Source organism: Paenibacillus sp. Y660 (genome assembly GCF_057221575.1).
Genome location: NZ_JBXBBJ010000026.1, coordinates 1 through 56,526 on the forward strand (window position 1 = coordinate 1; position 56,526 = coordinate 56,526).

69 protein-coding genes, 1 rRNA gene and 1 other annotated feature (1 of these 71 only partly in view) are annotated in these 56,526 nt (G+C 46.7%); of the genes, 69 read left to right on the forward strand and 1 reads right to left on the reverse strand.

From position 1 onward, the window contains the following. The 9 genes from rrf to pssA all read left to right on the forward strand — a co-directional run. Positions 1-83: ribosomal RNA gene (gene rrf / locus AC2TDN_RS21725) — 5S ribosomal RNA — on the forward strand; the annotation flags it as partial. 319 nt (positions 84-402) lie between these two features. Continuing rightward, complete coding sequence (locus AC2TDN_RS21730) at positions 403-864, forward strand: CtsR family transcriptional regulator (protein ID WP_482069205.1); 462 nt, start codon at positions 403-405, stop codon at positions 862-864. Between the two features lie 35 nt (positions 865-899). Continuing rightward, positions 900-1,421, forward strand: a complete 522-nt coding sequence (mcsA, locus tag AC2TDN_RS21735; RefSeq protein ID WP_482069204.1) for a protein-arginine kinase activator protein McsA — start codon at positions 900-902, stop codon at positions 1,419-1,421. Positions 1,422-1,449: 28 nt separating this feature from the next. After that, positions 1,450-2,529 carry a protein-arginine kinase McsB gene (mcsB, locus tag AC2TDN_RS21740; protein ID WP_484690172.1) on the forward strand — a complete coding sequence of 360 codons (1,080 nt, stop codon included), beginning with the start codon at positions 1,450-1,452 and terminating at the stop codon, positions 2,527-2,529. Positions 2,530-2,531: 2 nt separating this feature from the next. Continuing rightward, a complete protein-coding gene (gene clpC, locus AC2TDN_RS21745) occupies positions 2,532-4,991 on the forward strand; it encodes an ATP-dependent protease ATP-binding subunit ClpC (RefSeq protein ID WP_482069202.1) in 2,460 nt (819 codons plus the stop codon). A 133-nt stretch (positions 4,992-5,124) separates the two neighbouring features. Further along, positions 5,125-5,472, forward strand: coding sequence for an antibiotic biosynthesis monooxygenase (locus AC2TDN_RS21750; protein ID WP_484690173.1), 348 nt, complete (start codon positions 5,125-5,127; stop codon positions 5,470-5,472). 356 nt (positions 5,473-5,828) lie between these two features. Beyond that, positions 5,829-7,196: a DNA repair protein RadA gene (radA, locus tag AC2TDN_RS21755; RefSeq protein ID WP_169090686.1), complete on the forward strand. Its 1,368-nt coding sequence runs from the start codon at positions 5,829-5,831 to the stop codon at positions 7,194-7,196. Between the two features lie 10 nt (positions 7,197-7,206). Further along, entirely contained in the window at positions 7,207-8,283 is a 1,077-nt protein-coding gene (disA, locus tag AC2TDN_RS21760; RefSeq protein WP_053373868.1) for a DNA integrity scanning diadenylate cyclase DisA, read from the forward strand. 87 nt (positions 8,284-8,370) lie between these two features. Next, the gene (pssA, locus tag AC2TDN_RS21765; RefSeq protein WP_484690174.1) at positions 8,371-9,117 is read left to right on the forward strand and encodes a CDP-diacylglycerol--serine O-phosphatidyltransferase; all 747 of its coding nucleotides are present in this window, start codon (positions 8,371-8,373) and stop codon (positions 9,115-9,117) included. 171 nt (positions 9,118-9,288) lie between these two features. Here the strand turns inward: pssA and AC2TDN_RS21770 are convergent, their stop codons facing one another. Then, positions 9,289-9,684 carry a nucleoside triphosphate pyrophosphohydrolase family protein gene (locus tag AC2TDN_RS21770; protein ID WP_053373872.1) on the reverse strand — a complete coding sequence of 132 codons (396 nt, stop codon included), beginning with the start codon at positions 9,682-9,684 and terminating at the stop codon, positions 9,289-9,291. Between the two features lie 176 nt (positions 9,685-9,860). Here AC2TDN_RS21770 and AC2TDN_RS21775 point away from each other — a divergent pair, with 176 nt between their 5' ends. The 60 genes from AC2TDN_RS21775 to truA form a co-directional block, all read left to right on the forward strand. After that, positions 9,861-10,958 carry a PIN/TRAM domain-containing protein gene (locus AC2TDN_RS21775; protein ID WP_484690175.1) on the forward strand — a complete coding sequence of 366 codons (1,098 nt, stop codon included), beginning with the start codon at positions 9,861-9,863 and terminating at the stop codon, positions 10,956-10,958. 150 nt (positions 10,959-11,108) lie between these two features. Continuing rightward, complete coding sequence (gene ispD / locus AC2TDN_RS21780) at positions 11,109-11,828, forward strand: 2-C-methyl-D-erythritol 4-phosphate cytidylyltransferase (RefSeq protein WP_482069198.1); 720 nt, start codon at positions 11,109-11,111, stop codon at positions 11,826-11,828. Continuing rightward, the gene (gene ispF, locus AC2TDN_RS21785; RefSeq protein WP_484690176.1) at positions 11,825-12,307 is read left to right on the forward strand and encodes a 2-C-methyl-D-erythritol 2,4-cyclodiphosphate synthase; all 483 of its coding nucleotides are present in this window, start codon (positions 11,825-11,827) and stop codon (positions 12,305-12,307) included. The genes ispD and ispF overlap by 4 nt, the downstream gene beginning before the upstream one ends. A gap of 119 nt (positions 12,308-12,426) precedes the next feature. Further along, positions 12,427-13,899: a glutamate--tRNA ligase gene (gene gltX / locus AC2TDN_RS21790; RefSeq protein ID WP_484690177.1), complete on the forward strand. Its 1,473-nt coding sequence runs from the start codon at positions 12,427-12,429 to the stop codon at positions 13,897-13,899. 523 nt (positions 13,900-14,422) lie between these two features. Further along, positions 14,423-15,085 carry a serine O-acetyltransferase gene (cysE, locus tag AC2TDN_RS21795; RefSeq protein ID WP_482069195.1) on the forward strand — a complete coding sequence of 221 codons (663 nt, stop codon included), beginning with the start codon at positions 14,423-14,425 and terminating at the stop codon, positions 15,083-15,085. After that, positions 15,082-16,518, forward strand: coding sequence for a cysteine--tRNA ligase (gene cysS, locus AC2TDN_RS21800; RefSeq protein WP_482069194.1), 1,437 nt, complete (start codon positions 15,082-15,084; stop codon positions 16,516-16,518). The genes cysE and cysS overlap by 4 nt, the downstream gene beginning before the upstream one ends. Then, entirely contained in the window at positions 16,515-16,943 is a 429-nt protein-coding gene (locus tag AC2TDN_RS21805) for a Mini-ribonuclease 3 (protein ID WP_482069193.1), read from the forward strand. The genes cysS and AC2TDN_RS21805 overlap by 4 nt, the downstream gene beginning before the upstream one ends. A 50-nt stretch (positions 16,944-16,993) precedes the next feature. Next, positions 16,994-17,749 carry a 23S rRNA (guanosine(2251)-2'-O)-methyltransferase RlmB gene (gene rlmB, locus AC2TDN_RS21810; RefSeq protein WP_053373880.1) on the forward strand — a complete coding sequence of 252 codons (756 nt, stop codon included), beginning with the start codon at positions 16,994-16,996 and terminating at the stop codon, positions 17,747-17,749. 3 nt (positions 17,750-17,752) lie between these two features. After that, positions 17,753-18,277 (forward strand): NYN domain-containing protein, encoded by a 525-nt coding sequence (locus AC2TDN_RS21815; protein ID WP_484690178.1) that lies wholly within the window; start codon positions 17,753-17,755, stop codon positions 18,275-18,277. A gap of 298 nt (positions 18,278-18,575) precedes the next feature. Beyond that, positions 18,576-19,226 carry an RNA polymerase sporulation sigma factor SigH gene (sigH, locus tag AC2TDN_RS21820; protein WP_053373882.1) on the forward strand — a complete coding sequence of 217 codons (651 nt, stop codon included), beginning with the start codon at positions 18,576-18,578 and terminating at the stop codon, positions 19,224-19,226. A gap of 315 nt (positions 19,227-19,541) precedes the next feature. Next, a complete protein-coding gene (gene rpmG, locus AC2TDN_RS21825; protein WP_015847242.1) occupies positions 19,542-19,691 on the forward strand; it encodes a 50S ribosomal protein L33 in 150 nt (49 codons plus the stop codon). Positions 19,692-19,709: 18 nt separating this feature from the next. Next, positions 19,710-19,919, forward strand: a complete 210-nt coding sequence (gene secE / locus AC2TDN_RS21830) for a preprotein translocase subunit SecE (RefSeq protein WP_169090712.1) — start codon at positions 19,710-19,712, stop codon at positions 19,917-19,919. A 24-nt stretch (positions 19,920-19,943) separates the two neighbouring features. Next, entirely contained in the window at positions 19,944-20,477 is a 534-nt protein-coding gene (gene nusG / locus AC2TDN_RS21835; RefSeq protein WP_482069191.1) for a transcription termination/antitermination protein NusG, read from the forward strand. A gap of 117 nt (positions 20,478-20,594) precedes the next feature. Continuing rightward, positions 20,595-21,020, forward strand: a complete 426-nt coding sequence (gene rplK, locus AC2TDN_RS21840) for a 50S ribosomal protein L11 (RefSeq protein ID WP_028609671.1) — start codon at positions 20,595-20,597, stop codon at positions 21,018-21,020. Between the two features lie 99 nt (positions 21,021-21,119). After that, the gene (gene rplA, locus AC2TDN_RS21845; RefSeq protein ID WP_482069189.1) at positions 21,120-21,812 is read left to right on the forward strand and encodes a 50S ribosomal protein L1; all 693 of its coding nucleotides are present in this window, start codon (positions 21,120-21,122) and stop codon (positions 21,810-21,812) included. A 12-nt stretch (positions 21,813-21,824) separates the two neighbouring features. Further along, positions 21,825-21,991: a sequence feature (ribosomal protein L10 leader region), on the forward strand. Positions 21,992-22,048: 57 nt separating this feature from the next. Further along, positions 22,049-22,552, forward strand: coding sequence for a 50S ribosomal protein L10 (gene rplJ, locus AC2TDN_RS21850; protein WP_482069188.1), 504 nt, complete (start codon positions 22,049-22,051; stop codon positions 22,550-22,552). Positions 22,553-22,640: 88 nt separating this feature from the next. Then, positions 22,641-23,000: a 50S ribosomal protein L7/L12 gene (gene rplL, locus AC2TDN_RS21855; protein WP_056636009.1), complete on the forward strand. Its 360-nt coding sequence runs from the start codon at positions 22,641-22,643 to the stop codon at positions 22,998-23,000. Between the two features lie 225 nt (positions 23,001-23,225). Next, positions 23,226-23,825, forward strand: coding sequence for a class I SAM-dependent methyltransferase (locus AC2TDN_RS21860; protein WP_482069187.1), 600 nt, complete (start codon positions 23,226-23,228; stop codon positions 23,823-23,825). A 384-nt stretch (positions 23,826-24,209) separates the two neighbouring features. Next, positions 24,210-27,761 (forward strand): DNA-directed RNA polymerase subunit beta, encoded by a 3,552-nt coding sequence (gene rpoB / locus AC2TDN_RS21865; protein WP_482069186.1) that lies wholly within the window; start codon positions 24,210-24,212, stop codon positions 27,759-27,761. Positions 27,762-27,856: 95 nt separating this feature from the next. Beyond that, positions 27,857-31,483: a DNA-directed RNA polymerase subunit beta' gene (gene rpoC, locus AC2TDN_RS21870; RefSeq protein WP_484690179.1), complete on the forward strand. Its 3,627-nt coding sequence runs from the start codon at positions 27,857-27,859 to the stop codon at positions 31,481-31,483. Positions 31,484-31,729: 246 nt separating this feature from the next. Continuing rightward, positions 31,730-31,960 carry a ribosomal L7Ae/L30e/S12e/Gadd45 family protein gene (locus AC2TDN_RS21875; protein WP_482069184.1) on the forward strand — a complete coding sequence of 77 codons (231 nt, stop codon included), beginning with the start codon at positions 31,730-31,732 and terminating at the stop codon, positions 31,958-31,960. A 255-nt stretch (positions 31,961-32,215) separates the two neighbouring features. Beyond that, on the forward strand, positions 32,216-32,638 hold the full coding sequence (gene rpsL / locus AC2TDN_RS21880; RefSeq protein ID WP_053373892.1) for a 30S ribosomal protein S12: 423 nt from the start codon (positions 32,216-32,218) through the stop codon (positions 32,636-32,638). Positions 32,639-32,704: 66 nt separating this feature from the next. Next, positions 32,705-33,175 (forward strand): 30S ribosomal protein S7, encoded by a 471-nt coding sequence (gene rpsG, locus AC2TDN_RS21885; protein WP_053373893.1) that lies wholly within the window; start codon positions 32,705-32,707, stop codon positions 33,173-33,175. Positions 33,176-33,204: 29 nt separating this feature from the next. Then, a complete protein-coding gene (gene fusA, locus AC2TDN_RS21890; RefSeq protein WP_482069183.1) occupies positions 33,205-35,280 on the forward strand; it encodes an elongation factor G in 2,076 nt (691 codons plus the stop codon). A 114-nt stretch (positions 35,281-35,394) separates the two neighbouring features. After that, on the forward strand, positions 35,395-36,585 hold the full coding sequence (gene tuf, locus AC2TDN_RS21895; RefSeq protein ID WP_482069182.1) for an elongation factor Tu: 1,191 nt from the start codon (positions 35,395-35,397) through the stop codon (positions 36,583-36,585). A 314-nt stretch (positions 36,586-36,899) separates the two neighbouring features. After that, entirely contained in the window at positions 36,900-37,958 is a 1,059-nt protein-coding gene (locus AC2TDN_RS21900) for an ABC transporter substrate-binding protein (RefSeq protein ID WP_482069181.1), read from the forward strand. Between the two features lie 75 nt (positions 37,959-38,033). After that, a complete protein-coding gene (locus tag AC2TDN_RS21905) occupies positions 38,034-38,969 on the forward strand; it encodes an ABC transporter permease (protein ID WP_482069207.1) in 936 nt (311 codons plus the stop codon). Next, positions 38,969-39,763: an ABC transporter ATP-binding protein gene (locus AC2TDN_RS21910; protein ID WP_482069180.1), complete on the forward strand. Its 795-nt coding sequence runs from the start codon at positions 38,969-38,971 to the stop codon at positions 39,761-39,763. Before AC2TDN_RS21905 ends, AC2TDN_RS21910 begins: the two co-directional genes overlap by 1 nt. 566 nt (positions 39,764-40,329) lie before the next feature. Beyond that, positions 40,330-40,638, forward strand: coding sequence for a 30S ribosomal protein S10 (gene rpsJ / locus AC2TDN_RS21915; RefSeq protein ID WP_017692074.1), 309 nt, complete (start codon positions 40,330-40,332; stop codon positions 40,636-40,638). Positions 40,639-40,679: 41 nt separating this feature from the next. Further along, positions 40,680-41,303 carry a 50S ribosomal protein L3 gene (gene rplC, locus AC2TDN_RS21920; RefSeq protein ID WP_053373898.1) on the forward strand — a complete coding sequence of 208 codons (624 nt, stop codon included), beginning with the start codon at positions 40,680-40,682 and terminating at the stop codon, positions 41,301-41,303. 28 nt (positions 41,304-41,331) lie between these two features. Then, on the forward strand, positions 41,332-41,955 hold the full coding sequence (gene rplD / locus AC2TDN_RS21925) for a 50S ribosomal protein L4 (RefSeq protein ID WP_169090730.1): 624 nt from the start codon (positions 41,332-41,334) through the stop codon (positions 41,953-41,955). Then, complete coding sequence (rplW, locus tag AC2TDN_RS21930) at positions 41,955-42,248, forward strand: 50S ribosomal protein L23 (protein ID WP_482069179.1); 294 nt, start codon at positions 41,955-41,957, stop codon at positions 42,246-42,248. The genes rplD and rplW overlap by 1 nt, the downstream gene beginning before the upstream one ends. Positions 42,249-42,265: 17 nt before the next feature. After that, complete coding sequence (gene rplB / locus AC2TDN_RS21935) at positions 42,266-43,096, forward strand: 50S ribosomal protein L2 (RefSeq protein WP_053373901.1); 831 nt, start codon at positions 42,266-42,268, stop codon at positions 43,094-43,096. A gap of 67 nt (positions 43,097-43,163) precedes the next feature. Then, the gene (gene rpsS, locus AC2TDN_RS21940) at positions 43,164-43,445 is read left to right on the forward strand and encodes a 30S ribosomal protein S19 (protein ID WP_053373902.1); all 282 of its coding nucleotides are present in this window, start codon (positions 43,164-43,166) and stop codon (positions 43,443-43,445) included. Between the two features lie 42 nt (positions 43,446-43,487). Next, the gene (gene rplV, locus AC2TDN_RS21945; protein WP_028609649.1) at positions 43,488-43,823 is read left to right on the forward strand and encodes a 50S ribosomal protein L22; all 336 of its coding nucleotides are present in this window, start codon (positions 43,488-43,490) and stop codon (positions 43,821-43,823) included. 13 nt (positions 43,824-43,836) lie between these two features. After that, a complete protein-coding gene (gene rpsC / locus AC2TDN_RS21950; RefSeq protein WP_053373904.1) occupies positions 43,837-44,499 on the forward strand; it encodes a 30S ribosomal protein S3 in 663 nt (220 codons plus the stop codon). 2 nt (positions 44,500-44,501) lie between these two features. After that, complete coding sequence (rplP, locus tag AC2TDN_RS21955; RefSeq protein WP_028609647.1) at positions 44,502-44,936, forward strand: 50S ribosomal protein L16; 435 nt, start codon at positions 44,502-44,504, stop codon at positions 44,934-44,936. After that, positions 44,926-45,126, forward strand: coding sequence for a 50S ribosomal protein L29 (gene rpmC / locus AC2TDN_RS21960; RefSeq protein ID WP_053373905.1), 201 nt, complete (start codon positions 44,926-44,928; stop codon positions 45,124-45,126). Before rplP ends, rpmC begins: the two co-directional genes overlap by 11 nt. Before the next feature lie 50 nt (positions 45,127-45,176). Beyond that, the gene (gene rpsQ / locus AC2TDN_RS21965) at positions 45,177-45,440 is read left to right on the forward strand and encodes a 30S ribosomal protein S17 (RefSeq protein ID WP_053373906.1); all 264 of its coding nucleotides are present in this window, start codon (positions 45,177-45,179) and stop codon (positions 45,438-45,440) included. A gap of 47 nt (positions 45,441-45,487) precedes the next feature. After that, the gene (gene rplN, locus AC2TDN_RS21970; protein ID WP_053373907.1) at positions 45,488-45,856 is read left to right on the forward strand and encodes a 50S ribosomal protein L14; all 369 of its coding nucleotides are present in this window, start codon (positions 45,488-45,490) and stop codon (positions 45,854-45,856) included. Positions 45,857-45,902: 46 nt separating this feature from the next. Next, positions 45,903-46,256: a 50S ribosomal protein L24 gene (gene rplX / locus AC2TDN_RS21975; RefSeq protein ID WP_081417369.1), complete on the forward strand. Its 354-nt coding sequence runs from the start codon at positions 45,903-45,905 to the stop codon at positions 46,254-46,256. Between the two features lie 31 nt (positions 46,257-46,287). After that, a complete protein-coding gene (gene rplE / locus AC2TDN_RS21980) occupies positions 46,288-46,830 on the forward strand; it encodes a 50S ribosomal protein L5 (protein ID WP_053373908.1) in 543 nt (180 codons plus the stop codon). A 26-nt stretch (positions 46,831-46,856) separates the two neighbouring features. Continuing rightward, positions 46,857-47,042, forward strand: coding sequence for a type Z 30S ribosomal protein S14 (locus AC2TDN_RS21985; protein ID WP_037291562.1), 186 nt, complete (start codon positions 46,857-46,859; stop codon positions 47,040-47,042). A 30-nt stretch (positions 47,043-47,072) separates the two neighbouring features. Beyond that, complete coding sequence (gene rpsH / locus AC2TDN_RS21990; RefSeq protein ID WP_053373909.1) at positions 47,073-47,471, forward strand: 30S ribosomal protein S8; 399 nt, start codon at positions 47,073-47,075, stop codon at positions 47,469-47,471. A gap of 31 nt (positions 47,472-47,502) precedes the next feature. Beyond that, positions 47,503-48,045, forward strand: coding sequence for a 50S ribosomal protein L6 (gene rplF, locus AC2TDN_RS21995; RefSeq protein ID WP_053373910.1), 543 nt, complete (start codon positions 47,503-47,505; stop codon positions 48,043-48,045). Between the two features lie 60 nt (positions 48,046-48,105). Beyond that, positions 48,106-48,474, forward strand: a complete 369-nt coding sequence (rplR, locus tag AC2TDN_RS22000; RefSeq protein WP_053373911.1) for a 50S ribosomal protein L18 — start codon at positions 48,106-48,108, stop codon at positions 48,472-48,474. A 30-nt stretch (positions 48,475-48,504) separates the two neighbouring features. Next, on the forward strand, positions 48,505-49,002 hold the full coding sequence (gene rpsE, locus AC2TDN_RS22005) for a 30S ribosomal protein S5 (protein WP_054025314.1): 498 nt from the start codon (positions 48,505-48,507) through the stop codon (positions 49,000-49,002). A 13-nt stretch (positions 49,003-49,015) separates the two neighbouring features. After that, complete coding sequence (gene rpmD / locus AC2TDN_RS22010) at positions 49,016-49,195, forward strand: 50S ribosomal protein L30 (protein WP_056635953.1); 180 nt, start codon at positions 49,016-49,018, stop codon at positions 49,193-49,195. Positions 49,196-49,241: 46 nt separating this feature from the next. Next, positions 49,242-49,682, forward strand: coding sequence for a 50S ribosomal protein L15 (gene rplO / locus AC2TDN_RS22015; protein WP_053373914.1), 441 nt, complete (start codon positions 49,242-49,244; stop codon positions 49,680-49,682). Further along, positions 49,683-50,984, forward strand: coding sequence for a preprotein translocase subunit SecY (secY, locus tag AC2TDN_RS22020; protein ID WP_484690180.1), 1,302 nt, complete (start codon positions 49,683-49,685; stop codon positions 50,982-50,984). Positions 50,985-51,075: 91 nt separating this feature from the next. After that, the gene (locus AC2TDN_RS22025) at positions 51,076-51,726 is read left to right on the forward strand and encodes an adenylate kinase (RefSeq protein WP_482069177.1); all 651 of its coding nucleotides are present in this window, start codon (positions 51,076-51,078) and stop codon (positions 51,724-51,726) included. Further along, positions 51,726-52,484, forward strand: coding sequence for a type I methionyl aminopeptidase (map, locus tag AC2TDN_RS22030; protein WP_482069176.1), 759 nt, complete (start codon positions 51,726-51,728; stop codon positions 52,482-52,484). Before AC2TDN_RS22025 ends, map begins: the two co-directional genes overlap by 1 nt. A 9-nt stretch (positions 52,485-52,493) precedes the next feature. Next, entirely contained in the window at positions 52,494-52,775 is a 282-nt protein-coding gene (locus AC2TDN_RS22035; protein WP_482069206.1) for a hypothetical protein, read from the forward strand. 3 nt (positions 52,776-52,778) lie between these two features. Further along, positions 52,779-52,994, forward strand: a complete 216-nt coding sequence (gene infA / locus AC2TDN_RS22040) for a translation initiation factor IF-1 (protein WP_053373919.1) — start codon at positions 52,779-52,781, stop codon at positions 52,992-52,994. 44 nt (positions 52,995-53,038) lie between these two features. Beyond that, entirely contained in the window at positions 53,039-53,152 is a 114-nt protein-coding gene (gene rpmJ / locus AC2TDN_RS22045) for a 50S ribosomal protein L36 (protein WP_003333770.1), read from the forward strand. A gap of 19 nt (positions 53,153-53,171) precedes the next feature. Then, positions 53,172-53,540 carry a 30S ribosomal protein S13 gene (gene rpsM / locus AC2TDN_RS22050; protein WP_475750919.1) on the forward strand — a complete coding sequence of 123 codons (369 nt, stop codon included), beginning with the start codon at positions 53,172-53,174 and terminating at the stop codon, positions 53,538-53,540. Positions 53,541-53,559: 19 nt separating this feature from the next. Continuing rightward, positions 53,560-53,955: a 30S ribosomal protein S11 gene (rpsK, locus tag AC2TDN_RS22055; RefSeq protein ID WP_053373921.1), complete on the forward strand. Its 396-nt coding sequence runs from the start codon at positions 53,560-53,562 to the stop codon at positions 53,953-53,955. 127 nt (positions 53,956-54,082) lie between these two features. Continuing rightward, positions 54,083-55,027 carry a DNA-directed RNA polymerase subunit alpha gene (locus AC2TDN_RS22060; protein ID WP_053373922.1) on the forward strand — a complete coding sequence of 315 codons (945 nt, stop codon included), beginning with the start codon at positions 54,083-54,085 and terminating at the stop codon, positions 55,025-55,027. A gap of 45 nt (positions 55,028-55,072) precedes the next feature. Further along, positions 55,073-55,438, forward strand: a complete 366-nt coding sequence (gene rplQ / locus AC2TDN_RS22065; RefSeq protein ID WP_169090744.1) for a 50S ribosomal protein L17 — start codon at positions 55,073-55,075, stop codon at positions 55,436-55,438. Between the two features lie 479 nt (positions 55,439-55,917). After that, positions 55,918-56,526, forward strand: the 5' portion of a protein-coding gene (truA, locus tag AC2TDN_RS22070; RefSeq protein WP_482069175.1) for a tRNA pseudouridine(38-40) synthase TruA. 144 nt of this gene lie beyond the right edge of the window; only the first 609 of its 753 coding nucleotides appear in the window; it begins with the start codon at positions 55,918-55,920; the stop codon falls past the right edge of the window.

Genomic DNA, 56,526 nt, shown 5'->3' on the forward strand with positions numbered 1-56,526 from the left:
CCATACCGAACACGACCGTTAAGCCCTCCAGCGCCAATGGTACTTAGACCGCAGGGTCTTGGGAGAGTAGGACGTCGCCAAGCACGAGAGACCTATCGCATGTGATGCGATAGGTTTTTTGTTGTGTTCCGATTTGGATCGAGATTATGATATTAGCGTCTGTTTCTGCTGAAAAAAACGTTCATCCATGTATAAACAGAGTACAACCGCACCAAGCTATTATAAAGAATTTGATCGACCACTTGACCTTTTTCTAAAATTGCATATAATAAAATCAAAGTCAAAGAAAGTCAAAGTCAATTGTCCGAATATTCGGTGTCCAATGATTTTGGTTGAAAACGAATCTTAATGTTTATGTTTCAACTTTGACTTTGTTGGTTATTTCTCAGGGAGGTTGGTGGTTTGCGTAACATTTCCGATCTCATCGAACAGTATCTGAAGCATATGCTCCAAGATAGCCCAGAAGGCGCAGTCGAAATTCAACGCAATGACTTGGCTGACAAATTTTCTTGTGTACCTTCGCAAATCAACTATGTCATCAGCACTCGCTTTACCATGGAGAAAGGATACATGGTTGAAAGTAAGCGCGGAGGCGGAGGCTATATCCGTATACAACGGATTGATCTTCCGGCACTGAAGGCGATTCAATTCCATATCGAGGAAACAATTGGAGAGTGTGTCGACCAAAGTGCGGCGGAAGGACTTATTTATCAGCTGGAGGAAGCAAGGCTCATTTCAAAGCGCGAAGGCAACTTGCTTCGTGCGGCAGTGCATCGCGATACAATCGCGCTCAAGCTGCCGCTAAGGGATGAAATTAGGGCCAGATTACTAAGGTCCATGCTTATCTCATTGCTGGTTAAATAACGCGAAACCGTTTATACCGAGAGGAGGGATCACGCTTGTTTTGCCAAGAATGCGGCAAAAAGCCGGCTACGCTTCATTTTACAAAAATCATTAACGGTGAGAAGACCGAATTTCACATCTGTGAAAGCTGTGCTCGTGAGAAAGGGGAAAGTATTCCTGGGGCGCCGAATAGCTTCTCTATTCATAGCTTATTGTCAGGACTTCTTGACTTCGAGCATTTGGGCGGGGCAGGGATTGCCGGTATTAAGCAGGAAACGCTGAGATGCGAGGAATGTGGTCTTACCTATTCGCAGTTCAGCAAGATCGGCCGCTTCGGCTGCAGCAACTGTTATCAGGCTTTTGCAGATAAACTTGATCCACTTCTCAAACGGGTTCACAGCAGTACCGTACACAGCGGGAAGATACCGAAGCGCTCGGGCGGTCAAATTCAGTGCAAGCGCGAAATCGAACAGCTGAGGCGGGATTTGCAAGCGAAAATAGAGCATGAGGAGTTTGAGAGCGCAGCTCAGCTGCGTGATCGAATACGTGAACTGGAGCGCCAAATTGCCGACCTTTAAGCTGGCATAGAAGGAGTGAGTAAGGCTCTTGACTAAGCATCGATTCTCAGAACAAGCGCTTAGCGAATGGATGAAGGATATTGGTCCGGAATCTGAAATTGTCATTAGCAGCAGAGTGCGCGTCGCTCGTAATTTAAGGCATCAGCCATTTCCGTTGCTTGCGACGAATCAGCAATCCAAGGATGTGATGGATCAGCTGACTGAAGTAAGCCAGAGCGGAAAGCTGCAGTCCATCGGTTCATTTGAGACGATTATTTTGTCAGATTTAAGTGAGCTTGATAAAAGGGTGCTCGTTGAGAAGCATCTGATAAGTCCTAATTTAGCGAATGACTCGCGATGCGGGGCTGTTATTTTAAGCGATAATGAATCTGTTAGCATAATGATTAACGAAGAAGATCATTTGCGCATCCAATGTCTATATCCAGGTTTCCAAATTCAAGAGGCCTGGGCGTTGGCCAGCGGAATTGACGATATTTTTGAAGAGGCAGCTGATTATGCGTTTGACGAGAAACGCGGTTATTTAACGACATGTCCAACAAATGTTGGCACAGGCATTAGGGCCTCGGTCATGATGCATTTGCCGGCACTTGTGCTCACGTCGCAAATCAATCGTATATTGTCGGCAGTAACGCAGGTTGGCCTAGCGGTAAGAGGATTGTATGGCGAAGGCAGTGAAGCGCTTGGCAACTTGTTTCAAGTGTCAAACCAAATTACGCTAGGTCAATCCGAGAATGAAATTATTGACAATCTTTATAGTGTAGCAAGACAAATTATCGAGCATGAGAAAGCGGCGCGCAAGCGACTTATGCAGGACTCGAGGCTGAGAACGGAGGATCGCATAAAGCGATCATACGGTATTTTATCTCACGCATCGATTATGGACTCGAAGGAAGCGGCACAGCGCTTATCGGATGTGCGGCTTGGAGCAGATTTAGGCATTTTAACAGATGTAACGCCACAAGTGTTAAATGAGCTTTTGGTCATGACTCAGCCCGGATTTCTACAGCAAACCTTCGACGAGAAGATGAGCTCGGAGCAGAGGGATTTCAGAAGAGCAGAACTTATACGCAAGCAATTGCGCGGTGAAAAAGGCCATGGGGGTGCATGAATATGATGTTTGGAAGATTTACGGAGCGAGCACAGAAGGTGCTTGCATTAGCACAAGAGGAAGCGGTCCGTCTTGGGCATAATAATATCGGCACGGAACATATTTTGCTTGGTCTTATTCGCGAAGGGGAAGGAATAGCGGCCAAAGCATTAATCGGACTTGGTTTAGGGCTTGAGAAAATTCAAGATGAGGTTGAAGCATTGATCGGCCGTGGGCAAGAGCAGCCTAACAACATTGCTTATACGCCTCGCGCGAAAAAAGTCATTGAGCTTTCGATGGACGAAGCGAGAAAGCTGGGCCATACGTACGTAGGCACCGAGCATATTCTTCTTGGATTAATCCGTGAAGGAGAGGGCGTTGCAGCGCGTGTGCTGAACAACCTTGGCATCAGCCTTAATAAGGCTCGTCAGCAGGTGCTGCAGCTGCTTGGCAGCAGCGAGGCTGTATCGAGTAATCATAGCTCGCAGGCTAACGTAAGCACGCCTACGCTTGATGGACTTGCAAGAGACTTGACGGCTTATGCGAAGGAAGGCAATTTGGACCCCGTTATCGGACGGAGCAAAGAAATTGAGCGCGTGATCCAAGTGCTTAGCCGCCGTACGAAGAACAATCCAGTGCTAATCGGGGAGCCTGGCGTTGGTAAAACGGCGATTGCCGAAGGACTAGCGCAAAAAATTATTGCGAATGAAATTCCTGAGACGTTGCGCGATAAACGAGTTATGACGCTCGATATGGGCTCCGTTGTAGCAGGCACAAAATACCGCGGTGAGTTTGAGGATCGTCTGAAGAAGATCATGGACGAGATTCGCCAAGCCGGCAATATTATTCTATTCATCGATGAGCTTCATACGCTCATTGGTGCAGGCGGAGCTGAAGGTGCGATCGACGCATCGAACATTTTGAAACCTGCTCTGGCACGCGGCGAGCTGCAATGTATCGGTGCTACTACCTTGGATGAGTATCGCAAATATATCGAGAAGGACGCAGCGCTTGAGCGTCGTTTCCAACCGATAACGGTTGATCAGCCATCACCGGAAGAAGCGATTCAAATTTTGTACGGACTGCGCGATCGTTACGAGGCTCATCACCGCGTGAAAATTACGGATGAAGCAATCGTGCAAGCGGTGAAGCTGTCCGATCGTTATATCCCAGACCGGTTCTTGCCGGATAAAGCAATTGACCTTATTGATGAAGCAGGCTCGAAGGTACGCCTACATTCGTACACCGTACCGCCAAACTTGAAGCAGCTTGAAAACCGTTTGGAGGATATCCGCAAGGAGAAGGATTCTGCGGTTCAAAGCCAGGAATTCGAGAAAGCGGCTGCGCTACGCGACACAGAGCAAAAAATTCGCGAAGAGCTCGATGTAACGAAAAACCAATGGAAAGAAAAGCAAGGCCGTACCGATTCCGAAGTAACGCCGGAGGATATTGCTCAGGTTGTAGCTAGCTGGACAGGAATCCCGGTCAGCAAGTTAGCAGAGGGAGAGACGGAGCGTCTGCTCAAAATGGAAGAAATTCTTCATGACCGTATTATCGGGCAAGAGGAAGCCGTTAAATCGGTGTCTAGAGCGATTCGTCGTGCTCGTGCCGGTCTGAAGGATCCGAAGCGTCCAATCGGCTCGTTCATTTTCTTAGGGCCTACAGGCGTTGGTAAAACGGAGCTGGCAAGAGCGCTTGCCGAGGCGATGTTCGGCGATGAGAATGCGGTTATCCGCATCGACATGTCGGAATACATGGAGAAGCATTCGACTTCGCGTCTAGTCGGAGCGCCTCCTGGATATGTAGGTTATGAAGAGGGCGGCCAATTAACCGAGAAGGTTCGTCGCAAGCCATATTCCGTTGTACTCCTTGATGAGATCGAGAAGGCTCACCCTGAAGTATTCAACATTTTGCTGCAAGTGCTGGAGGATGGTCGCTTGACTGATTCCAAAGGCCGCGTCGTCGATTTCCGGAATACATTGATTATCATGACGTCCAACGTTGGCGCTGACCAAATTAAACGCAATTCCTCGCTTGGCTTTACTGCTGTGCAGGATGCGGGACGTGATTTCTTGCAAATGAAGGACAAAGTGATGGCAGAGCTTAAGAAAAGCTTCCGTCCTGAGTTCCTCAACCGGATCGATGAGAGCATCGTATTCCACTCGCTCGGCGAGGAGCATATTGCTCAAATCGTTACGCTTATGTCTGATGAGCTTCGCAAGCGTCTGCGCGAGCAAGAGGTTGATTTCGTCCTTACGGATGGGGCCAAAGCATTCCTTGCCAAGGAAGGCTATGATCCACAGTACGGAGCGCGTCCGCTTCGCCGGGCTATCCAGAAGCATATTGAGGATCGTTTATCCGAAGATTTGCTGATGGGTAAAATTCAAAAAGGCGATTCGTTCACGATTGATGAAAAAGACGGCGCCTTGACGGTAACGAAGTCCGTTTCGGAGCAAGAGCCAGAGGAATCCACTGCGAAATAAAACATAATCCCGAACTGTCCCGCAGCCAGAAATGTAGCTTGCGGGACAGTTTTTATTATGGTTTATCTAATTGACAATGAGAATCATTATCGTATAATGACAGTAGAGCATTACATAGAATGGAGGTGCAACGATGATAGTTGTTACAAATACGATAAAAGTAAAAAAGGGGCATGGAGAGACGGTTGCCAAACGGTTTCAAAATTCCAAAGGGATTGATCAATCGCCGGGTTTCGTACGCATGGAGGTATTGTTTACGGAAGATCTAGAGGAATTTGATGAGCTGAAAGTAAGCACAACTTGGGAAAACAAAGCTTCCTTCGATGGCTGGGTGAACAGCGATTCGTTCAGGCAAGCACATGCCCATCGAGGCGGCCAGCCGCAAGGCGCTGATGGTCAGCAAACGGAAAGCGTTATGCTAGGCTCGCAGTTGACCACGCACCGCGTATTGGTTGCTCGGCAAGCCGGGATTGAGGCATAACAAATTAAAACGGAATGCTATGGAATCGGATTATATTTCGCTCTCTTATCCACTGTGGATAAAGGGGGCGTTTTTTTTATGGTTCATTCCTTTGAATTTCGGTGGGGATATGTTGATCAACCTGTGGATAATGTTGATAAGTTGTTAATAAATCTGTGGACAATACCGATATGATATAAAAGGGATAACTTATTATGTGGGAAACTAATAATAGAAACGATAATAAGCTTTTTCATCAACAATGTGGGTTTATACATTGGGGATTAAATGGTAAACTTTATATAGCGTCATTTTTGCAGAATCGCAAGTGAGGGCTCCATCTATTGTGCTAGCCCATAACGTTTAAGGAGTACAGAATGGCCAAAATTAAAACGAAGTTTGTTTGTACGGAATGTGGCACAGAATCCGCTAAATGGCTCGGAAAATGTCCGGGCTGCCATGCATGGAACTCTATGGTGGAAGAAAAAGAAACCGTTGTGAAAACGAAGGGCGTCGGATTGTCATCGTTTCATGCGAAAGAAAAGCCGCAGTCCATCATACATATAGAAAGCGGGCAAGAACCGCGCATCGAAACCAGGATGCTTGAGCTTAACCGGGTGCTCGGCGGGGGCGTCGTACCTGGCTCGCTTATTCTGGTTGGCGGAGATCCAGGCATCGGCAAATCAACGCTATTGCTGCAAACCTCTCACGCGCTTGCGGTGAAGGGACTTAAGGTGCTCTATATTTCCGGAGAGGAGTCAGTGCGGCAAACGAGGCTAAGAGCAGATCGCCTTGGAGCGCTGACGGAATCGCTGTATGTACTATGCGAGACCAATATGGAGCAAATTAATGATGCAATCGAATCGGTCCAGCCAGATTTTCTCGTTATTGACTCGATTCAAACGGTGTACGATCCGAATGTGCAGTCTGCTCCCGGCAGCGTATCACAGGTACGCGAATGTACGGCACATTTTATGCGAGTCGCCAAAATTAAAGGGATCGCAACGGTGCTGGTCGGCCATGTTACGAAGGAAGGCGCGATTGCTGGGCCAAGGCTGCTGGAGCATATGGTGGATTGCGTTCTTTATTTTGAAGGAGAGCGTCATCATACCTATCGCATTTTGCGCGCAGTGAAAAATCGGTTTGGCTCGACAAACGAGATTGGAATTTTTGAAATGGGCGAGGACGGGCTAAGGGAGGTTTCTAACCCTTCTGAGCTGTTCCTGTCTGAACGGCCATTAGGCGTGTCAGGCTCGACAGTCGTTGCAAGCATGGAAGGAACGAGGCCCGTTCTAGTCGAGCTTCAGGCGCTTGTAGCAACAACCAATTTTCCTTCTCCGCGAAGAATGTCGACAGGCATTGACCATCATCGCATGGCGCTGATCATTGCGGTGCTGGAGAAGCGAAACGGCATGTTTCTGCAAACGCAGGATGCGTACTTGAACGTTGCGGGCGGCGTAAAGCTCGATGAGCCGGCTGTTGACCTAGCAGCCGCCGTCAGCATTGCGTCCAGCTTTCGGGATGCTCCGACGAAGCCTTATGATGTCATATTTGGCGAAGTGGGGCTGACGGGCGAGGTTCGTGCCGTGTCGCGTGCGGAGCAGCGGGTGAAGGAAGCAGAGAAGCTGGGATTTAAACGTGTCATTATGCCGGAGAAGAGCTTAAAAGGCTGGAAGCCGCCCTCTGGCATAGAAATTATTGGCGTAACCACAGTGTCGGAAGCACTTAAGGCAGCGCTTGGATAGGGGGCAGATGATGAAGGAACCTACTCAGTTGGAAATAATGAATCAATTATTGCAATTAGTCGCACCAGGTACCCCTTTTCGTGATGGGCTGGAGAATGTGCTTCGGGCCAAAACGGGGGCGTTACTTGTTGTTGGATATAGTCCTGAGGTAATGGAGGTTGTAGATGGAGGCTTCTCCATCAATTGCGACTTCTCGCCGAACTATTTGTATGAGCTTGCTAAAATGGATGGCGCGATTATATTGAGCGAGGATATGCGTAGAATATTGTATGCGAATACACAGCTCATTCCGAACAGCTCGATTCCTTCCATTGAAACGGGTATACGGCACCGGACGGCAGAGCGTGTTGCTAAACAGACGGGTAAGCTTGTCGTATCGATCTCTCAGCGGCGCAATATTATTACGCTGTATCAAGGCAACCTGCGCTATTCACTGAAGGATATGGGCGTTATTTTGACAAAGGCCAATCAGGCGATTCAAACGCTCGAGAAATATAAGGCAGTGCTTAGCCAGTCGTTTACGAATTTGTCCGCGCTTGAGTTCGAGGAGCTTGTGACGCTGCAGGAAGTGGCGCATGTTATTCAGCGTGTTGAAATGGTGCTGCGTATCAAGATGGAAATAAAGCGTTACGTGATTGAGCTAGGTACGGAAGGCCGTCTGATTAGCATGCAAATGGATGAGCTGGTTGGCGGAGTGGAAGAGGACGCGTGGTACTTACTTAAGGATTACGCCAAAGAAAATTCGGATGAGAAGATTCGGGAAATTCGGGCAGGGCTAAAGAAGCTAAGCTCGGATGAGCTGCTGGATGCGCCGCCAATCATCCGTTTGATCGGTTATCCACATACGAGCAATATGAACGATGAATCCGTCTCCCCTCGCGGGTATCGCCTGTTGAACAAAATTCCGAGATTGCCGCTTATCATTATGAACAATTTAATTGAGCGGTTCGGACGGCTTCCTCATATTTTGATGGCGACGATTGAAGAATTGGATGAGGTTGAGGGTATTGGGGAAGTGCGGGCACGGGCAATCAAGGAGGGTCTCAAGCGGATCCAAGAGCAGATGTTCATTGACAGGCAAATCTAAATCCCATACAATAGATTGAATGTGGTCCTTTAAAGGGATGTACATTCGTTAAGGGTTTTGGGGCATAGTAGAGAAGAGGTGGAAAAGATGATCGCAAAATCGATACCGAGCCTTCTCACGGTGGGGAACCTATTTTTAGGGGTAATCGCCATCATTCTTGTATTCAATGAAAAACCAGATACGGCAGCTATGATGGTGTTGATCGCCATGCTGCTTGACGGTGTAGACGGACGCGTTGCTCGGGCGCTGAACGTTCAAAGTGAGTTCGGCAAAGAGCTGGATTCCTTATCCGATGTGATTTCGTTTGGCGTAGCGCCTGCTTTCATTATGTATGTTGTCGCTTTTCAAGAGCTGAGTCCTGCCTTAGCATGGATTGTAACGGCGTTGTTTCCTATTTGCGGCGCTTTGCGGCTTGCTCGCTTCAATGTCATTTCAAGTGCGCCAGGCTACTTTATCGGACTGCCAATACCAGCAGCTGGTGGTGTACTAGCGACGCTTGCTTTGTTCAAGGATGATATTTACGTATCCGTGCTGCTTACGAGCACGCTTGTCCTCTCCATTCTTATGGTCAGTACGATTAAATATCCGAATTTCAAAAAGGTCGGAATTCCAAAAGGTGCGGTTTGGGTTGTCCCAATCGTTATTGTGGTATCCGTTATACTTGGCTTAGTGTTCAAAAATGATCTATCCAAAATAGTGTTTGTACCGCTGCTGCTTTATGCGCTGTACGGCCTAAAAAAAAACGTTGATCGCCGTTTGCCCAAGCGAAACCGCAAGCGGAAGAAGCGCGGAGAAGTTGCCGAAGAGCCTGTTCAATCAGAGAAGCCGGCCTAAAGACATAGCTTGCAATCGAAATGAGATAGCGTTCCAAGACACAACAATTGTGTCTAGGAACGCTATTTTTATTTTCTATTAAACGGTCGAAACAAAGAAAAAGCTTTGAGGAGAGATCCTCAAAGCTTTTGTCAGTTGTAAAGGTCTAACTTGGTATGTTCTTGTATACAGTTACGTTAAATTAAACAGGCCTAAGGTTGAGCATTTGTCGTATTCGTCAGCAATAACCTCATCGAGTTGAATGTCCAGCAGATTACATAAAGCAGTCATATAAAATAAGTTGCGTCCAAGATCGGACTTAAGTACGTCGCGGCAATGCTCGCACACGGCTCCCGTGAGATGACTTTGCAGGGTTGTTTTGGCATCTTCAAGATTAAGCTCGTCTGAGTATTGCTGCTTGCGGGCATTTAGCTCGATACAGCCACAATCTGTCACTGCTTTCGTGACTGCACGGTTGACAGAAGCGCTTGACTGTCCGAATTTGGACATGACATCCAGTAAGCTGCGGTGCCGGAGCAGCAATTCGGATACTTGCTGCTGAAATTGATCCAGTGTAGGAGCGCTCATCGGTTCCACCTCTTTCACCAACCTCGTATGATGTAATCTTAATTTCCATTATAAGCTTCCTACCCTCTCATTTCAAAATGTGAATTATTAGAATTTATAAATGTTTGCAATTAATAGGCTCCCCCACGGTTAGCGAGGCAATAATTGGAACATAATTGTAGTGGAGGTGAACCATAATGGTTAGACGAATTATTCAAATAATGGGTTTGTTGTTCGGTGGTATGGCAGGCGGTGAGGTATACGGATGGATGAATGGAGCGGCCGTATGGTCTGGCTCATCCTTCGGAATGCTACAGCGATCCGGCACTTATTACATGAATGTAGCAATTGGCGCGGTTTTTGGTGTGGTTGTGGCAACGATGATTGCAGGGCAAGTCATTCGTTATATGCAGAAAGGTGCGGAGCAAACTGCAGCGCTTCCGATGCAGCAGTTGATTGCAGGGGCAGGCGGCCTGCTTGCAGGTTTATTGCTCACAGTGTTAATCTATCCCGCTGTATCCGGCTTAGAAGGCCTAGGAAGTCTTATTCCTGCTGCTATGATGGTATGCTTCGGTTATTTGGGCATGCGTATTGGCTTGCATAAGCAGGAAGAATTGGCGGAAGGCTTTGCAGCCCTGCTTGAGAAGCGGAGGATTGCACCAGCTGCAGATGAAGCGGGCGGCTACGAGGAGCATAAAATTCTCGATACGAGCGTTATTATCGATGGTCGAATTGCAGACATTTGCAAGACTGGATTTATTGAAGGAACGCTTGTCATTCCGGAGTTTGTGCTTGAGGAGCTGCAGCATATTGCTGATTCTTCTGATTTGCTGAAGCGCAACAGAGGAAGGCGCGGACTTGATATTTTGAACAAGATTCAAAAAGAGCTTGACGTGAAGGTTCTTATTTATGAAGGTGACTTCGAGGAAATCGGAGAAGTGGACAGCAAGCTTGTTAAGCTGGCTAAAGCGCTCCACGGCAAAGTGGTTACCAATGATTTTAACTTAAACAAGGTATGTGAGCTTCAAGGCGTGTCGGTGCTGAATATTAATGATTTGGCAAATGCTGTGAAGCCTGTCGTATTGCCGGGAGAAGAAATTATCGTTCAAGTGATTAAAGACGGCAAAGAACATGGACAAGGTGTCGCTTATTTGGATGACGGTACGATGATCGTCGTTGAGGGCGGACGCGAATATATCGGTACGACAATGGAGGTGCTCGTGACGAGCGTGCTGCAAACGTCTGCGGGCCGAATGATATTTGCAAAGCCGAAGCTGTTGGAAAAAGCGCAGTAACAAGGTATGATAGTACTATTGTTAGGGCGCAAACGGCTGACGCCGTCCAATGGCGGCATAAGCTCGTTTCGCGGTGAAATATAAGTCCATTTATAAGAGATCGTCTTATGAATGCTTGTATTTTAACATAGTGTGAGGCGGGTTGAAGGCATGGGAGCAGATTGGGGAGTTATCATCGTTGCGGCCGGAAGAGGCACGCGGATGGGAACGAAGGAAAGCAAGCAGTACTTGCAGCTGGGGGACAAGCCTATTCTCGTCCATACGCTGGAGCTGTTTCAGTCGATGGACACCGTTAAGGAAGCTGTACTTGTCGTAGGAAGCGATGATGTTGAGCGCTGCCGCAAATGGGTTCAGCAATATAGAATAACGAAGGTAACGGCTGTGGTGACCGGGGGAGCAGAACGCCAGCATTCCGTGTACTGCGGGCTTCAGGAGCTGACAAGCGACTGGGTGATGGTGCATGACGGCGTTCGGCCGCTTGTAACGGCGGATGCTGTCCGTGCATGCTGCGAGCAGGCGGAGAAGAGCGGCGCTTCCGTGCTGGCTGTGCCGGTTAAAGATACGATTAAGCAAGTGAATGAAGCGGGTGTCATCATTTCTACGCCGGACCGCCGAAGCTTGTGGGCGATACAAACGCCGCAAGCTTTTCGACGTGTCCTGCTGCTGGAGGCGCATGAGCGCGCGCTGGCAGAGCAATTTGTAGGGACGGATGACGCGATGGTCGTAGAGCGTATGGGTGCGAGTGTCACCGTTGCAGAAGGCGAATATACAAATATAAAAATTACGACGCCTGAAGATTTGCCGTGGGCGGAATTTCTGCTCGCAAAGCGTCGTGCCGATAGGGCAGAGGGGAACGGTGGGCAAGGATGATTCGTGTTGGACAAGGATTTGACGTGCATCAATTAGTAGAAGGACGTCCATGTATTATTGGGGGAGTAACAATTCCTTATGAGAAGGGGCTGCTCGGCCATTCGGATGCAGACGTACTGCTGCATGCGATAACGGATGCGATTCTTGGAGCGCTTGGGCTTGGCGATATTGGCAAGCATTTTCCGGATACGGATGCTGCGTTTAAGGATGCGGACAGCTTGAAGCTGCTTGAGGAGATATGGAAGCTCGTGCGCGAGCGGGGCTACAGACTTGGCAACATTGACTCGACGATTATTGCTCAGCGTCCTAAGATGCTGCCGTATATTCCGCAAATGGCCGAAATTATCGCAAAGGCGCTTGAGGCTGACGTAACGCAGGTGAACGTGAAGGCGACAACGACGGAGCAGCTTGGATTTGCGGGTCGCGGCGAAGGGATTGCGGCACAATCCGTTGTCTGTCTGATCAAGGATGTGCTATGATCGGGAGTATTCAACTTTAAGCGGATTCTTCGGGAGCAAGCTTTTGCTTCGCAAAACTTTTATAGCATATGCTTACGAAGCGAGATTTTGCTTCGCAAAACTTTTAGGAGGTTTTTCAGATGACAGCAGAGGTTCGAGTTCGGTATGCCCCATCTCCTACGGGTCATTTACATATAGGAAATGCAAGAACGGCCTTGTTCAATTATTTATTCGCAAGAAATCAAGGCGGTAAATTCATTATCCGGATCGAGGACACAGACGTGAAGCGGAACGTCGCGGGTGGAGAAGAAAGCCAGCTTAAATATTTGAAGTGGCTCGGCATGGATTGGGACGAGAGCATTGATATCGGAGGCGGGTATGGACCTTATCGCCAGACCGAGCGTCTCGATATTTACAATAAGTATTGGCAGGAGCTGATTGACCGGGGTCTGGCTTACCGTTGTTACTGCACGGAGGAAGAGCTGGAGAAGGAGCGGGAAGAGCAAAGCGAGCGTGGCGAGACGCCGCGGTACTCCGGACTTCACCGCAACTTGTCGGAAGAGCAGCGGCAGGCTTTTGAAGCGGAAGGCCGTGTGCCAAGCATTCGATTCCGCGTTCCTGAAGGCCGCACCTACGCCTTCGATGATATCGTGAAAGGCTCAATCAGCTTCGATACAGCGGAGATGGGCGATTTCGTAATCGTGAAGAAGGATGGCATTCCAACTTATAACTTTGCAGTAGTGCTTGACGATTATTTGATGAAAATTAGTCATGTATTGCGGGGCGAGGATCATATTTCGAATACGCCTCGTCAGCTCATGATTTATGAAGCGTTCGGCTGGGAGCCGCCGCAATTCGGTCATATGACGCTTATCGTAAATGATCAGCGCAAGAAGCTTAGCAAACGTGATGAATCGATTATTCAGTTCATTTCCCAATATGACGAACTTGGTTATTTGCCTGAGGCAATGTTTAACTTTATTACACTTCTTGGCTGGTCGCCTGAAGGCGAGCAAGAGATCTTTACCCGCGAGGAGCTTGTCTCTGTCTTCAATCCGGATCGTTTAAGCAAAAGCCCTGCCGTATTCGATACGCAGAAGCTGAGCTGGATGAACAACGAATATTTGAAAAAGGCTGATCTCCCGCGATTAGTTGATCTTTGCCTCCCGCATCTGCAGCAAGCAGGGCGTATCGCAAATGATCTGGATGCGGAAGGCCATGCATGGGCAACAGATCTAGTAGCGCTTCATCAGGACAAGCTGCGTTATGCTGCTGAAATCGTGCCGATGACGGAGCTCTTCTTCCGCGATACGATTGAGGATGAGGGCGATGCTGTCGAAGTGCTTGCTGAAGAGCAGGTGCCGACCGTGCTGCAAGCCTTTTTGACGCGGATAGAAGCGGGCGAAACGCCATTCCAAGTGGACGGCATTAAAGAAATGATCAAAGCGGTGCAGAAGGAGACGGGTTTCAAAGGCAAGCAGCTCTTCATGCCGATTCGTGCAGCGCTTACCGGGCAGACGCATGGTCCTGACTTGAACCAATCCCTTGCCTTGCTAGGCAAAGAGAAGGTTGCGAGCCGCTTGCGCGTACGTTTGGCTGGCTACGGGGTTTAGACGCTTATAGCCGTTTTGCAATGGAGCGGACATAATGCCCTTGTCACATTTTTGGGTATTCGGTATACTATGACTAATAAATGAATGAATCGAACGGCCATGAACAGGAGAAGTACGTTTGCTTGTGGATTCGCAGAGAGGACAACCGTCATTCGAATCGGCGTCGCATCATGATGTGTGGCAATGGGAAACTGGAATGGGGCTGAAAGTTGTCTGGTCCGCCAAACGGAAATATGCACCTGGGAGCTTTGTTCCGAGCTGCTGCAGCGAGAAATGCACGATCATAAGGGCAAGGCGGATATGCCACGTCGTTTATGAGGTTGCAAATTTGGCGGCGCAGGGTAGGCAGCAACGTATCGTCTGCGTTAAAGACTCTAAGAGGAACGAATCCTCAGCGTAGGCTGTCGATTTGTTCAAGCAGAGTGGAACCGCGAGATTACACGCCTCTGCAGCATAATATGCTGCAGGGGCTTTTCTATTTTTTATTAGAATCATATGAGCGTTTGAAAAAGGAGCATTGCTTATGTTTCGTCATTTCCGATCGGACATACAGGCGGTTTTCGAGAATGATCCAGCTGCCCGCAGTCGATTCGAGGTTGTTTTCACCTATTCGGGCTTACACGCCATTTGGGCTCACCGCATCGCCCATCCTCTCTACCGCAGAGGCTGGTTCACTATTGCGCGAATGGTCTCTCAGGTGAGCCGTTTCATGACGGGCATCGAGATTCATCCGGGCGCTCAAATCGGCGAGCGATTGTTTATCGATCATGGAATGGGTGTCGTGATTGGAGAAACGTGCGAAATAGGCGATGATGTCGTGATTTATCAAGGCGTTACTCTAGGCGGTACAGGGAAGGAAAAAGGGAAGCGTCATCCGACAATTGGCAATAATGTTGTTATCGGCTCAGGCGCGAAGGTACTTGGATCTTTCCAGGTCGGTGAATTTTCCAGTATTGGGTCAAACGCAGTTGTTCTGAGGGAAGTGCCGACGAATTGTACCGTAGTAGGAAATCCGGGACGTGTCGTTAAACGCAACGGAGAGCGAGTGGGCGATCGTCTGGATCATACGCAGCTTCCCGATCCGGTCATAGAAATGTTCCGTACGATGCAGAAGGAAATAGATGATTTGAAAACCGAGCTGAATCAGCTTCGGGAACCTGTAGCTGGAGGAGAAATACGAAAATGACAGTGTCCATTTATAATACCGTATCTAGGGTGAAAGAGCCTTTTGAGTCGCAAGAGCCGGGGAAAGTTAAGATGTATGTCTGCGGTCCGACCGTCTATGATTACATTCATATCGGCAATGCAAGGCCCGTTATTTTCTTCGATGTGGTTCGTCGTTACTTTGAGGATATCGGAAATGATGTCCAATATGTCGTGAACTTTACGGACGTAGACGACAAGCTTATTCGCAAAGCAGAGCAGCTTGGCGCAACGGTGCCAGAAGTAGCGGAAAAGTTTATTGCGGCATTTTATGCGGATATCGAATCGCTTGGCGTTCATAAGGCGACGCTTAATCCGCGCGTGACGGAGCATATTCCTCAGATTGTTGCGTTTATTCAAGGGCTGATAGACAAAGGCTATGCTTATATGAGCGAGGGCGATGTCTATTACCGTACGGCTGCATTCGTAGATTACGGCAAGCTTTCGCATCAGAATATAGAGGAGCTTCAGTTCGGTATTCGGGTTGAGATTGGCGAACGCAAGGAGAACCAGCAGGATTTTGTATTGTGGAAGGGCGCTAAGCCTGGAGAAATCAAATGGGAAAGCCCATTTGGCGATGGCCGACCCGGTTGGCATATTGAGTGCTCGGCTATGGCGCGTGAGTATCTTGGGGATACGCTGGATATCCATGGGGGCGGACATGATTTGCAATTTCCGCATCATGAATGCGAGGTTGCACAATCGGAAGCATTGACAGGAAAGCCGCTTGCGAACTATTGGATGCATAACGGCTATATTCATATTAACAATGAGAAAATGTCCAAATCGCTGGGCAACGGCATTACGGTACATGAGATTGTGAAGCGGGTTAAGCCCCAGGCTATCCGTTACTTTATGCTATCGACTCATTATCGCAGTCCGCTGAACTTCAGCGATGATTCCGTTGCCCAAGCAGAGAACAGTGTGGAGCGGATTGCAAATTGCGCAGCCAATCTAAAGCATAGGCTTTCTGCCATGAACGGTGAGTTCGCAGAGGCAGCTGGAAGCGGACTTGTTCCTTCGGGCGATGAAGCGCTGGATGCGAGACTTAAGGCGATACATGACCAATTCCATGCGAAAATGAGCGATGATTTCAATACGCCTGATGCGATAACGACGGTATTTGACTTGGTCACGGAAGCGAATCAATATCTAAATCGTGCCGATGCAGCTCCAAGTGCAGTGTATGCACTGCTTACTCTGCTTGAGCGTATGGATGCTGTGCTTGGCTTGCTCCCGCTGCAGCAAGCGGATAGTGAACTGCTTGATGCGGATATTGAGCAGCTGATCGTAGAGCGTACGGAAGCCCGTCAGACGAAAAACTGGGCAAGAGCCGACGAAATTCGAGATTTGTTGACGGAGAAGAACATCGTGCTCGAGGATACGCCGCAAGGTATCCGCTGGCGGCGCAAATGAGTGAGCAAAACGATTTAAATATGCTGCTCTTTCATCCGCCTTCCAAAAAACCGCAGCTGATGAACCCAGTCGTTCTAGCTTATATAGGAGATGCCGTATTTGAGCTTCTTATACGGCAATATTTAATCTCGTTACCGAATCAAAAGTCGCATCATCTCCACCGGGAAGCGACAAAATTTGTATCTGCCAAAGGGCAGAAGAGAACACTGGATCTCTGGCAGCCGCATTTGACCGAGGAGGAGGCGGACATTGTCCGCCGCGGCCGCAATTCGAAGTCGGGCACGCCTCCCAAAAATGCCGATCTCGCCGATTATCGGCTCGCTACCGCATTGGAGAGTTTGGTAGGATATCTCTATTATGAAGGACGTATAACCAGATTGAACGAATTGCTCGCGATTGCGCTAGGCGTACAAGAAAAGCAATAAGGCTGGCGCAGCCATTTGAGAATATGAAAACGATATAAGGAGGGTAACCGATGACAGAAGAAACGATTCAAGATGAGATGATTGCCGGTAAGCACCCTGTGCTCGAGGCGCTTCGATCAGGACGTGAAATTAATAAAATATGGATCGCCGACGGCGCACAGAAGACATTGACGCAGCCTATCGTCGCAGAAGCAAAGAAGTTCGGTATAGTCGTACAGTTTGTTGACAAGAGAAAGCTCGACAGCTTAACCCCAGGTGTTACTCATCAAGGAGTTGTCGCTCAAGCTGCTGCCTTCGCCTATGTGGAGGTAGAGGAGATTCTTGAACGCGCGAAGCAGCGTGATGAGGTTCCTTTTATACTGCTGCTTGACGAGATTGAAGATCCGCATAACCTTGGCTCCATCCTTCGAACGGCTGAATGTACAGGAGTTCATGGCGTAATCATTCCGAAGCGTCGTTCTGCGGGACTTACGGCTACTGTATTGAAAACCTCGGCCGGCGCAGCTGAGCATGTGCCAGTTGCACGCGTTACTAATCTGGCGCAAACGATCGATAAGCTGAAGGAAGCGGGCGTATGGGTAGCAGGCACTGACCTTAGCGCTTCGCAAGATGTTTATAAGATGAAATTCGATATGCCGCTAGTTATCGTCATCGGCAACGAGAGCAAGGGCATGGGAAGACTTATTAAGGAAAAATGTGATTTTCTCGTTAAGCTGCCTATGCTTGGCCAACTGAATTCTTTGAACGCCTCGGTTGCGGCTGGCGTGCTTATGTATGAGGTCGTGCGGCAACGCCGGAGTATGTAGGCCATGAATCGGCACGACGATATTTTATTGGTCGATGGGTATAACGTGATTGGCGCTTGGCCGGTTCTCGAGAAGCTGAAGGAATACGCTTTGGAGGAAGCTCGGGACAAGCTGCTCGATATGCTGGCGGACTACCAAGGATTTACGGGCATGCAAGTATACGTCGTGTTTGATGCGCATCAGGTGCCCGGACTTGGGGCCACTTATCGGCACCACAAGCTGATGATCGTATATACGAAAGAAAAGGAAACGGCCGATGAATGTATCGAGCGTCTCTGCTCCGAGCTGTTTGTAAGGCGGAGGAACATTTATGTTGCTACGTCCGATCTGGTGGAGCAGCATGTAGCATTCGGTAAAGGAGCGCTCCGCGTTTCCGCGCGCGAGCTGCTTGTCGATATAAACCAAAACCGCAAAAACATCGAGCAGTCGCTGCGCGAGGATAAGCCGGGGACGCGTAATACGGTAGACGGCATTGTAAGCCTTGAGGTTCGGAGCAAGCTTGAAAAGCTTCGCCGAGGAGAGAAATAATGGGTACGGTTTTTAATGCGGGTGATCGTGTTAGCTGAACATGTCGCTATACTATGCCACAAAGTTACAAAAATGCTAGAAAATCGATGGTTTTCGGACACCCGATTGGTTGACGGTGTAAGGTTACATAATGTATACTGACTCTATTATTAGCGATAAGAACGTGTGGATTTTGCCAGGTAACTTTCTTATCTCTCGACGTGAAACGCTGCTGAGCCTAAGCAATTGGGAACAGTTAGATAGGTTTGCGTGAATACGAATCTAGCGGTGTACGCCTTGCAGGCCGGAGGGATAGTTCGTGAGTATCGACCTCAAAGAATGGAGTACGCTTGAGTATGACAGCAGTACGGACGAGGATATCGTCGAAGCGGTCCGCAATGGCGACAGCATAGCGTTGGAATATTTGATTAACAAGTATAAGAACTTTGTGAGAGCCAAAGCGCGCTCGTATTTTCTTATCGGTGCGGATCGTGAAGATATCGTGCAGGAGGGTATGATTGGTCTATATAAAGCAATTCGTGATTTTAAAGGGGACAAGCTTGCAAGCTTCAAAGCCTTTGCGGAATTGTGCATAACGAGACAAATTATTACTGCCATCAAAACAGCCACGCGTCAGAAGCACATCCCGCTTAATTCCTACGTATCGCTCGATAAGCCCATTTATGATGAAGATTCGGATCGCACGCTGCTTGATGTCATTTGTGGCACACGAGTATCAGATCCTGAAGAATTAATTATTAATCAAGAAGAGTTTATTGGCTTGGAAGATAAGATGTCCGAAATTTTAAGCGACCTTGAGCGTAAGGTGCTAATGCTTTATTTGGATGGAAGATCTTATCAGGAGATTGCAGTCGATCTGGATCGGCATGTGAAATCAATAGACAATGCCCTTCAGCGCGTGAAGCGAAAGCTTGAGCGTTACTTGGAAGTCAGAGACATTAGCGGTTAACCGCAATTATACGTAAATTGCTTTTAAAGAGGACTGTCTTCCATCTGGCGGTGTCCAGGTGGAAGATACAGTCTTTTTTGTTTTAAAAGGGCATAAGTAGACTATACTGATAGAGACGAGCCCGATATTGCTGTTGTTCCCAATTATTCGTAGGCCAAACACTTATCTTTTACATTGACATCAAAATTGCTGTATGATAAACTGTTTAGGTAGGCCTAAATTCGAGGTTTTTTTTCGTTTTGGCGTTGGAATCAATGAACTTTCATATAGAGCTTCATGATTCGTATTTTGTAGCAGTTCGGGAGGTGTAATTCAATGCGGGTAATTATCACGTTGGCATGCACAAACTGCAAACAGAGAAACTATGCGAGCAGCAAGAACAAACGCAATCACCCCGACCGCATCGAGTTGAAGAAGTTTTGCAAGTTCTGTAACGAGCAGACTCCTCATCGCGAGACGAGATAGTCAAATGGAGGTGTGAACGTGGCATTTTTGGCTAAACTAAAGCAAGGCTTTGGTACAACGTTTAGTTTTTTTGCCGACAGCTGGGCGGAACTTAAGAAAGTTCGCTGGCCAAGCCGTAAAGAGTTGACAAGCTATTCGATCGTGGTTTTGCTTACGATCACGCTTGTAACGATTTACTTCTGGCTTCTTGACATCGGGATCTCGTCTCTGGTTGAACTCATTGTTTAAGAAGGGTCCAAAGGTGGATTTGTGATGGAAAAAAGATGGTACGTCGTGCATACCTACTCAGGCTATGAGAACAAGGTGAAAGCCAATTTGGAGCGCCGTGTTGAATCAATGGGCATGGAAGACAAGATTTTCCGTGTTCTAGTTCCTATGGAAGATGAAGTGGTAGAGAAGGACGGCAAGAAGAAGATTGTCCAACGTAAGGTCTACCCCGGCTATGTTCTTGTGGAAATGGTTCAAACCGACGATTCTTGGTACGTTGTTCGGAATACGCCAGGCGTAACTGGATTTGTAGGATCAACAGGTTCCGGTTCAAAACCGATTCCTCTATTGCCTGATGAGGTTGAGCAAATACTCAAGCACATGGGCATGGAAGAGCCAAAACCGAAAATCGAGTTCGATTTGAAAGAAACGGTTCGCGTCAAAGTAGGTCCTTTCGCAGATTTTGTTGGTACAGTAGAAGAAATTTTGCTGGACAAAGCGAAGTTGAAGGTTCATGTAAACATGTTTGGCAGGGAGACCCCGCTGGAGCTGGATTACACTCAAGTGGAGAAGATATAATATCTGGTTTCCGAACCCATCGGTTCATTCCGGTGGAGGATTGGACGCGAAGTGACTAAGCCATTTTGGTGACGAACGTTACTTACGCATGGAATAAAGGGTTAGGAGGTGTCAGGCATGGCAAAGAAAGTCATCAAGATGGTCAAACTGCAAGTTCCTGCAGGTAAAGCAAACCCAGCGCCGCCGATCGGTCCAGCACTTGGTCAAGCAGGCGTGAACATTATGGCGTTTTGTAAAGAGTTTAACGCTCGTACAGCAGATCAAGCAGGCTTGATTATTCCAGTTGTTATTACAGTATTTGAAGACCGTTCGTTCACATTCGAAACAAAAACGCCGCCGGCAGCAGTATTGCTACGCGTCGCAGCTGGAATCGAAAAAGGTTCAGGCGAACCGAACAAGAAGAAGGTCGCTACTGTAAAACGTGACAAAGTTCGCGAAATCGCTGAGCAAAAAATGCCGGATCTTAACGCAGCTTCTGTAGAAGCAGCAATGCGTATGGTTGAAGGTACTGCTCGCAGCATGGGCGTAACTATTGTTGACTAATACCGCGAGGTAGCTTGCTTTGCGAGGCTTCGGCTTCGCGAGTGGGAGGATCATCCTTAGGAGGATTTTCCGCTACAACCACATGAGGAGGAAATTACAATGGCTAAACAAGGTAAAAAATATGTAGAAGCTGCTAAGCTTATCGACAGCGAAGCAACTTACGAGCCTTTGGAAGCGATCGAGCTTGTGAAAAAGGCAGCAACAGCTAAATTCGACGAGTCCGTTGAAGTAGCAGTTCGTTTGGGTGTAGACCCGCGTAAACAAGACCAAGCAGTTCGTGGCGTAGTTGTACTACCACACGGTACTGGTAAAACAAAACGCGTTCTCGTTTTCGCAAAAGGCGAAAAAGTGAAAGAAGCGGAAGCTGCGGGTGCTGACTTTGTCGGCGATGCAGACATGATTAACAAAATCCAACAAGGCTGGTTCGAATTCGACGTTTGCGTAGCAACGCCGGACATGATGGCTGAAGTTGGTAAGCTTGGACGGATCCTTGGTGGTAAAGGTTTGATGCCTAACCCTAAAGCAGGTACAGTAACGTTTGACGTTGCTAAAGCCGTTCAAGAAATCAAAGCCGGTAAGATTGAATACCGTCTTGATAAAGCAGGTCAAATCCATGCGCCAATCGGTAAAGTATCTTTTGATGCTGAGAAACTCAACGAGAACCTCAAGTCATTGATCGACGCACTTAACCGTGCTAAACCGGCTGCTGCAAAAGGTATTTACCTGAAAAACATCGCCGTTTCTTCGACAATGGGCCCTGGCGCTCGTGTTTCTACAGCGAATTATCGCTAAGAAGAACGGAACTAAATTCGAATACGCATACCGTAGACAGTAGGTGCCATTAGGCTTAATTTCCTACCGAGGTGTTATGATAAAACGTTTGTAAGCAACATTCGATCCTTTTTGGATTGATGCGCGATAACGACATCATGGCCTTCGCAGTGTCTGCGAAGGCCTTTCTCATGCATCGAGGCGTGGAAAGCCCGTCGTAATTAACGGAATGTATACTATTACGGGAGGTGTACAGTTTGGCTAACGCAAATATCATCCAAGAGAAACAAGAGGCAGTTGCCGTAATCGCGGCGAAAATTGCTGCTAGCTCCAGTACAGTTGTAGCTGACTATCGTGGATTGAACGTTGCGCAAGTAACTGAACTTCGGAAACAACTTCGTGAAGCAGGAATCGAATTCCAAGTTCTAAAAAACTCGCTCGTTCGCCGCGCAACTGAAGGTACGGATTTCGTAGAATTGAACAACATTCTTACAGGTCCTACTGCAATTGCATTCGGTAAAGAAGACGCTGTTGCTCCAGCTAAAATTTTGAACGATTTCGCTAAGAAGAATGATGCTTTGAAACTTAAAGGCGGCATTGTAGAAGGTAAAGTCGTATCACAAGAAGAGATTAAAGCACTTGCGGAACTTCCGTCCCGCGAAGGTTTGCTTTCTATGCTCCTCAGCGTATTGCAAGCTCCAGTGCGCAACTTCGCGCTTGCGGTTAAAGCAGTCGGCGAGAAACAAGAAGCACAAGCTTAATCAGCTACAGTCACTAATTGCATTGAACCGACGCAAGTCGGCTGCATGATAAAACAAAAAAATAAACCATATTCCTGGAGGTATAACCATGTCTAAAGAACAAATCTTAGAAGCGATTAAAGTTATGAACGTTCTTGAACTGAACGAGCTAGTTAAAGCAATTGAAGAAGAATTCGGCGTAACTGCAGCAGCTCCAGTAGCAGCAGCAGGAGCTGGCGCAGCTGTAGAAGCTGAGCAAACTGAATTCGACGTTATCCTTAACGGCCCTGGCGCTTCGAAAATCAACGTAATCAAAGTAGTTCGCGAAATCACAGGTCTTGGCCTGAAAGAAGCGAAAGACTTGGTTGACAGCGCTCCTAAAGCTGTTAAAGAAAAAGTTGCTAAAGAAGAAGCAGAAGCAGTTGCAGCTAAGCTTACTGAAGCTGGCGCTTCCGTAGAAGTTAAGTAGTATTTGTACAATAAAATAAGCTGATCATGCGATTGAATGATGAATCGGCTGGCGAGCCCCTTGAACCGTCAGGTTTCAAGGGGCTCGTTGTATGTTAAAGGATAAGAATGTATAAGCTAAGAACTTATACATTCTTATCTTTCAACGCGAAATGCGCCTTTACCGCTGCGATCGGGCGATCGCCGTTTGCGCTAGACGCTATGGAAAAACGGGGGGTGATGGATTATGTCGAATCACTATTACTCACAAAGCCCAGATGTGAAGCATAATCGTCAAATTCATGAAGTGTCTCTTCGAGGCTTTTCATTCCGATTTATGACGGATGCAGGAGTTTTCTCGAAATCGGGTGTCGATTATGGGAGTCAAGTTTTGATTGATGCGCTCGAGCTTGATGTTAAAGCAAAGGTGCTAGACGTAGGCTGTGGTTATGGTCCGATCGGGTTAACAGCTGCAAAGCTTGCCGAGAAAGGGCAAGTGACCATGATTGATATCAATGAAAGAGCAGTAGAACTATCACGCGAAAATGCCAAGCTGAATCATATTGCGAACGTTACGGTTTTGCAGAGCGATGTATATGAAGCCGTTAAACATTTGAAATTTGATGTAATTGTTACGAATCCGCCTATAAGGGCAGGCAAATCGGTCGTTCATCAGATTTTTGAAGAAGGCTATGATTTGCTTGAGCAAGGCGGAAGCATGTGGGTAGTTATTCAGAAGAAACAAGGAGCGCCTTCGGCCAAAGCCAAACTGGAGTTATTGTTCAGCGATGTGGAGGAAGTAACGAAGGATAAAGGCTATCGTATTTTTCGAGCTGTAAAAGGATAGTTGAATATCTCAAAAGCTGTTTTGAAAATATGTTTGAAAGTAGAATTATATTTATTGACTTGACATTTTAGATATGGTAAAATTATAAAATGTCAGCATTAAATTGGGCTCGATCTCTTTAGTTAACTAAAATGTCAAGTGTAAATTTAAAGCGCGGAATGCATAAGTTTTACACATTTGACGTATAATGTTTACGTTTTGGGCAAAATTATTTGATATGAGACTATCGCGGCCGCGCTGTGATTGGTTAACTGCCGGAACATGCTCTTTTTTCGAAATATTCGATAAGGGCTTTTCTTTATTTGACTATATAGGCGGCTGGTCCGTCTATAGTGACGCAGTGGATATCGATGCTGTGATACAGACATGAGGGGTGAGGTTAAGTTGGCAGGACAACTTGTTCAGTATGGTCGGCGCGCGCGCAGAAGCTACGCCAGGATCAACGAGGTGCTGGAAGTCCCGAACCTGATTGAAATCCAACAAAAATCGTATGAGAAGTTTTTGGAAAGCGACTTGATTGAGTTGTTCCAGGACATTTCTCCGATTTCGGACTTTACAGGCAATCTATCGCTTGAGTTTATCGACTATAGCTTGGGCGAACCGAAATATTCGGTCGATGAATCAAAAGAGCGCGACGTGACGTATGCGGCTCCTTTGCGCGTTAAGGTACGACTTTTTAATAAGGAGACCGGCGAAGTAAAGGAACAAGAAGTTTTCATGGGTGATTTCCCGCTTATGACAGATACAGGCACGTTTATTATTAACGGGGCCGAGCGTGTCATAGTCAGCCAATTGGTTCGATCCCCGAGTGTGTACTTCAGCACGAAGGTTGATAAGAACGGGAAGAAGAATTACACTGCGACGGTTATTCCTAACCGTGGCGCTTGGCTGGAGCTTGAAACGGATGCAAAAGATATCATCTACGTTCGTATTGATCGTACAAGAAAAATACCGGTAACGGTACTTTTGCGTTCTCTTGGATTCGGTACTGACGCTGAGATTCTTGAGTTGCTTGGCCACGATGAGTACATTCGCAACACGTTAGACAAGGATAATACGGATTCAACCGAGAAAGCGCTGATTGAAATTTATGAGCGTCTTCGTCCGGGCGAGCCTCCGACTTTGGATAATGCGAAGAGCTTGCTTGTAGCACGTTTCTTTGATCCAAAACGTTATGACTTGGCCAATGTTGGCCGTTACAAAATAAACAAAAAACTACACATCAAGAACCGTTTGTTCAATCAACGGCTTGCGGAAAATCTAGTTGACCCTACTACTGGCGAAATTATCGCTGAAGCAGGACAAATGATTGACCGTCGTTTGCTTGATGAAATTCTCGAAAAGCTCGAGAAGGATGTAGGCTTCAAAACGTATCACGTTGCTAACGGCGTATTGGATGCTGATAGTATTCCACTACAAACGATCAGCGTATTCTCGCCATATGACGAAAGCAAAGTTATTAAGGTAATTGCAAATGGCATTATTGATAAATCCGTGAAGCATATCACGCCTGCGGACATCATTTCTTCCATTAACTACTTTATTAATTTGCTTCACGGTGTAGGCAGCACGGATGATATCGATCATCTCGGTAATCGTCGTCTGCGTTCTGTAGGCGAGCTTCTTCAAAATCAATTCCGTATCGGTTTGTCTCGTATGGAACGCGTAGTGCGCGAGAGAATGTCCATTCAAGACGCGAATGCGATTACGCCACAGGCGCTTATCAACATTCGTCCGGTCATTGCATCTATAAAAGAGTTCTTCGGCTCCTCGCAGCTGTCCCAGTTTATGGACCAAACGAATCCGCTTGCTGAACTCACGCATAAACGTCGTCTATCAGCACTTGGACCCGGCGGTTTGACACGGGAACGCGCTGGCTTTGAAGTACGTGACGTCCATCACTCCCACTATGGGCGGATGTGTCCGATCGAGACGCCAGAGGGACCAAATATCGGTTTGATCAACTCCTTGTCTTCTTTTGCCCGCATTAACGAATATGGCTTTATTGAAGCGCCATACCGTTGGGTAGATCCGAAGACGGGTATTGTTACAGAACAAATCGCATACCTAACTGCTGATGAGGAAGATAACTACGTAATCGCGCAAGCGAATGCGAAGCTGACTTCGGAAGATAAGTTTGCAGAAGAGAATACGATCGTTCGTTACAATAAACAAGCCGACAACATTTTGACTATGCCAAGCGATCGCGTTGATTACATGGACGTATCTCCTAAGCAGGTAGTATCCGTTGCGACAGCGTTAATTCCGTTCCTGGAAAACGATGACTCCAACCGTGCCCTCATGGGATCGAACATGCAGCGTCAAGCGGTACCGCTTCTCATACCTAGATCACCGCTTGTTGGTACGGGTATGGAGCACAAAGCTGCGAAAGACTCCGGCGTTTGTATCGTTGCGAAACATGACGGTATTATCGAACGTTCTTCCGCAAACGAAATTTGGCTTCGTCGCGTCGAACAAATTGATGGCAAGCCAGTTACAGGCGATTTGGTAAAACATAAGCTACACAAGTTTATGCGTTCTAACCAAGGAACGTGCATCAATCAGCGTCCACTCGTACGCAAAGGCGACGTAATTAAGAAAGGTGACATTCTTGCAGATGGTCCTTCCACTGAAAAGGGCGAATTGGCTCTTGGACGCAACGTAGTCGTTGCATTCATGACGTGGGAAGGTTACAACTATGAGGATGCGATCCTGCTTAGTGAGAAGCTTGTGAAAGAGGATGTTTACACATCCATTCACATCGAGGAATATGAGTCCGAAGCTCGTGACACGAAGCTTGGACCAGAAGAAATCACTCGCGATATCCCGAATGTCGGCGAAGAAGCTCTTCGCAACTTGGATGAGCGCGGAATCATTCGTGTCGGTGCTGAAATCGGCGCTGGCGATATCCTGGTTGGTAAAGTAACGCCGAAGGGCGTAACGGAGCTGACTGCGGAAGAAAGATTGCTGCACGCTATCTTCGGTGAGAAAGCTCGTGAAGTACGTGATACATCGCTGCGTGTACCGCATGGTACTGACGGTATCGTTGTAGACGTTAAAGTATTTACGCGTGAGAATGGCGATGAATTGCCACCTGGCGTTAACCAATTGGTTCGTGCGTATATTGCTCAAAAACGGAAAATCTCCGAAGGCGACAAAATGGCCGGACGTCATGGTAACAAAGGGGTTATCGCCCGCATCATGCCAGAAGAAGATATGCCTTTCCTACCGGATGGCACACCAGTAGAGGTTGTCCTCAACCCGCTCGGCGTTCCGTCTCGGATGAACATCGGTCAAGCGCTTGAAGTTCACTTGGGTATGGCTTGCAAACATCTCGGCATCCACGCTGCTACGCCTGTTTTTGACGGCGCGCGCGAGAATGACGTTTTCGATACGATGGAAGAAGCAGGCATGCAGCGTAACGGTAAAACCGTACTTTATGACGGACGGACAGGCGAAAACTTCGAGCGTGAAGTTACAGTTGGGGTCATGTACATGATCAAGCTGGCGCACATGGTCGATGATAAAATCCATGCCCGTTCCACTGGTCCTTACTCACTCGTTACACAACAACCGCTCGGTGGTAAAGCACAGTTCGGTGGTCAACGTTTCGGGGAGATGGAGGTATGGGCGCTTGAGGCATATGGCGCTGCGTACACGCTCCAAGAAATACTGACGGTTAAATCCGATGACGTGGTTGGTCGTGTGAAAACGTACGAATCGATCGTCAAAGGCGAGAACGTACCAGAACCGGGCGTTCCGGAATCGTTTAAAGTTTTGATCAAAGAGCTTCAAAGCTTAGGTATGGATGTTAAAATTCTGTCTGAGAATGAAGAAGAGATCGAAATGAAGGAAATGGACGATGAAGACGAGGCGACGGGTGATAAGCTCAACCTCAATATTGAAGGTGCCGAGATCGGCGCCGCTGCTGAATAAACTAGTTGCTGGATTCCGTCACTTGGTCACGCGCCTATGACGGAATCTAGCTGATTAGATAGACATTGTCATACATGACGGAGGAGGGTTGCTCCTTGTTGGACGTGAACAACTTCGAGTATATGAAAATCGGTCTGGCTTCGCCGGATAAAATTCGCTCGTGGTCCCGCGGAGAAGTTAAAAAACCGGAGACGATCAACTATAGGACCTTAAAGCCGGAGAAGGAAGGTCTCTTCTGCGAAAAGATTTTTGGACCTACGAAAGACTGGGAATGTCATTGCGGCAAATACAAACGTGTACGCTATAAAGGCGTCGTTTGTGATCGCTGCGGCGTCGAAGTAACTCGCGCTAAAGTTCGCCGTGAACGTATGGGTCACATCGAGCTAGCTGCTCCAGTTTCTCATATTTGGTACTTTAAAGGGATTCCAAGCCGTATGGGTCTTGCACTGGATATGTCGCCTCGTTCGCTTGAGGAGATCATCTACTTTGCATCCTATGTCGTAACGGATCCAGGAGATACGCCGCTTGAGAAAAAACAACTCCTTTCGGAGAAAGAATACCGCAGCTATCGGGAGAAATACGGGTATGGCTTCCATGCTGGTATGGGCGCCGAGGCTGTTAAAAAGCTTTTGCAGGATATCGACGTTGACAAAGAACTGGAGCAATTGAAGGAAGAGCTGCGTACGGCTCAAGGACAACGACGCAATCGCGCCATTAAGCGCCTAGAAGTAGTCGAAGCATTCCGCAACTCCGGCAATGAGCCGGAATGGATGATTCTGGACGTGCTTCCTGTAATCCCTCCTGAGCTTCGTCCGATGGTACAGCTTGATGGCGGACGTTTTGCGACATCTGACCTTAACGATTTGTATCGCCGTGTTATTAACCGTAACAACCGTCTGAAGCGTCTGCTAGATCTGGGTGCTCCTGATATTATCGTGCAAAATGAAAAACGGATGCTGCAGGAAGCGGTTGACGCTTTGATCGACAACGGTCGTCGCGGTCGTCCTGTTACAGGTCCTGGTAACCGTCCGCTTAAATCTCTCAGCCACATGCTGAAAGGTAAGCAAGGACGTTTCCGTCAGAACTTGCTCGGTAAACGGGTTGACTATTCCGGTCGTTCGGTTATCGTCGTAGGTCCTAACCTCAAAATGTTCCAGTGCGGTCTTCCGAAGGAAATGGCACTTGAATTGTTCAAGCCTTTCGTTATGAAAGAGCTTGTTAATAAAGGCTTGGCACATAACATTAAGAGTGCGAAGCGCAAGGTTGAACGCGTAAGCCCAGAGGTATGGGATGTGCTTGAGGAAGTTATCAAGGAACACCCAGTGCTGCTTAACCGTGCCCCGACGCTGCATAGACTAGGTATTCAAGCATTTGAACCTATTCTAGTTGAAGGCCGCGCTATTAAGCTTCACCCGCTCGTATGTACAGCTTATAACGCTGACTTCGACGGTGACCAAATGGCCGTTCACGTTCCGTTGTCTGCTGAAGCACAAGCTGAGGCTCGTTTGCTCATGCTTGCATCAGGCAACATCCTTAACCCGAAAGACGGCAAACCGGTCGTTACTCCTTCGCAGGATATGGTTCTAGGAAGCTTCTACTTGACGATGGATAACAAAGAGGCTAAAGGTAGCGGTTCCGTATTCGGTACCATTAACGAGGCGATCTCTGCTTATCAACGCGGTATTGTTTCCTTGCATGCGAGAATTTTCATTCCGGTTCGCGTCCTTAAGAAAGTTAATTTCACCGAGCAACAGCAAAACTCGTTACTCGTTACGACAGTTGGCAAAGTAATCTTCAACGAAATTTTCCCTGAAGATTTCCCTTATATCAACGAAGCAACGAAAACGAACCTATTGCACGGTACGCCAGATAAATATTTCGTTTACGAAAAAGGTGCCGATCTTCCTAAGTTTTTGGATGCGATCGAGACGCCGGGTGCGGTAGGTAAGGATTATCTCGCATTAGTTATTGCGGAATGCTTCCGTCAATACCACACAACGCTTACTGCGATGCTCCTTGACCGTATTAAGCAGCTTGGTTTCACTTACTCAACTAAGGCTGGTATTACGATCGGTGTATCCGACGTTATCATCCCGAAAGAGAAAGACGAAATCATGAAACGCTCTGATGAGAAGGTTTCTACCGTTATGAATCAATACCGTCGCGGTTTGATTACCAACGAAGAGCGTTATGACCGGATCATCAGCATTTGGAGTAAATGTAAAGACGAGATCACTGAAGTTCTTATGAAGTCAATGGATCGTTACAACAACATCATGCTCATGGTGGACTCCAAAGCTCGGGGTAACAAATCTCAAATTACACAACTTGGCGGTATGCGTGGTCTGATGGCGAATCCATCCGGTCGTATCATCGAGTTGCCAATTAAATCGAACTTCCGTGAAGGTCTTACTGTCCTCGAGTACTTTATCTCGACTCACGGAGCGCGTAAAGGTTTGGCCGATACAGCACTTCGGACTGCCGATTCCGGTTACTTGACTCGTCGACTTGTTGACGTCGCCCAAGACGTAATCGTGCGCGAAGAAGATTGTGGAACGGACAAAGGCTTCAGCGTAAGCAAAATTCAAGACGGTAAAGAGGTTATTGAAGATCTCTACGACCGTATTGAAGGCCGCTATGCGTTCGAAACCGTTCGTAATCCAAAAACAGGGGAAATTATCGTTAACCGCAGCGAGTTGATCGACTCGAACAAAGCGGACGCGATTATCGATGCTGGCGTTGAAAAGCTGCAAATCCGTTCCGTACTAAGCTGCCGTGCTCGTCATGGCGTATGTAAGATCTGTTACGGACGTAACCTAGCTACTGGTAAACACGTTGAAATTGGGGAAGCGGTAGGCATTATCGCGGCTCAATCGATCGGGGAGCCAGGAACACAGCTGACGATGCGTACGTTCCATACGGGCGGCGTTGCCGGCGATGATATTACACAAGGTTTGCCGCGTATCCAAGAGTTGTTTGAGGCGCGTAATCCGAAAGGTCAAGCGATCATCTCCGAGCTTGACGGTGTAATCAAAGAAATTCGTGAAGCGAAGGACCGACGTGAAATCGAGGTTCAAGGCGAAGCGGAATCCAAAGTGTATGCTGTTACCTATGGTTCGCGTATCCGCGTAACGCAAGGACAACAAATCGAAGCCGGCGATGAGCTGACTGACGGTTCTATTGACCCTAAAGATATGCTGCGCATCAAAGGTATCCGTGGCGTTCAAAACTACATTTTGCAAGAAGTACAGCGCGTTTACCGGAACCAAGGGGTAGAAATCAATGACAAGCACGTTGAGGTCATGATTAAACAAATGCTCCGTAAAATCCGTATCGTAGATGCAGGCGGTACAACTCTGCTTCCTGGTGCATTTGTTGACATTCATGAATATGAATCACAAAACCGCACTGCGATTTTTGCAGATCTTGAACCAGCTGTTGCAAAACCTGTTTTGCTAGGTATTACGAAGGCATCGCTTGAGACGGATTCATTCTTGTCAGCAGCTTCCTTCCAAGAAACAACTCGCGTATTGACTGATGCGGCTATTAAAGGCAAAGTTGACCAGTTGCTTGGACTCAAGGAAAATGTTATTATCGGTAAGTTGATTCCAGCTGGTACTGGAATGGCTCGTTATCGCAACATTCGCTTTGCTGGCCTTGAAGATGAAGTCATACCTGCAGTAGAAGGCGAACTAGAAGCAGCTGCTGTTACCGTCGACTAATCGTTGATCAAGTAACTGCAGCTGTAACCAGTCACTAACCTATAACGAAAGAGCGTCACATCTTCCGCTTCATTTGGAAGCGGAGGATGACCGCTCTTTTGCATGTTTATGGTGTGGATTTCATTTACTAGATATTTGCAAATGAATTTCCTTAAAGTTTCTTGACACAAGCACAGTATAGGTGGTACCATATCGAAGTGTGCCTAATTGTGAGATCGCTGAATGGAAGAATTGAAGGTGATTTTCATGCAATTCAAAGTCGGCGCAAAGCAGACGACCAAGATGCTCGAGCAGCAAAGAGCTATTGAAGTCTATGTTGCACGAGATGCAGATCCGAAGATGAAAGAGAAGATTGTTCATCTATGTGAGCGGGCGGGAGTTCCAGTTAAATGGATCGATACGATGGAAGACCTCGGGGAAACCTGCGGCATCGATATCGGGGCCGCAATGGCAGCGCTCGTAACCGAAGAAGAATAACGCAATAACCGTTTTTGTTAGTTGATTATTTAGCGATGATTGACTGACGAGAACTTTTGTTTGTTCTTTAATGAACCGCCTGGATCTGTGGGCTTAATTTTAGGTAAAATGTCTACCATACAAGCGTATACGGCTATAGCCGTCCTTTGGTGGAATGAGCTCGCCTACGCGAAGAAATATAAGTGGATTTATAAACAAGAGGTTATAAATGCTTATATTTTCGAAAAGACATGAATTTAGGAAGGGGGTGGCAACATGCCAACTATTAACCAGCTAGTCCGTAAAGGACGCCAAGCGAAAGTCGTTAAATCGAAATCGCCGGCATTGCAAAAAGGTTTCAATGCATTGAAACGTGAAGCTACAAACATCAGCGCTCCTCAAAAACGCGGTGTGTGCACTCGTGTAGGTACAATGACTCCTAAGAAACCGAACTCCGCGCTTCGTAAATATGCGCGTGTACGTCTTACTAACCGTGTAGAGGTTACAGCGTACATTCCGGGTATCGGACACAACCTGCAAGAGCACAGCGTGGTATTGATTCGTGGTGGACGGGTAAAAGATCTTCCAGGGGTACGTTATCATATCGTTCGCGGCGCACTTGATACTGCAGGCGTTAACAATCGGAACCAATCTCGTTCGAAATATGGTACGAAACGTCCGAAAGTTAAAAAATCATAAGTATAACCCTAACGGGTCATTGAAATGCTAGAAATAGCGACTATTAGAAGAAAGGGGGACTTTCTCATGCCACGCAAAGGTCCTGTAACGAAACGTGATGTGCTTCCAGATCCGCTGTATAACAGCAAACTGGTAACCCGTCTAATCAACCGCATTATGCTTGACGGTAAAAGAGGCGTTGCACAAACATTGTTGTATGATGCTTTCAAACTGATTCAAGAACGCACGAGTAAAGATCCAATGGAAGTGTTCGATGCTGCAATGAAAAATATTATGCCAGTACTTGAGGTTAAAGCTCGCCGTGTTGGTGGTGCTAACTATCAAGTGCCGATCGAAGTTAAACCAGAGCGCCGTACTGCGCTTGCTCTCCGTTGGCTCGTGAACTACTCACGCAACCGCGGTGAGAAAACGATGGTAGAGCGTTTAGCTGCTGAAATCACAGATGCTTCCAATAACACTGGCGCAGCTGTTAAGAAGCGCGAAGATACTCACAAAATGGCTGATGCCAACAGAGCATTTGCTCACTACCGTTGGTAGGATTCTAACATTCGAGAGGAGACCATTTTATGTCAAGAGAGTTCTCCTTGAACAATACGCGCAACATCGGGATTATGGCGCATATTGATGCTGGTAAAACCACTACAACTGAGCGGATCTTGTTCTTCACGGGCCGTACCCACAAAATCGGAGAAGTGCACGAAGGTGCTGCTACGATGGACTGGATGGAACAAGAACAAGAGCGCGGTATCACGATTACGTCTGCCGCGACAACTGCTCAATGGAATGGACACCGTATTAATATTATCGACACCCCGGGACACGTTGACTTCACAGTAGAAGTTGAGCGCTCCCTGCGCGTATTGGACGGGGCCGTTGGAGTTTTCAGTGCTAAAGAAGGCGTTGAGCCACAGTCCGAGACTGTATGGCGTCAAGCTGACCGTTACAACGTTCCGCGTATCGCTTACGTAAACAAAATGGACATCATTGGTGCAGACTTCCTTAACGTTATCAAAGATATGCGTGAGCGTCTGCAAGCTAATGCTGTTGCCATTCAAATTCCGATTGGCGCTGAGTCTGATTTTGTCGGCGTTATCGATATCGTTGAACGTGTAGCTTATAAGTACAAAGACGATACAGGCAAAGACCCTATTCAAGTTGAGATTCCTTCGGAGTATGCTGACCAAGTGGAAGAGCTTCGTACGGAATTGATTGAGAAGGTCGCTGAGCTGGATGAAGAATTAACGATGAAATATTTGGAAGGTGAAGAAATCACTATTCCAGAAATTAAAGCAGCACTCCGTAAAGGTGTTTGCGAAGTTAAAATCTTCCCGGTAATCGTTGGTTCATCTTACCGCAATAAAGGCGTTCAATTGATGTTGGATGCGGTTGTTGACTATCTTCCATCTCCGCTTGATGTACCTTCCATTAAAGGTACACTTGAAGACGGAGAAGAAGGTGAACGTCCATCATCCGATACAGAACCGTTCGCGGCACTGGCATTCAAAATCATGACGGATCCTTATGTGGGTAGATTGACGTTCTTCCGTGTGTATTCAGGAATTCTGAAATCCGGTTCTTATGTTCTTAACTCAACTAAGGGCAAACGCGAACGGATTGGACGTATTTTGCAAATGCATGCGAACGCTCGTCAAGAGATCTCTGAAGTGTATGCAGGTGATATTGCTGCAGCTGTTGGTCTTAAAGACACAACAACAGGAGACACTCTTTGCGATGAGAAGAACATTATCATTCTTGAATCAATGAACTTCCCAGAGCCTGTTATCTCGGTTGCAATCGAGCCAAAAACGAAAGCTGACCAAGATAAACTAGGTATCGCAATTTCCAAACTGGCAGAGGAAGATCCTACTTTCCGCGCACATACAGACGAAGAAACAAACCAGACAATCATTTCTGGTATGGGTGAGCTTCACCTTGAGATCCTCGTTGACCGTATGTTCCGTGAATTCAAAGTTGAAACAAACGTTGGTAAACCACAAGTTGCTTACCGTGAAACGTTCCGTGAAGCTGCGAAGGTTGAAGGTAAGTTCGTTCGTCAGTCCGGTGGTAAAGGTCAATTCGGTCATTGTTGGGTTGAGTTCTCACCACTTGAGCCAGGTTCAGGCTTTATTTTCGAAAACAAAACAGTCGGTGGATCGATTCCTCGTGAGTTTATCGCTCCTATCCAAGCTGGTATCGAAGAGTCAATGAAGAACGGCGTTATCGCTGGCTTCCCGCTCGTAGATGTCAAAGCTGTTGTTGTTGACGGATCATACCATGATGTTGACTCCTCGGAGATGGCGTTTAAAATTGCAGGTTCGATGGCGCTTAAAGCTGCCAAAGAAAAATGTAAGCCAGTTCTTCTTGAGCCAATCATGAAGGTAGAAGTTACTGTTCCTGAAGAGTACATGGGCGATGTTATGGGTATGCTTAACTCCCGTCGTGGTCGTATCGAAGGTATGGATACTCGTGCAGGTGCACAAATTATCCGTTCCAAGGTACCTCTCTCCGAGATGTTTGGTTATTCCACAACACTACGTTCCGGTACACAAGGACGCGGCGTATTCTCCATGGAACTTTCTCACTATGAAGAAGTTCCAAGATCGATCTCTGAAGAGATCATTGCTAAGAACAAAGGCGAGTAATCGCATTTGTCCTTCTAAACCATTTGCTTTTGGCCGCCAGCTACGTTTGCTTGCAAACATGATGTCGGCCCACACATAAAAAAATTCATGATATATTGAGGAGGCTCAAGTTCAATGGCTAAGGCTAAATTTGAACGTAACAAACCGCACGTTAATATCGGTACAATCGGTCACGTCGATCACGGTAAAACGACTTTGACAGCAGCTATCACAACAGTACTTTCCAAAAAATATGGCGGTGCAGCAATCGCATTTGACCAAATCGATAAAGCTCCAGAAGAGCGCGAGCGTGGTATCACAATCTCGACAGCTCACGTTGAGTATGAGACGCCTGCTCGTCACTACGCACACGTTGACTGCCCAGGTCACGCCGACTATGTAAAAAACATGATCACTGGTGCTGCACAAATGGACGGAGCTATTCTTGTAGTTTCCGCTACTGACGGCCCTATGCCACAAACTCGTGAGCACATCTTGCTTTCGAAACAAGTAGGCGTACCATACATCGTTGTATTCTTGAACAAATGCGACATGGTTGAAGACGAAGAGCTTCTTGAATTGGTAGAAATGGAAGTTCGTGACCTTCTTTCTGAGTATGAGTTCCCAGGCGATGACACTCCGATCATTCGTGGTGCTGCTCGTGAAGCTCTTGCTAACCCAGAAGGCCCTTGGGCTGAAAAAATCATCGAGCTCTTCGATCAAGTTGATACTTACATCCCAACTCCTGAGCGCGACACAGCTAAGCCTTTCCTTATGCCTGTCGAGGACGTATTCACAATCACTGGCCGTGGTACAGTTGCTACAGGTCGCGTAGAGCGTGGCATTATCAAAGTCGGCGACGAGGTAGAAATTATCGGTCTTGCTGAAGAATCCCGTAAATCCGTAGTAACAGGCGTTGAAATGTTCCGTAAATTGCTTGACTCCGCTCAAGCTGGGGACAACGTAGGCGCATTGCTTCGCGGTGTAGACCGTAGCAACATTGAGCGTGGACAAGTTTTGGCTAAACCGGGTTCGGTTAAACCACACACTAACTTCACTGCACAAATCTACGTTCTTACTAAAGAAGAGGGTGGCCGTCACAAGCCTTTCTTCACAGGTTACCGTCCACAGTTCTACTTCCGTACAACTGACGTAACGGGTATCATCAACCTGCCAGAAGGCACTGAGATGGTTATGCCTGGCGACAACATCACTGTTACAGTTGAGCTTATCGCTCCAATCGCTGTTGAAGAGGGAACTCGTTTCTCTATTCGTGAAGGCGGCCGTACAGTAGGCGCTGGCGCTGTAGCTTCTATCCAAAAATAATTGATGGCGGCTTTAGCCGCTATGAATAACAAAAGCCCTCACTTTGGTGGGGGCTTTTGATTTGTCCAGACATTGTCGAGCAATAGTCTGCTTAACTTATTTTTAAATTCAACTAATGATTGACTGTACACCTCAAGCCCATTTAATATTAGGGAATGGCAATAAAATGTCGTCCTTGCTCGTTAAGATACAGCCAATTACGTACAGACATAGACTTTAATGAGAGAAAGCGATGATGCTTTGCTGTACTTGATTAGTCCATTCCATAACAGCTTCTTTACAAGACGACTTATACGATGAGAGGGGTTTAAAGGATGAACAGAAAGTTTTGGCTAAGTATTGCACTGGCTTCGATTATGGTTGTAACGGCAGCATGTGGTGCCAACACAGGTAAAACAGGCTCAGAGAATGAAGGTAATACAGCAAACACGGGTGCAAGCGCGGGTAACACATCCGAGAAAACGTACAAAATTGCCGTTTCTCAGATCGTTGAACATCCATCATTAGATGCAGCATATGACGGCTTTGTTGCTGCTCTTAAAGATGCTGGCATTGAAGAAGGCAAAAACCTGGAGCTCGATTTCAATAATGCGCAAAACGATCAATCGAATATTAAAACAATCACCGAAAAAATTGCAAATAGCAAAAGCGATCTAGCGCTAGGTATCGCTACACCGACTGCACAGGCTCTTGCTGATGATGTTAAGGATATTCCCGTATTGTTCGCTGCAGTAACAGATCCTGTTGAAGCAGGAATTGTCACGCAGCTGCAAGCGCCAGGCGGCAACATTACCGGTGCGTCGGATACGAATTCGGCAGCTATTACTCAAACGATGGATTTTATCGCTTCCCAAATTGCAGATGTGAAAAATGTTGGACTCATTATTAACGAAGGCGAACAAAATGCGGTTGTTATGGCTAATATTGCTGAGGAAGCACTTGCTAAGCATAATATCCAGTTGATCAAAGCAGCTATTGCCAATTCTTCCGACATTCAACAAGCAGCTGATTCCTTGGTTGGACGTGTTGATGCCATTTATATTACTTTAGACAATATGGTTGTTACAGGCGCAGACGCGATTATTGAAGTCGCAAACGAAAACGACATTCCATTTTTCTCAGCTGATCGCGATACCGTTGAAAAAGGAGCATTTGCGGCTGTAGGCTTTAAATATTTTGACCATGGCTATGAAGTTGGACAAATGGCTGTTGAGATTTTGAAAAACGGGAAAAACCCAGCTGAAATGGATGTAACGGTTCCGCAAAAGCTTGATTTCATTTTCAATATGAAAGCAGCGGAAGAGCAAGGGATTACAGTAACTGATGAAATGAAAGCATTTGTTAAGGATCAAGAAAACAATATCATTGAGTAAGTTCTGCTTGTTTCATTTAAAATAATACGTACAAGTATAAATGGGGTGATCGGGCTACTCGTTCACCCTCTTGTTATGGCAAAGGAGGTTTGTCATTTGCTCGGATCGATGCAAGGAGCTATAGAAAGCGGATTACTGTATGCGCTTATGGCATTAGGAGTTTATATTACATTTCGGATACTTGATTTTCCGGATTTAACGGTGGATGGCAGCTTTACAACTGGAGCCGCTATCGGCACGGTCATGACGGTTAATGGGACACCACCATGGCTTGCTGTTTTATGCGCATTTATTGGTGGAGCACTCGCTGGCATATGTACGGGACTGCTTCATACGAAAGGTAAAATCAACGGTCTTCTGTCAGGTATTATTATGATGATTGCTCTTTATTCAATTAATTTAAGAATTTTAGACAAGCCGAATGTGTCCTTGAGAGGGCAGGACAATTTTTTTGATCATGTCTCAACACTCGTCATTATGATTATTTTTGTTGTTGTGATTAAGCTGATCTTAGATATATTTTTCAGGACTGATATTGGTTTAAGTCTTCGCGCTACGGGTGACAACTCTCGGATGATTCGCAGCTTTGGCGCTAATACCGATATTACGACTATTTTCGGAATTGCTTTGTCTAATGCGCTTGTTGCAACGTCAGGAGCGTTAGTTGCACATGATCAGAAATTTGCCGATAACAGCATGGGAATAGGGATGATCGTTATTGGCCTTGCTTCGGTCATTATTGGAGAAGCCATTTTTGGTTCACGCACCATTTTTAGAGCTACTTTAGCTGTTGTGCTGGGTTCATTAATATATCGCATTATTTATGCGCTCGCACTTCGCGTGGAGTGGCTAGAAGCCTCAGATATGAAGCTGATTACTGCCGTTATCATTATTTTTGCACTCGTTGTACCATCTACGCGCAGAGTGATTAAACAAAAAAACGTAGCGCTGAAACGAACGGCAGAAATGCTAGCAGCTTTGGATAAGACGCAGCCTGGAGGTGGACGCTAATGTTGGAGATAGCTAATGTGTCCAAGCTGTTTAATCCGGGTACAGTTGATGAGAAGACGGCGCTTGTTGGCGCTAACCTTACGATGAAGCCAGGCGATTTTATTACGGTAATCGGTAGTAATGGCGCTGGCAAGTCAACTTTAATGAATATTATTTCTGGCGTTATGAAGCCGGATGCCGGAGAAGTTCGGATTGATGGGAACAATATTAGTCAACTCGCTGAATATCAGCGGAGCCGCTGGATAGGTCGAGTGTTCCAAGATCCGATGGCAGGTACGGCTCCTCGCATGTCCATTGAAGAGAATTTGGCGATCGCGTATGCTCGCGGCAAGTCGCGCGGCTTCTCATTTGGCGTAACGCGTGCGAAGCGTACTATTTTCAAGCAAGAGCTTCAGCGTCTTGGCATTGGCCTTGAGAACCGTCTTGGCGCAAAGGTAGGCTTATTGTCAGGCGGGGAGAGACAAGCGCTAAGCTTGCTAATGGCAACCTTTACAAGGCCGCAGATTTTGCTGCTCGATGAGCATACCGCCGCGCTTGATCCGTCTCGTGCGGAACTCATAACTACGCTGACAGAAACGCTTGTCCGTGAAATGAAATTAACTACCCTTATGGTTACTCACAATATGGAGCAGGCCATTCGCCTAGGCAATCGTCTCATTATGATGGACAAGGGTCGAATCATTCTCGATGTGCCTGAAGAACGTAAAAAAGATCTTACAGTCGAGCAGTTGCTTGGCGAGTTCGAACTTATTAGCGGCAAGAAGCTGGCTGATGACAGAATTGTGCTAGGCTGATGTATTGGAGAATAGAACTCGCAGCGACCACTGGTCGGTGCGTGTTTTTTTGTAGGTTTCCCATATGGCTGCTATTACATTACGTTGGCGTTATTTTGGCGGTGTCTTTTCGTCCAAGAAGTGTTTATAATCATATAGCGACCATTAATTCCGTTATTATAATGGATATGTTCGAATGGCTTATAATAAGGGACATAATGGGCGCTATATGGACGAATATAGCGTTTGTGCCATACAGGCAGTAGAAGAAGGCAAAGGCAATTCCCATAAACAGAACCGTTTCTTCTATTATTATTGATAGCTGGAAGAGAGCTGGTTTTGTTGATTATTAGAAGATAGATACTTGATCAAATCGCGATATTTTTCATAAATGATTGTGATTAGAGAATGATTAAACTTTATGTTGCAATTGCCTATTGGATTCGGTATAATAGTGTCTGTTGGTCTGACGTTGCGATGATGTGAGAGGTTGCCGACACACCCGGCCCCTTTGCCATGGGGCATGTGCAGGGTTTTCTCACGGAGTATGTCCGATAATAAATTGGGCGAAAGAAGGAGGGACTTATATGGCAAAGCAAAAGATTCGTATCCGCTTGAAAGCATACGATCACAGAATTCTTGATCAATCCGCAGAGAAAATCGTTGAAACTGCAAAACGTTCCGGTGCAGGCGTATCCGGGCCGATTCCGTTGCCAACGGAAAAGCAAATCATCACCATTCTACGTGCGGTACACAAGTACAAGGATTCCAGGGAGCAATTCGAACAACGCACTCATAAGCGTTTGATCGACATTGTAAACCCAACGCCGCAAACGGTTGATGCGTTGATGCGCTTGGATTTACCATCCGGTGTAGATATCGAAATCAAACTGTAATAAAAGCATATGCGATCATAGAAAGGAAATGAGGTGTCAACATGAAAGGTATCTTAGGAAAAAAACTTGGTATGACTCAAGTGTTTACCGCTGAAGGTAACGTCGTTCCTGTAACGGTTATCGAAGCTGGACCTTGCGTAGTACTTCAGAAGAAAGACCAAGAGAACGATGGCTACGAAGCTGTTCAGTTCGGCTTCTCTGATAAGAAAGAAAGCAGATCGAACAAGCCAGAAGCTGGTCATGCTAAAAAAGCTAACACAACGCCTAAGCGCTACGTTCGTGAAATTCGCGGAATTAACCTGGGTGATTATGAAGTTGGCCAAGAAGTGAAAGCTGACCTATTCACAGAGGGCGAATTCGTTGACGTAACAGGTATTTCTAAAGGTAAAGGCTTTGCCGGCGTTATCAAACGTTGGGGACAAAGCACGGGTCCTATGTCTCACGGTTCCCGTTACCACCGTGGACCAGGTTCGATGGGTTCTATCCAAGCGAACCGTGTACCGAAAGGCAAACGCCTTCCAGGACATATGGGTCACGAAACCATTACGATTCAAAAGCTTGAAGTTATCCGTGTAGATGCAGAACGCAACGTTCTTCTTGTAAAAGGATCCATTCCGGGCCCTAAAAACGGATTTGTAAAAGTAAAACAAACTGTTAAGAACTAATTGCTCTTAAAGAAAGGAGGAACAGGAAATGCCAAAAGTAACAGTATATAACGTGAGCGGCGCGCAAGTGGGCGAACTAGAACTGGCTGAAACGGTTTTCGGAATTCAACCAAACGTTCATGTTTTGCACAGTGCTGTTGTTAATCAACAAGCATCTGAGCGCTTCGGCAATCACAAAACTAAAGGACGCTCCGAAGTACGCGGCGGCGGTCGTAAACCTTGGAAACAAAAAGGTACTGGCCGTGCTCGTCAAGGTAGCATTCGCTCCCCGCAATGGGTTGGCGGCGGTGTAGTATTCGGACCGACTCCACGCTCATACGGATTCAAGCTTCCTAAGAAAGTTCGTCGTCTAGCGATTAAATCGGCATTGTCATCGAAAGTGATCGCAAACGAGATTATCGTTTTGGATCAACTGACATTTGCAGCTCCTAAGACGAAAGAATTCGCAGCAATCTTGAACAATCTTAAAGTTGGCCGCAAAGCACTAGTTGTAACGGCTAATTATGAAGACAATGTAGCATTGTCTGCTCGTAACATCCCAGGTGTGAAGTTCGTTGCAGCTGACGGCATCAATGTTCTGGATGTACTCGTGCATGATAATCTTATCATCACTAAAGAAGCAGTAGAGAAAGTACAGGAGGTGCTTGCGTAATGAAAAATCCACGCGATATTATCAAGCGCCCGGTTATCACGGAACGTACGAGCGATTACATGGTTGACAAGAAGTATGTGTTTGAAGTAGATCTACGTTCAAACAAAACTGAAATCAAACAAGCAATCGAGCAAATCTTTAAAGTAAAAGTAACCGGCGTTAACACAATGCGTGTTGCGGGTAAACCAAAACGTTATGGTAAACATAGCGGATACAGACCGGATTGGAAAAAAGCGATCGTTCAACTGAGCGCTGACAGCAAAGAACTTGAATTCTTTGAAACGTCTGTTTAGAAAAGGAGGAAATCGAAGTGCCAATTAAAAAGTACAAACCGACATCTCCAGCTCGTCGTAACATGTCCGTCTCGACTTTCGAAGAGATCACGACAAGCACACCGGAGAAATCGTTGCTTGCTCCTCTTTTCAAAAAAGCTGGACGCAACAACCAAGGTAAAATTACGGTTCGTCACCATGGCGGCGGACACAAACGTAAATACCGTATCATCGACTTCAAACGTACGAAAGACGGTATTGTTGGTAACGTAGCGACGATCGAATACGATCCGAACCGTTCATCCAACATCGCTTTGATCCATTACGTAGATGGTGAGAAAGCATACATCATCGCTCCTAAAGGTTTGAAAGTTGGAGATCAAGTAACTTCTGGCGTAGGTTCTGATATCAAGCCAGGCAACGCGTTGCCGCTTGTGAACATCCCAGTTGGTACAGTTATCCACAACATCGAATTGAAACCAGGCAAAGGCGGACAACTCGTTCGTGCAGCTGGTACTAGTGCTCAACTTCTTGGTAAAGAAGATAACTACGTATCCGTTCGTTTGTCATCCGGTGAAGTTCGTCGTATCTTGAACACTTGCCGTGCAACAATCGGTTCTGTTGGTAACGAAGATCACGAACTCGTGAAAATCGGTAAAGCCGGCCGTAACCGTTGGCTCGGAAATCGTCCACAAGTACGTGGTGTTGTCATGAACCCTAACGATCACCCACACGGTGGTGGTGAAGGCCGTGCTCCAATTGGACGCAAATCGCCAATGTCGCCTTGGGGTAAACCAACTCTTGGTTACAAAACGCGCAAAAAGAAAAAAGCATCGAGCCAATACATTATTCGTCGTCGCACGAAATAATAGCAGCTTGATAAAAACCGCGTGATGCTCAAGCATCGCTACCGCTTATATGAAGGGAGGAACACAAATGGGTCGCAGTTTAAAGAAAGGTCCGTTTATTGACGGTTACCTGCTTAAAAAAGTCGAGGTATTGAACGAAGCTGAGAAAAAAGTCGTTATCAAAACCTGGTCCCGCCGCTCGACCATTTTCCCGCAATTCATTGGTCACACGTTTGCAGTATATGACGGACGCAAGCACGTACCGGTATATGTAACGGAAGATATGGTTGGACACAAGCTTGGTGAATTTGCACCAACTCGTACGTACAAAGGCCATGCTGGCGAAGACAAAAAAACGGGCAGACGTTAATTTGCCCTTATCATCTTTCACTGAACGAGAGGAGGTTCCTACATGCCAGAAGCTAAAGCGCACGCTAAATTTATTCGTATTGCTCCCCGTAAAGCACAGCTTGTTGCGGATTTGATTCGCGGTAAACAAGTTGGCGAAGCAATCGCGATTTTGCGTCATACGCCTAAGTCTGCATCCCCAATTTTGGAGAAGCTGCTGAACTCTGCCATTGCTAACGCTGAGCACAACTATCAGCTAGACGTAAACAAATTGTTTATATCGCAAGCCTTCGTTAACCAAGGGCCAACGATGAAACGTTTCCGTCCTCGTGCGATGGGTCGCGCAAGCCGGATCAATAAAAGAACCAGCCACATTACCTTGGTGGTATCTGAAAAATAAGGAGGGATTACGTGTGGGTCAAAAGGTAAATCCAGTAGGCTTCCGGGTCGGAGTTATCCGTGATTGGGAGTCCAAATGGTTCGCGGGCAAAGATTTCGGCGATCTTCTTATGGAAGACGTTAGAATCCGTGAATATTTGAAAAACAAGCTGAAAGACGCAGCAGTTTCTCACATCGAGATCGAACGTGCAGCTAACCGCGTGAACGTAACGATTCAAACCGCAAAACCAGGTATGGTAATTGGTAAAGGCGGTTCCGAAGTAGAAAACCTACGTACTGAGCTTGGTAAAATCACTAAAGGCAAAAAAGTACACATCAACATCTCTGAAATCAAACATGCAGATCTTGACGCTATTCTTGTAGCTGAAAGCATCGCACAACAACTTGAGCGTCGTGTATCTTTCCGTCGCGCATTGAAGCAAGCAATTCAACGCTCCATGCGTTCAGGTGCTAAAGGGATTAAAACTGCAGTTAGCGGTCGTCTCGGTGGCGCGGAAATCGCACGTTCGGAAGGCTACAGCGAAGGAACAGTACCACTTCATACACTACGCGCTGATATTGATTACGGCACGGCTGAAGCGGCTACAACATACGGCCTAATCGGCGTTAAAGTATGGATCTATCGCGGCGAAGTCCTTCCGACTAAGAAGAAAGCTCCCCAGGAAGGAGGCAACTAATCATGTTGGTACCTAAACGTGTCAAACACCGCAAACAACAACGCGGTCATATGAAGGGTCGCGCTAAAGGCGGCACTACAGTAGCATTCGGCGAATTTGGTCTTCAAGCTCTAGAACCATCATGGATCACTAACCGTCAGATCGAAGCGGCTCGTATTGCAATGACTCGCTACATCAAACGTGGTGGTAAAGTATGGATCAAGATTTTCCCTGCCAAACCTATTACTCAAAAGCCTCTTGAAGTGCGTATGGGTAGTGGTAAAGGTAACGTTGAGAAATGGGTAGCCGTAGTTAAACCAGGTAAAATCCTGTTTGAACTTGCTGGTGTATCCGAAGAAACCGCTCGTGAAGCGATGCGTCTTGCGGCTCATAAATTGCCAATCAAGACAAAATTCGTGAAACGTGAAGAAGTGGGTGGTGAAGCAAATGAAAGCTAGTGAATTTAGAAACCTAACCTCTGCTGAGCTTGAACAACAGGTCGCTGGTTTTAAAGAAGAGCTTTTCAATCTTCGTTTCCAACTGGCTACTGGCCAACTGGATAACCCGACTCGGATCCGTGATGTGCGTAAAGGAATTGCTCGTGCTAAAACGATTTTGCGTGAAAGAGAACTCGGAATTAGCAGCTAGTCTATCCCTTACATGAATGCATAAACACGGCTGAAGGAAGGAGGAAGAACATGAGTGAACGCAATGCCCGTAAAGTACTAATCGGCAAAGTGGTAAGCGACAAAATGGATAAAACAATCGTAGTTGCTATTGAAACATATAAAAAACACGATTTGTACCATAAACGCATTAAAGTTACGAAAAAATTTAAAGCGCACGATGAGAACAACCAAGCTAAAATTGGTGATATCGTGAAAATCATGGAGACTCGTCCGCTTTCGAAAGACAAGCGCTTCAGACTCGTAGAAGTTGTGGAAGTAGCTGTTATTATTTAATGAGCGTATGCAGTATCTGAGCATTTTTCCGAAAGGAGGACGTTGAAATGATTCAACCATTTTCGCGCTTAGCGGTTGCTGACAACTCCGGCGCAAAAGAATTGATGTGTATCCGTGTACTTGGTGGAACGGGACGTCGCGTTGGTCACATCGGCGATTTGATCGTTTGCTCAGTAAAACAAGCAACACCAGGCGGCGTTGTCAAAAAGGGTGACGTTGTAAAAGCGGTTATCGTTCGTACAAAGCGTTCGGTTCGTCGTAAAGACGGTTCGTACATCGCATTTGATGAGAATGCAGCTGTAATTGTAAAAGAAGATAAAAGCCCACGCGGTACTCGTATCTTTGGACCTGTTGCCCGTGAACTTCGCGATAAAGATTTCATGAAAATCGTATCGCTAGCACCAGAAGTAATCTAAGAACCTATATAAGCTTGAAAGCACAAGCGTGCAGGAGGTGTAACTCATGCCAAGGCTGAAAAAAATTCTCGAATCCCATAATAACAAATTGCACGTGAAAAAAGACGACACGGTTATCGTCATTACCGGTAAAGACAAAGGTAAGAAGGGCCGCGTTATCGCTGCGTACCCGCGTGAAAATCGCGTTCTCGTAGAAGGTGTCAACACTGTTAAGAAACATACTCGTCCATCGCAAGCTAATCCACAGGGCGGTATTATCGAACAAGAAGCGCCAATTCACGTTTCAAACGTTATGCACATCGATCCGAAGAGCGGTAAAGTAACACGTATCGGATACAAAGTGCTAGACAACGGCAAGAAAGTTCGGATCGCGAAACGTTCCGGAGAAGTAATCGACTAATCGTTACGGTAGGAAAGGAGGTCCATGATCAATGGCAGCAAGATTGAAAGGTCGTTTCTTAAACGAAATAACTCCTGCTCTTATGCAGAAGTTCAACTATACGTCTGTTATGCAAGTGCCGAAAATTGAGAAGGTAGTTATCAACATGGGGGTAGGCGAAGCGGTTTCCAATTCGAAAATCCTTGATGTAGCAGTTGAAGAACTACGTATCATTTCTGGTCAAAAACCAGTCGTTACTCGTGCGAAGAAGTCTATTGCAGGCTTCAAACTTCGTGAGAACATGCCAATCGGGGTTAAAGTTACATTGCGCGGCGAGCGTATGTATCATTTCCTAGATAAACTGTTCAACATCTCTCTACCGCGTGTACGTGACTTCCGCGGTGTATCGAACAAAGCTTTCGACGGTCGCGGTAACTATACGCTTGGCCTCAAAGAGCAATTGATATTCCCAGAGATCGAGTACGATAAAGTCGATAAAGTGCGCGGTATGGACATCGTCATCGTCACGACGGCAAAAACGGACGAAGAATCTCGTGAATTGCTGACCCAAATGGGCATGCCGTTCACGAAGTAATCCACTTTTAGGAGGTGTAATACCCAGTGGCAAAAACTTCGATGAAAGTGAAGCAACAACGCACACCGAAATTTAAAGTGCGCGCGTATACGCGCTGTGAGCGTTGCGGCCGTCCGCATTCTGTTTTGCAAAAGTTTAAAATTTGCCGGATTTGTTTCCGTGAGTTAGCACATAAGGGCCAGATTCCTGGCGTTAAAAAAGCAAGCTGGTAATCAGCCTAGTTTGGGAAGGAGGTTAACACAATGGTTATGTCTGATCCGGTTGCAGATATGTTGACTCGTATTCGTAACGCGAATGTCGTTCGTCACGAGACCGTGGAAATGCCCGCTTCGAAAATGAAGAAGCAAATCGCTGAGATTTTGAAGCGCGAGGGTTTTATCCGCGACGCTGAATATATCGAAGACAATAAACAAGGGATTATCCGTATTTTCTTGAAATACGGCCCTAACCAAGAGCGCGTTATTACTGGCTTGAAACGTATTTCGAAACCAGGCCTTCGCGTTTATACACAATCAACTGAAATCCCTCGAGTACTCGGTGGACTTGGAATTGCAATTATTTCCACTTCCAAAGGGATTATGACTGATAAAGAAGCTCGTCAGGTTAAATCCGGCGGCGAAGTAGTTTGCTACGTTTGGTAAGTAACAAGTCATAAAGATAGGAGGTGTAACAATGTCCCGTATTGGTCGCAAACCAATCCAAGTGCCTAACGGCGTAACAATCAGCTTGGACAACACAGTTATTACTGTAAAAGGACCTAAAGGATCGCTTTCTCGTGAAATTCACAAAGAAATGAAAGTGAATGTAACGGAAACGGAAATTCTTGTAGAACGTCCTTCCGATAATAAATTGCATCGTTCGTTGCACGGAACTACTCGCAGCGTCATCGCTAACATGGTGAGCGGCGTTACAGAAGGCTTCTCCAAAAACTTGGAGCTAGTTGGCGTAGGTTACCGTGCTAACAAAACTGGTGATAAAATCGTTCTTAACGTTGGTTACTCTCACCCAGTCGAAATTGCTCCAGATAACGGCATTGAGTTTGACGTACCTGCTAACACTAAGATTACTGTTCGCGGTATCGATAAAGAACTCGTTGGTGCAACTGCAGCAAAAATTCGTTCGGTACGTGAACCAGAACCGTATAAAGGTAAAGGTATCAAGTACGAAGGCGAGCGCATCATCCGTAAAGAAGGTAAAGCCGGTAAGAAAAAATAAGCAAACGGTTCGTTTGCTTAAGATAGCGTCTTAAGGCATAAGGAAAGGAGTGAACCTTGTATGATTACGAAAGGCGACAAAAACAAGGCTCGTCTGAAAAGACACCTTCGTGTTCGTAAAAAAATTAACGGTACAGCTGCACGTCCGCGTCTATCTGTATTCCGTTCCTCCAAGCATATGTATGCACAATTGATTGACGATGTTGCAGGTGTAACAATCGCTTCTGCATCCACACAGGATAAAGAATTGGTTGAAGCAGTTGGCAACGGTGGTAACATCGATGCAGCGACAAAAGTCGGAGAATTGATTGCGAAACGCGCTCAAGCTAAGGGTGTATCCCAAGTAGTATTTGATCGCGGCGGTTACTTGTATCACGGCAGAATTCAGGCGCTTGCTACAGCAGCTCGCGAAGCTGGCCTTGAATTCTAATCGACTTTATTTATAAGGAGGTTAAACGACTTGCGTGTAGATCCAAATACGTTAGAACTGACTGAAAAAGTTGTTAATATCAATCGCGTATCTAAAGTTGTAAAAGGCGGACGCCGTTTCAGCTTTAGCGCACTTGTAGTAGTCGGCGACGGTAAAGGCTATGTTGGCGCAGGGATCGGTAAAGCAGGCGAAGTACCTGATGCAATCCGCAAAGGTATCGAAGATGCTAAGAAAAACCTGATCCACGTACCAATCGTAGGAACGACAATTCCTCACCTTGTACTCGGACATTTCGGCGCAGGTGAAGTTCTTCTGAAACCAGCTTCCGAAGGTACTGGCGTTATCGCTGGCGGCCCGGTTCGTGCAGTACTCGAACTTGCTGGTGTCGGCGACATCTTGACGAAATCGCTAGGTTCTTCGAACTCCATGAATATGGTTAACGCAACGCTTGAAGGTCTTTCCCGTCTTAAACGCGTGGAAGAAGTTGCAAAGCTTCGTGGAAAAACAGTCGAAGAGCTGTTACGCTAAGGAGGGAAATAAGATGGCAAAATTGCAAATCACCCTCGTTCGCAGTTTAATCGGTCGCAACGAGAAACAACGTGCAACGGTTGAATCTTTCGGTCTTAAAAAGATTCGTCAGGCAGTTGTTTTGAACGATAGCCCAGCTATCCGTGGCATGGTTAACACTGTTAGTCACTTGGTAAAAGTAGAAGAAGTATAAGAATAGATTTTTTGTTCCAAGAAATAAATAAGGAGGTGCACGAACGATGAAATTGCATGAGCTAGCACCAGCACCGGGCTCAACCCAAGCGCCTAAGCGCAAAGGTCGCGGTATCGGTTCCGGTAACGGTAAAACGGCCGGTAAAGGTCACAAAGGTCAAAACGCTCGTTCTGGCGGCGGCGTTCGTCCTGGTTTCGAGGGCGGACAAAATCCTTTGTATCGTCGAGTGCCGAAGCGCGGATTTAACAACCCGTTCCGCAAAGAGTACGCGATTGTCAATATTGAAGAGCTAAATGCGTTTGCAGCAGGTACTGAAGTCACTCCAGAAGTTCTCATCGAGACTGGGATCGTAAAGAACCCGCTCGCAGGAATTAAAATTTTGGGTAATGGTGAAGTTAGCGTTACACTTACTGTAAAAGCAAACAAGTTCTCTCAATCTGCGGTAGAGAAAATCCAGGCTGCCGGCGGTAAAACCGAGGTGATCTAATTGTTCAAGACCGTGTCCAATATTTGGAAAGTGGCGGATCTTCGTACAAGGATCCTCTTTACCCTTTTCATCCTTTTGATTTACCGTATCGGTTCCTTTATACCGGTACCCGATGTAAACAAAGATGTGTTTAAGCAGGTTGATGCAGCCGGTGCGGATCTGTTCGGCTTGCTTAACACGTTTTCCGGCGGTGCTTTGTTCCAATTCTCAATCTTCGCAATCGGAATTACGCCATACATTACAGCGTCGATTATCGTACAGCTGTTATCGATGGACGTTATTCCTAAATTTGCGGAGTGGGCAAAGGAAGGCGAGAACGGTAAACGTAAACTCGCGCAAATCACTCGTTATGGAACGATTATCCTTGGTTTGGTCCAAGGCTTCGCAACAGCAATCGGATTTAACCGTCAATACGGTAATGAGATGATTGTTGGCGCAACATTCGTTGACTACTTACTCATTGCGATCATCTTGACTGCAGGTACTGCATTCTTGATGTGGCTCGGTGAGCAAATAACGGAAAAGGGAATCGGAAATGGTATTTCCATTCTTATCTTTGCAGCAATAGCAGCTGGTATTCCAGGTCACATTCGGACGATCGTCCAAGATCAGTTCATTGGTGCACAAGACCAACTGTTCTTGAACATCATCAAAATGTTACTGATTCTGATTGCGATTATCGCAATCATCGTCGGTGTTATATTCGTACAACAAGGTATTCGTAAAATTCCTGTTCAATACGCTAAACGCGTCGTAGGACGGAAAATGTACGGCGGACAATCGACTCACATTCCGATGAAAGTGAACGGCGCAGGCGTTATCCCGGTCATTTTCGCGGTTTCACTTATCATGTTCCCGATTACGATTGCACAGTTCTGGTCTACTCAGGCCTGGGCAAAATGGATTATTGACAATATGAACTATGACAGACCTCTTGGTATGGTATTGTACGTATTGTTAATTATCGGTTTTACCTTCTTCTACACATTCGTGCAAATTAATCCGGTGCAAATGGCTGATCAGATGAAGAAAAACGGTGGATACATTCCTGGCATTCGTCCAGGCAAACCGACCTCGTCATACCTAACACGCGTTATGTCGCGTATTACATTGACGGGTGCGATCTTCCTAGCTGTCATCTCTGTTCTACCAGTGTTTTTCGGAACACTTGCAGGATTACCGCGCTCAGTGCAACTAGGCGGCACATCGTTACTAATCGTTATCGGTGTTGCACTGGATACGATGAAACAAATTGAGAGCCAGTTGATCAAACGCCATTACAAAGGGTTTATCAATAAATAACAATAGGTTCTGACCGGGCTTCCGCGTTCGTCAACTAGCGTTGTGCGGCAGCCCGCCTGAGCCTATTGTTCTTAAAGCGAGGAACTCAGACATGAACATTTTATTCATGGGCCCTCCGGGAGCCGGTAAAGGTACACAAGCGGAACGAATCGTTGATGAGTTCGGTATTCCCCATATTTCTACTGGCGATGCTTTCCGCCTCGCTATGAAACAAGGAACTGTACTTGGAATCAAAGCGAAGGAGTATGTCGATCAAGGCCTGCTCGTTCCCGATGAGATCACGAACGGTATTGTGAAAGAAAGACTTGAAGCAGATGATTGCAAAAATGGATTTTTGCTTGACGGGTTTCCTCGCACACTGCAGCAGGCTGAAGCACTTGATGCTATGCTTGCGGAACTCGGCCGCAAAATTGACCATGTTGTAAACTTAAAGGTTGATCGCAGTTTGCTGCTTGCTCGCTTGACGGGCAGACGCATATCTAGAACGACAGGTACGACTTATCACGTAATCTTTAACCCGCCTAAGGTCGAAGGTATTTGCGACAAAGACGGCGGCGAATTGTATCAGCGTTCTGATGATACAGAGGAAAAGGTCGGAACTCGTTTGGACGAATATACATCCAAAACCGCACCTCTACTCGATTACTACAATGCTAAAGGTCTCCTACGCGAAGTCGACGGCGAGAAGGATATCGATGTTGTAACATCCGACATTATTTCCCTCTTGAAAGGTTCATTGTAATGATTATCTGCAAATCCGATTCGGAGCTGCAATATATGAGGGAAGCTGGACGCATTGTTGCGGAAACGCATCGATTGATGTCGCAAGCTGTGAAACCAGGCATCACAACTCGTGAGCTTGACCAAATCGCTGAAACGTACATTAAGAGTCAAAATGCGATCCCTTCCTTCAAAGATTACAATGGTTTCCCTTCCAGCATTTGCGCTTCTGTGAATGACGAGCTGGTGCACGGCTTCCCTGGGTCACGCAAGTTGAACGAAGGCGATATAATCAGTATCGATATCGGTGCGCAGTTTGAAGGCTATCATGGTGATTCGGCTTGGACCTATGCGGTAGGAGCCGTAACGCCTGAAGTGCAAAAGCTGCTTGATGTGACGGAAGCATCGCTATATGCGGGACTTGCGCTCGTCAAACCAGATATTAGACTATATACAATTTCGCATGCTATTCAGAAGGTAATTGAAGATGCAGGATTCTCCGTAGTAAGGGAATACGTAGGGCACGGAATCGGCGCGGACCTCCATGAGGAACCACAAATACCGAACTACGGCATGCCAGATCGCGGACCTCGTCTGAAGACCGGAATGGTGCTTGCAATCGAACCAATGGTTAATATCGGTGAACGATATGTCCGGACGCTCGAAGACAATTGGACGGTTGTAACGGAAGACGGCTCATGGTGCGCTCATTTCGAGCATACAGTAGCTGTTACAGAGGACGGCTTTGAAATATTGACCATTTTGCCGAAGCAGCTATAGTCTATGACGATGGATGCTCGTCCCCAGATTGGTCAGTTCGTCAAAGTACTTCGCGGTAAAGATGAGGAAAGCTATGCGATTATCTTAGCAATTGTCGACGATCGATTCGTCATGATTGCCGATGGGCATAAGCGCCGATTCGATGGACCGAAGAAAAAGAACGTTCTACATCTCGAGTTACAGCCTGAAATTAGTACAGAGGTTTCAAGCAGCTTGCTAGAAACCGGCAGGGTGACCAACGCTAAGTTGCGTTACGCAATACAGAAGTTTGCACATGCGAAAGGAGAATGACGGTTGGCTAAGGAAGACATCATTGAGGTCGAAGGTACGGTCATTGAGCCGTTGCCGAATGCCACGTTCAAGGTGGAGCTGGAGAACGGTCATCAAATTCTCGCACATGTTTCCGGTAAGCTCAGAATGCACTTTATTCGCATCCTGACAGGAGACAAGGTGGTTATACAGTTATCGCCTTATGACTTATCAAAAGGGCGCATCACCTATCGTAAGTAGGCCCATTGGCGGCTTGCTCACGAAAGATTCGGGAGGTAATCACAATGAAGGTTAGACCTTCGGTAAAGCCGATCTGCGAAAAATGCAAAGTCATTCGTCGCAAAGGCAACGTAATGGTGATTTGTGAAAATCCGAAACACAAACAAAAACAAGGATAGAAGGAGGGGAATATAGCCTATGGCACGTATAGCTGGTGTAGACTTGCCGCGTGACAAACGCGTCGAAATCGCCCTGACATACATTTTCGGTATCGGCAAAACAACGTCGCAAAAACTTTTGAATACAGCTGAAGTTAGCTTCGACACTCGTGTTCGCGATTTGACAGAAGACGAACTTGCTCGCCTTCGCGAAGCAATTGACAAATCTGTTAAAGTAGAAGGCGACTTGCGTCGTGAAATTTCGCTTAACATTAAACGTCTGACTGAAATCGGATGCTACCGTGGTCTTCGTCACCGTCGCGGCTTGCCTGTTCGCGGTCAACGTACGAAAACGAATGCACGTACTCGCAAAGGTCCTCGTCGGACTGTAGCTAACAAGAAGAAATAAGAAGGGAGGATAATGGACAATGGCTAAACCAAAAAAAGTCGTTCGTACGAAACGTCGCGACCGGAAAAATATTGAGACTGGCGTTGCGCACATTCGCTCGACTTTCAACAATACGATCGTTACGATCACGGATCCGCACGGCAATGCAATTTCATGGGCAAGCTCTGGCAACATGGGCTTCAAAGGCTCACGCAAGAGCACGCCTTTCGCAGCTCAAATGGCTGCTGAAACAGCTGCGAAAGCAGCGATGGAGCATGGCATGAGAACCGTTGAAGTGATGGTAAAAGGACCAGGCGCTGGCCGTGAAGCTGCAATTCGCTCGCTTCAAGCTGCCGGATTGGAAGTTAACCTCATTAAAGACGTAACACCAGTTCCTCACAACGGATGCCGTCCGCCGAAACGTCGTCGCGTATAGTTGGATCCGATGTGGTATCAAATATCAACAACTTGTGAATAATGGTTGTGAAGGTTTGGCATACTACAAGATTTGACTTAAAATAACGGTAAGGTAACGGAGCGACGTTTGAAGGAGGGTACTATTAGTGATTGAGATCGAAAAGCCGAAAATCGAAACCGTAGAACTGAATGATGAGGGAACTTACGGACGTTTCGTCGTCGAGCCGCTTGAACGCGGATATGGCACGACGCTAGGAAATTCGCTTCGTCGGATTTTATTGTCGTCGTTGCCAGGTGCAGCAGTAACCTCGGTTCAAATCGATGGAGTGCTTCACGAGTTCTCTACGGTTCCCGGAGTGATTGAGGATGTTACCGAGATCATTCTGAACCTGAAGGGCCTCTCGTTGAAAATCCACTCCGATGAAGAAAAGGTGTTGGAAATCGACGCGGATGGCGAAGGGAATATTACAGCGGGCGACATTCGAGCAGACAGCGATGTCGAGATTTTAAGCCCTGATCTTCACATCGCAACCTTGGCCTCCGGCGCGCGGCTCCATATGCGGGTTTTTGCTAATCGGGGACGCGGTTACGTGCAAGCGGACCGCAACAAGAAGGACGAACAACCGATTGGGGTAATACCCGTTGATTCGATATACACGCCAATTACTCGTGTGAATTATAGCGTAGAAAATACTCGTGTTGGTCAAGTTACTAACTACGACAAGCTTACGCTTGAAGTATGGACTGACGGTAGTATTAGACCGGAAGAGGCTGTAAGCCTCGGCGCTAAAATTTTGACAGAGCATTTGGACTTGTTCGTTGGATTAACCGATGAAGCCAAAGACGCGGAAATTATGGTTGAGAAGGAAGAAGATAAGAAAGAGAAAGTTCTTGAGATGACGATCGAGGAACTTGATCTTTCCGTCCGTTCTTACAACTGCTTGAAGCGCGCTGGTATCAACACGGTTCAAGAGCTGATCACGAAATCCGAAGAGGACATGATGAAGGTTCGTAACCTCGGACGCAAATCACTTGAGGAAGTTCAAGAGAAGCTTGAAGAGCTAGGTCTTGGCCTGCGCATGGAAGAGTAGTAAACCAACAAGAACAGACAAAAGAGCAAGGGAGGGGAAAACAAGATGGCATATCAAAAATTAGGACGTGACGCTAGTGCACGGAAAGCTTTGTTCCGTGACCTCGTTACTGACTTGTTCCTTTATGAGCGTATTCAAACGACTGAAGCTAAAGCGAAAGAAGTTCGTTCTATCGCTGAGAAGCTGATCACTAAAGCGAAGCAAGGTGATCTTCATGCTCGTCGTCAAGTAGCAGCTTATGTACGTCGCGAGTCCATTGATGGACAACAAGACGCTATTCAAAAGCTGTTCTCCGAACTAGCTAGCCGTTACTCGGAGCGTGCAGGTGGATACACACGTATTCTAAAACTAGGACCCCGTCGCGGCGATGCTGCGCCTATGGTTTACCTGGAATTGGTTGACCGCGCGTAGTACTGTACAACACGGAAAAGTATAAGCTTGTCCACAGCGTTAAACCTTGTCCAAGCTTTATACGCGAGCGTAAACGGCTTATGCCTGCCTTTGGCGGTATAAGCACGCTAACGTGATGAAATATAAGCTAAGTATTTGGGCTCGCCCTATGCTTCTTGTATTTTAGTGAAAAGGGTGGACCCTTGCGGCCACCTTTTTTTATTTGCCTATCTAAATGGTTAATCATGTTGATTAAGCTTATCCTGCTTAGAGCAAAGTGAACGAAATGCCGCTTTGATGAGCTCATGCTTATAACGAGCGCTGAGTGCCATTTAAGCGATTGAGTAGGAAATGCTGCCCCTAAGCAAGGAAAGCAACCAGGGAGCGATAGATGTGCTTGTGCGACATCTCTTGGGTGTCCAGAGGGCGAAGCTCCTCGAGGTCCTTTTATAAAGAGGATTTAGGGACTTAGGAATCCCTTTAGTTAAGGGGGGAACAGGTTGAGGAATATTTGCGTAAAGGTCAGCTATGACGGGTCGGGCTTTAACGGTTTTCAGACGCAGCCATACGGCAGAACGGTTCAAGGTGAAATAGAGAAGGCTATCAAGAAGCTTACGGGCGAGACGACCATTATCATTGGTTCGGGACGCACGGATGCGGGAGTGCACGCACAGGGGCAGATGTTCAATTTCTATACGGAATCTACGATTCCGACAGAGAGATGGGCGATCGCGCTTAATACGCGGCTGCCGAAGGACATCGTCATTATTGAAGCATTCGACGTGCCGGAGCATTTTCATTCGAGAAGATCCGCCAAGCGCAAAACGTATCGTTACACGATTGATACCGGAAAATTTCCAGATGTGTTTGGTCGCCAGTATCGCTTTCATCATCCGACGCCGCTTGATGTAGAGGCGATGCGCGAGGGGCTCAGCTGCCTTGTGGGGAAGCATGATTTCACCTCGTTTACATCGATACATTCTACCAAGCCTCATCATATCCGGACGATCTACGAAGCAGACTTTGTACAGGAAGGCCCTATCGTGCATATGTACGTGACAGGCAACGGTTTTTTGTACAATATGGTTCGAGTCATTATGGGAACTTTA

Coding starts and splice junctions, on each gene's coding strand:
- cysE (WP_482069195.1), top strand. CDS start 14,423: ATGTTTCGTCATTTCCGATCGGACATACAGGCGGTTTTCGAGAATGAT.
- clpC (WP_482069202.1), top strand. CDS start 2,532: ATGATGTTTGGAAGATTTACGGAGCGAGCACAGAAGGTGCTTGCATTA.
- AC2TDN_RS21860 (WP_482069187.1), top strand. CDS start 23,226: ATGTCGAATCACTATTACTCACAAAGCCCAGATGTGAAGCATAATCGT.
- rplD (WP_169090730.1), top strand. CDS start 41,332: ATGCCAAAAGTAACAGTATATAACGTGAGCGGCGCGCAAGTGGGCGAA.
- nusG (WP_482069191.1), top strand. CDS start 19,944: ATGGAAAAAAGATGGTACGTCGTGCATACCTACTCAGGCTATGAGAAC.
- AC2TDN_RS21770 (WP_053373872.1), bottom strand. CDS start 9,684: ATGAGCGCTCCTACACTGGATCAATTTCAGCAGCAAGTATCCGAATTG.
- AC2TDN_RS21905 (WP_482069207.1), top strand. CDS start 38,034: ATGGCAAAGGAGGTTTGTCATTTGCTCGGATCGATGCAAGGAGCTATA.
- AC2TDN_RS21805 (WP_482069193.1), top strand. CDS start 16,515: ATGAGTGAGCAAAACGATTTAAATATGCTGCTCTTTCATCCGCCTTCC.
- rplV (WP_028609649.1), top strand. CDS start 43,488: ATGCCAGAAGCTAAAGCGCACGCTAAATTTATTCGTATTGCTCCCCGT.
- rpsJ (WP_017692074.1), top strand. CDS start 40,330: ATGGCAAAGCAAAAGATTCGTATCCGCTTGAAAGCATACGATCACAGA.
- AC2TDN_RS21815 (WP_484690178.1), top strand. CDS start 17,753: ATGAATCGGCACGACGATATTTTATTGGTCGATGGGTATAACGTGATT.
- rplF (WP_053373910.1), top strand. CDS start 47,503: ATGTCCCGTATTGGTCGCAAACCAATCCAAGTGCCTAACGGCGTAACA.
- rpmC (WP_053373905.1), top strand. CDS start 44,926: ATGAAAGCTAGTGAATTTAGAAACCTAACCTCTGCTGAGCTTGAACAA.
- AC2TDN_RS21775 (WP_484690175.1), top strand. CDS start 9,861: ATGGTTAGACGAATTATTCAAATAATGGGTTTGTTGTTCGGTGGTATG.
- rplR (WP_053373911.1), top strand. CDS start 48,106: ATGATTACGAAAGGCGACAAAAACAAGGCTCGTCTGAAAAGACACCTT.
- AC2TDN_RS21875 (WP_482069184.1), top strand. CDS start 31,730: ATGCAATTCAAAGTCGGCGCAAAGCAGACGACCAAGATGCTCGAGCAG.
- AC2TDN_RS21900 (WP_482069181.1), top strand. CDS start 36,900: ATGAACAGAAAGTTTTGGCTAAGTATTGCACTGGCTTCGATTATGGTT.
- cysS (WP_482069194.1), top strand. CDS start 15,082: ATGACAGTGTCCATTTATAATACCGTATCTAGGGTGAAAGAGCCTTTT.
- gltX (WP_484690177.1), top strand. CDS start 12,427: ATGACAGCAGAGGTTCGAGTTCGGTATGCCCCATCTCCTACGGGTCAT.
- fusA (WP_482069183.1), top strand. CDS start 33,205: ATGTCAAGAGAGTTCTCCTTGAACAATACGCGCAACATCGGGATTATG.
- rpmD (WP_056635953.1), top strand. CDS start 49,016: ATGGCAAAATTGCAAATCACCCTCGTTCGCAGTTTAATCGGTCGCAAC.
- rpsS (WP_053373902.1), top strand. CDS start 43,164: ATGGGTCGCAGTTTAAAGAAAGGTCCGTTTATTGACGGTTACCTGCTT.
- AC2TDN_RS22025 (WP_482069177.1), top strand. CDS start 51,076: ATGAACATTTTATTCATGGGCCCTCCGGGAGCCGGTAAAGGTACACAA.
- pssA (WP_484690174.1), top strand. CDS start 8,371: ATGATCGCAAAATCGATACCGAGCCTTCTCACGGTGGGGAACCTATTT.
- rpsQ (WP_053373906.1), top strand. CDS start 45,177: ATGAGTGAACGCAATGCCCGTAAAGTACTAATCGGCAAAGTGGTAAGC.
- rpsG (WP_053373893.1), top strand. CDS start 32,705: ATGCCACGCAAAGGTCCTGTAACGAAACGTGATGTGCTTCCAGATCCG.
- AC2TDN_RS22035 (WP_482069206.1), top strand. CDS start 52,494: ATGGATGCTCGTCCCCAGATTGGTCAGTTCGTCAAAGTACTTCGCGGT.
- rplC (WP_053373898.1), top strand. CDS start 40,680: ATGAAAGGTATCTTAGGAAAAAAACTTGGTATGACTCAAGTGTTTACC.
- rpsM (WP_475750919.1), top strand. CDS start 53,172: ATGGCACGTATAGCTGGTGTAGACTTGCCGCGTGACAAACGCGTCGAA.
- rpmJ (WP_003333770.1), top strand. CDS start 53,039: ATGAAGGTTAGACCTTCGGTAAAGCCGATCTGCGAAAAATGCAAAGTC.
- rpsH (WP_053373909.1), top strand. CDS start 47,073: ATGGTTATGTCTGATCCGGTTGCAGATATGTTGACTCGTATTCGTAAC.
- AC2TDN_RS21750 (WP_484690173.1), top strand. CDS start 5,125: ATGATAGTTGTTACAAATACGATAAAAGTAAAAAAGGGGCATGGAGAG.
- disA (WP_053373868.1), top strand. CDS start 7,207: ATGAAGGAACCTACTCAGTTGGAAATAATGAATCAATTATTGCAATTA.
- rplX (WP_081417369.1), top strand. CDS start 45,903: ATGCCAAGGCTGAAAAAAATTCTCGAATCCCATAATAACAAATTGCAC.
- rplE (WP_053373908.1), top strand. CDS start 46,288: ATGGCAGCAAGATTGAAAGGTCGTTTCTTAAACGAAATAACTCCTGCT.
- rlmB (WP_053373880.1), top strand. CDS start 16,994: ATGACAGAAGAAACGATTCAAGATGAGATGATTGCCGGTAAGCACCCT.
- rpmG (WP_015847242.1), top strand. CDS start 19,542: ATGCGGGTAATTATCACGTTGGCATGCACAAACTGCAAACAGAGAAAC.
- radA (WP_169090686.1), top strand. CDS start 5,829: ATGGCCAAAATTAAAACGAAGTTTGTTTGTACGGAATGTGGCACAGAA.
- rplP (WP_028609647.1), top strand. CDS start 44,502: ATGTTGGTACCTAAACGTGTCAAACACCGCAAACAACAACGCGGTCAT.
- ispF (WP_484690176.1), top strand. CDS start 11,825: ATGATTCGTGTTGGACAAGGATTTGACGTGCATCAATTAGTAGAAGGA.
- rpsL (WP_053373892.1), top strand. CDS start 32,216: ATGCCAACTATTAACCAGCTAGTCCGTAAAGGACGCCAAGCGAAAGTC.
- rplW (WP_482069179.1), top strand. CDS start 41,955: ATGAAAAATCCACGCGATATTATCAAGCGCCCGGTTATCACGGAACGT.
- rplO (WP_053373914.1), top strand. CDS start 49,242: ATGAAATTGCATGAGCTAGCACCAGCACCGGGCTCAACCCAAGCGCCT.
- rplL (WP_056636009.1), top strand. CDS start 22,641: ATGTCTAAAGAACAAATCTTAGAAGCGATTAAAGTTATGAACGTTCTT.
- tuf (WP_482069182.1), top strand. CDS start 35,395: ATGGCTAAGGCTAAATTTGAACGTAACAAACCGCACGTTAATATCGGT.
- rplN (WP_053373907.1), top strand. CDS start 45,488: ATGATTCAACCATTTTCGCGCTTAGCGGTTGCTGACAACTCCGGCGCA.
- rplK (WP_028609671.1), top strand. CDS start 20,595: ATGGCAAAGAAAGTCATCAAGATGGTCAAACTGCAAGTTCCTGCAGGT.
- ispD (WP_482069198.1), top strand. CDS start 11,109: ATGGGAGCAGATTGGGGAGTTATCATCGTTGCGGCCGGAAGAGGCACG.
- rplA (WP_482069189.1), top strand. CDS start 21,120: ATGGCTAAACAAGGTAAAAAATATGTAGAAGCTGCTAAGCTTATCGAC.
- rplQ (WP_169090744.1), top strand. CDS start 55,073: ATGGCATATCAAAAATTAGGACGTGACGCTAGTGCACGGAAAGCTTTG.
- rpsK (WP_053373921.1), top strand. CDS start 53,560: ATGGCTAAACCAAAAAAAGTCGTTCGTACGAAACGTCGCGACCGGAAA.
- map (WP_482069176.1), top strand. CDS start 51,726: ATGATTATCTGCAAATCCGATTCGGAGCTGCAATATATGAGGGAAGCT.
- AC2TDN_RS21910 (WP_482069180.1), top strand. CDS start 38,969: ATGTTGGAGATAGCTAATGTGTCCAAGCTGTTTAATCCGGGTACAGTT.